The 57,671-nt window shown below is 47.9% G+C and carries 53 protein-coding genes, 4 tRNA genes and 1 riboswitch (1 of these 58 running past the window's edge); of the genes, 31 read left to right on the top strand and 26 right to left on the bottom strand.

Going from position 1 to position 57,671, the window contains the following annotated elements; genetic code table 11:
* Positions 1-873, bottom strand: an 873-nt coding sequence (locus VNK96_00545) for a hypothetical protein (protein ID HWP30207.1), incomplete at its 3' end; no start/stop codon positions are given.
* Between the two features lie 254 nt (positions 874-1,127).
* Here VNK96_00545 and VNK96_00550 point away from each other — a divergent pair.
* The 3 genes from VNK96_00550 (at position 1,128) to VNK96_00560 (ending at position 5,088) form a co-directional block, all read left to right on the top strand.
* Positions 1,128-1,877, top strand: a complete 750-nt coding sequence (locus tag VNK96_00550) for an SDR family NAD(P)-dependent oxidoreductase (protein HWP30208.1) — start codon at positions 1,128-1,130, stop codon at positions 1,875-1,877.
* Entirely contained in the window at positions 1,874-3,322 is a 1,449-nt protein-coding gene (locus VNK96_00555) for an FAD-binding oxidoreductase (protein ID HWP30209.1), read from the top strand. Before VNK96_00550 ends, VNK96_00555 begins: the two co-directional genes overlap by 4 nt.
* A 122-nt stretch (positions 3,323-3,444) precedes the next feature.
* Positions 3,445-5,088, top strand: coding sequence for a DUF3352 domain-containing protein (locus VNK96_00560; protein ID HWP30210.1), 1,644 nt, complete (start codon positions 3,445-3,447; stop codon positions 5,086-5,088).
* 139 nt (positions 5,089-5,227) lie between these two features.
* Here the strand turns inward: VNK96_00560 and VNK96_00565 are convergent, their stop codons facing one another.
* On the bottom strand, positions 5,228-5,551 hold the full coding sequence (locus VNK96_00565; protein ID HWP30211.1) for a hypothetical protein: 324 nt from the start codon (positions 5,549-5,551) through the stop codon (positions 5,228-5,230).
* A 117-nt stretch (positions 5,552-5,668) separates the two neighbouring features.
* A complete protein-coding gene (locus VNK96_00570; protein ID HWP30212.1) occupies positions 5,669-6,574 on the bottom strand; it encodes a complex I NDUFA9 subunit family protein in 906 nt (301 codons plus the stop codon).
* A 157-nt stretch (positions 6,575-6,731) separates the two neighbouring features.
* Between VNK96_00570 and VNK96_00575 the strand changes: the two genes are divergently transcribed.
* Positions 6,732-7,955 (top strand): saccharopine dehydrogenase C-terminal domain-containing protein, encoded by a 1,224-nt coding sequence (locus VNK96_00575; GenBank protein ID HWP30213.1) that lies wholly within the window; start codon positions 6,732-6,734, stop codon positions 7,953-7,955.
* A 451-nt stretch (positions 7,956-8,406) separates the two neighbouring features.
* Here VNK96_00575 and VNK96_00580 read toward each other — a convergent pair whose 3' ends face one another.
* Together VNK96_00580 and nadC are read right to left on the bottom strand one after the other, a co-directional pair.
* Complete coding sequence (locus VNK96_00580) at positions 8,407-9,132, bottom strand: biotin--[acetyl-CoA-carboxylase] ligase (GenBank protein ID HWP30214.1); 726 nt, start codon at positions 9,130-9,132, stop codon at positions 8,407-8,409.
* Positions 9,133-9,138: 6 nt separating this feature from the next.
* The gene (nadC, locus tag VNK96_00585; protein ID HWP30215.1) at positions 9,139-10,050 is read right to left on the bottom strand and encodes a carboxylating nicotinate-nucleotide diphosphorylase; all 912 of its coding nucleotides are present in this window, start codon (positions 10,048-10,050) and stop codon (positions 9,139-9,141) included.
* Here nadC and panC point away from each other — a divergent pair.
* Positions 10,049-10,912 (top strand): pantoate--beta-alanine ligase, encoded by an 864-nt coding sequence (gene panC / locus VNK96_00590; protein HWP30216.1) that lies wholly within the window; start codon positions 10,049-10,051, stop codon positions 10,910-10,912. The two genes, nadC and panC, sit on opposite strands and share 2 nt — an antisense overlap.
* A gap of 286 nt (positions 10,913-11,198) precedes the next feature.
* On the opposite strand, the gene VNK96_00595 is transcribed toward panC, so the two are convergent.
* Together VNK96_00595 and VNK96_00600 are read right to left on the bottom strand one after the other, a co-directional pair.
* Entirely contained in the window at positions 11,199-12,461 is a 1,263-nt protein-coding gene (locus tag VNK96_00595; GenBank protein HWP30217.1) for an aminotransferase class V-fold PLP-dependent enzyme, read from the bottom strand.
* Between the two features lie 480 nt (positions 12,462-12,941).
* Positions 12,942-13,238, bottom strand: a complete 297-nt coding sequence (locus tag VNK96_00600) for a hypothetical protein (GenBank protein ID HWP30218.1) — start codon at positions 13,236-13,238, stop codon at positions 12,942-12,944.
* A 130-nt stretch (positions 13,239-13,368) separates the two neighbouring features.
* Between VNK96_00600 and VNK96_00605 the strand changes: the two genes are divergently transcribed.
* Positions 13,369-13,806, top strand: coding sequence for a hypothetical protein (locus VNK96_00605; GenBank protein HWP30219.1), 438 nt, complete (start codon positions 13,369-13,371; stop codon positions 13,804-13,806).
* A gap of 42 nt (positions 13,807-13,848) precedes the next feature.
* Here VNK96_00605 and VNK96_00610 read toward each other — a convergent pair whose 3' ends face one another.
* Together VNK96_00610 and VNK96_00615 are read right to left on the bottom strand one after the other, a co-directional pair.
* A complete protein-coding gene (locus VNK96_00610) occupies positions 13,849-15,099 on the bottom strand; it encodes a PEP-CTERM sorting domain-containing protein (GenBank protein HWP30220.1) in 1,251 nt (416 codons plus the stop codon).
* An 84-nt stretch (positions 15,100-15,183) separates the two neighbouring features.
* On the bottom strand, positions 15,184-15,663 hold the full coding sequence (locus tag VNK96_00615) for a Fur family transcriptional regulator (GenBank protein ID HWP30221.1): 480 nt from the start codon (positions 15,661-15,663) through the stop codon (positions 15,184-15,186).
* Positions 15,664-15,861: 198 nt separating this feature from the next.
* Between VNK96_00615 and VNK96_00620 the strand changes: the two genes are divergently transcribed.
* A complete protein-coding gene (locus VNK96_00620; GenBank protein HWP30222.1) occupies positions 15,862-16,059 on the top strand; it encodes a hypothetical protein in 198 nt (65 codons plus the stop codon).
* A 45-nt stretch (positions 16,060-16,104) separates the two neighbouring features.
* Here VNK96_00620 and VNK96_00625 read toward each other — a convergent pair whose 3' ends face one another.
* The 5 genes from VNK96_00625 to VNK96_00645 are packed head-to-tail and all read right to left on the bottom strand — an operon-like array spanning position 16,105 to position 19,505.
* Positions 16,105-16,335, bottom strand: coding sequence for a hypothetical protein (locus VNK96_00625; GenBank protein ID HWP30223.1), 231 nt, complete (start codon positions 16,333-16,335; stop codon positions 16,105-16,107).
* A 22-nt stretch (positions 16,336-16,357) separates the two neighbouring features.
* Positions 16,358-16,603 (bottom strand): thioredoxin fold domain-containing protein, encoded by a 246-nt coding sequence (locus VNK96_00630; GenBank protein HWP30224.1) that lies wholly within the window; start codon positions 16,601-16,603, stop codon positions 16,358-16,360.
* A gap of 12 nt (positions 16,604-16,615) precedes the next feature.
* Positions 16,616-16,762: a hypothetical protein gene (locus VNK96_00635; GenBank protein HWP30225.1), complete on the bottom strand. Its 147-nt coding sequence runs from the start codon at positions 16,760-16,762 to the stop codon at positions 16,616-16,618.
* A 23-nt stretch (positions 16,763-16,785) separates the two neighbouring features.
* Entirely contained in the window at positions 16,786-17,961 is a 1,176-nt protein-coding gene (locus VNK96_00640) for a sigma-54 dependent transcriptional regulator (protein HWP30226.1), read from the bottom strand.
* Positions 17,958-19,505, bottom strand: coding sequence for an ATP-binding protein (locus tag VNK96_00645; GenBank protein HWP30227.1), 1,548 nt, complete (start codon positions 19,503-19,505; stop codon positions 17,958-17,960). Before VNK96_00645 ends, VNK96_00640 begins: the two co-directional genes overlap by 4 nt.
* A 103-nt stretch (positions 19,506-19,608) precedes the next feature.
* On the opposite strand from VNK96_00645, the gene VNK96_00650 reads away from it, so the two are divergent.
* The 7 genes from VNK96_00650 to mrdA all read left to right on the top strand — a co-directional run bounded on the left by VNK96_00650 (position 19,609) and on the right by mrdA (position 27,370).
* Complete coding sequence (locus VNK96_00650; GenBank protein HWP30228.1) at positions 19,609-20,124, top strand: hypothetical protein; 516 nt, start codon at positions 19,609-19,611, stop codon at positions 20,122-20,124.
* Positions 20,125-20,205: 81 nt separating this feature from the next.
* Entirely contained in the window at positions 20,206-20,985 is a 780-nt protein-coding gene (locus tag VNK96_00655; protein ID HWP30229.1) for a hypothetical protein, read from the top strand.
* Positions 20,986-21,053: 68 nt separating this feature from the next.
* Positions 21,054-21,722, top strand: a complete 669-nt coding sequence (locus VNK96_00660; protein ID HWP30230.1) for a sigma-70 family RNA polymerase sigma factor — start codon at positions 21,054-21,056, stop codon at positions 21,720-21,722.
* A gap of 14 nt (positions 21,723-21,736) precedes the next feature.
* Positions 21,737-22,207: a hypothetical protein gene (locus VNK96_00665; GenBank protein HWP30231.1), complete on the top strand. Its 471-nt coding sequence runs from the start codon at positions 21,737-21,739 to the stop codon at positions 22,205-22,207.
* Between the two features lie 65 nt (positions 22,208-22,272).
* On the top strand, positions 22,273-23,247 hold the full coding sequence (locus VNK96_00670; GenBank protein HWP30232.1) for a MucB/RseB C-terminal domain-containing protein: 975 nt from the start codon (positions 22,273-22,275) through the stop codon (positions 23,245-23,247).
* 55 nt (positions 23,248-23,302) lie between these two features.
* Positions 23,303-25,567 carry a PBP1A family penicillin-binding protein gene (locus tag VNK96_00675; protein HWP30233.1) on the top strand — a complete coding sequence of 755 codons (2,265 nt, stop codon included), beginning with the start codon at positions 23,303-23,305 and terminating at the stop codon, positions 25,565-25,567.
* Positions 25,568-25,573: 6 nt separating this feature from the next.
* Positions 25,574-27,370 (top strand): penicillin-binding protein 2, encoded by a 1,797-nt coding sequence (gene mrdA, locus VNK96_00680; protein HWP30234.1) that lies wholly within the window; start codon positions 25,574-25,576, stop codon positions 27,368-27,370.
* A 36-nt stretch (positions 27,371-27,406) separates the two neighbouring features.
* Here the strand turns inward: mrdA and VNK96_00685 are convergent, their stop codons facing one another.
* From VNK96_00685 to VNK96_00695, 3 genes are read right to left on the bottom strand one after another with little or no spacing between them, the layout of a single operon-like run.
* On the bottom strand, positions 27,407-29,554 hold the full coding sequence (locus tag VNK96_00685; GenBank protein ID HWP30235.1) for an O-antigen ligase family protein: 2,148 nt from the start codon (positions 29,552-29,554) through the stop codon (positions 27,407-27,409).
* Positions 29,551-30,453: a glycosyltransferase family 2 protein gene (locus VNK96_00690; protein HWP30236.1), complete on the bottom strand. Its 903-nt coding sequence runs from the start codon at positions 30,451-30,453 to the stop codon at positions 29,551-29,553. The genes VNK96_00685 and VNK96_00690 overlap by 4 nt, the downstream gene beginning before the upstream one ends.
* Positions 30,419-31,294 carry a glycosyltransferase family 2 protein gene (locus VNK96_00695; GenBank protein HWP30237.1) on the bottom strand — a complete coding sequence of 292 codons (876 nt, stop codon included), beginning with the start codon at positions 31,292-31,294 and terminating at the stop codon, positions 30,419-30,421. The genes VNK96_00690 and VNK96_00695 overlap by 35 nt, the downstream gene beginning before the upstream one ends.
* A 249-nt stretch (positions 31,295-31,543) precedes the next feature.
* On the opposite strand from VNK96_00695, the gene VNK96_00700 reads away from it, so the two are divergent.
* The 4 genes from VNK96_00700 (at position 31,544) to VNK96_00715 (ending at position 34,212) form a co-directional block, all read left to right on the top strand.
* Positions 31,544-33,127, top strand: coding sequence for an SH3 domain-containing protein (locus VNK96_00700; protein HWP30238.1), 1,584 nt, complete (start codon positions 31,544-31,546; stop codon positions 33,125-33,127).
* A gap of 234 nt (positions 33,128-33,361) precedes the next feature.
* A tRNA-Glu gene (locus tag VNK96_00705) sits at positions 33,362-33,437 on the top strand.
* Positions 33,438-33,440: 3 nt separating this feature from the next.
* Positions 33,441-33,515, top strand: a tRNA-Val gene (locus tag VNK96_00710).
* A gap of 100 nt (positions 33,516-33,615) precedes the next feature.
* Positions 33,616-34,212 carry a hypothetical protein gene (locus VNK96_00715; GenBank protein HWP30239.1) on the top strand — a complete coding sequence of 199 codons (597 nt, stop codon included), beginning with the start codon at positions 33,616-33,618 and terminating at the stop codon, positions 34,210-34,212.
* A 100-nt stretch (positions 34,213-34,312) separates the two neighbouring features.
* Here VNK96_00715 and panB read toward each other — a convergent pair whose 3' ends face one another.
* Positions 34,313-35,095 (bottom strand): 3-methyl-2-oxobutanoate hydroxymethyltransferase, encoded by a 783-nt coding sequence (gene panB, locus VNK96_00720; protein ID HWP30240.1) that lies wholly within the window; start codon positions 35,093-35,095, stop codon positions 34,313-34,315.
* Between the two features lie 122 nt (positions 35,096-35,217).
* On the opposite strand from panB, the gene VNK96_00725 reads away from it, so the two are divergent.
* A complete protein-coding gene (locus VNK96_00725) occupies positions 35,218-36,210 on the top strand; it encodes a PEP-CTERM sorting domain-containing protein (GenBank protein HWP30241.1) in 993 nt (330 codons plus the stop codon).
* Positions 36,211-36,387: 177 nt separating this feature from the next.
* Here VNK96_00725 and flgM read toward each other — a convergent pair whose 3' ends face one another.
* Positions 36,388-36,663 carry a flagellar biosynthesis anti-sigma factor FlgM gene (gene flgM, locus VNK96_00730; GenBank protein ID HWP30242.1) on the bottom strand — a complete coding sequence of 92 codons (276 nt, stop codon included), beginning with the start codon at positions 36,661-36,663 and terminating at the stop codon, positions 36,388-36,390.
* A gap of 41 nt (positions 36,664-36,704) precedes the next feature.
* A riboswitch (cyclic di-GMP riboswitch) is annotated at positions 36,705-36,775 on the bottom strand.
* A 157-nt stretch (positions 36,776-36,932) separates the two neighbouring features.
* Here flgM and VNK96_00735 point away from each other — a divergent pair.
* A tRNA-Leu gene (locus VNK96_00735) sits at positions 36,933-37,018 on the top strand.
* 60 nt (positions 37,019-37,078) lie between these two features.
* Here the strand turns inward: VNK96_00735 and VNK96_00740 are convergent.
* From VNK96_00740 to tilS, 5 genes are all read right to left on the bottom strand, one after another.
* Complete coding sequence (locus VNK96_00740; GenBank protein ID HWP30243.1) at positions 37,079-38,851, bottom strand: hypothetical protein; 1,773 nt, start codon at positions 38,849-38,851, stop codon at positions 37,079-37,081.
* 71 nt (positions 38,852-38,922) lie between these two features.
* Positions 38,923-40,092, bottom strand: a complete 1,170-nt coding sequence (locus VNK96_00745) for an FAD/NAD(P)-binding oxidoreductase (protein ID HWP30244.1) — start codon at positions 40,090-40,092, stop codon at positions 38,923-38,925.
* A gap of 66 nt (positions 40,093-40,158) precedes the next feature.
* Positions 40,159-40,545, bottom strand: coding sequence for a tetratricopeptide repeat protein (locus tag VNK96_00750; GenBank protein ID HWP30245.1), 387 nt, complete (start codon positions 40,543-40,545; stop codon positions 40,159-40,161).
* Positions 40,546-40,621: 76 nt separating this feature from the next.
* Positions 40,622-42,586, bottom strand: coding sequence for an ATP-dependent zinc metalloprotease FtsH (gene ftsH, locus VNK96_00755; GenBank protein ID HWP30246.1), 1,965 nt, complete (start codon positions 42,584-42,586; stop codon positions 40,622-40,624).
* Between the two features lie 96 nt (positions 42,587-42,682).
* A complete protein-coding gene (gene tilS, locus VNK96_00760) occupies positions 42,683-44,038 on the bottom strand; it encodes a tRNA lysidine(34) synthetase TilS (protein ID HWP30247.1) in 1,356 nt (451 codons plus the stop codon).
* A 335-nt stretch (positions 44,039-44,373) separates the two neighbouring features.
* On the opposite strand from tilS, the gene VNK96_00765 reads away from it, so the two are divergent.
* The 7 genes from VNK96_00765 to rfbD all read left to right on the top strand — a co-directional run bounded on the left by VNK96_00765 (position 44,374) and on the right by rfbD (position 52,376).
* A tRNA-His gene (locus VNK96_00765) sits at positions 44,374-44,449 on the top strand.
* Positions 44,450-44,870: 421 nt separating this feature from the next.
* On the top strand, positions 44,871-48,206 hold the full coding sequence (locus tag VNK96_00770) for a helicase-related protein (GenBank protein ID HWP30248.1): 3,336 nt from the start codon (positions 44,871-44,873) through the stop codon (positions 48,204-48,206).
* Positions 48,207-48,246: 40 nt separating this feature from the next.
* Positions 48,247-48,609, top strand: a complete 363-nt coding sequence (locus VNK96_00775; GenBank protein HWP30249.1) for a hypothetical protein — start codon at positions 48,247-48,249, stop codon at positions 48,607-48,609.
* The gene (locus VNK96_00780) at positions 48,606-49,742 is read left to right on the top strand and encodes a DUF1156 domain-containing protein (protein ID HWP30250.1); all 1,137 of its coding nucleotides are present in this window, start codon (positions 48,606-48,608) and stop codon (positions 49,740-49,742) included. The genes VNK96_00775 and VNK96_00780 overlap by 4 nt, the downstream gene beginning before the upstream one ends.
* Before the next feature lie 50 nt (positions 49,743-49,792).
* On the top strand, positions 49,793-50,473 hold the full coding sequence (locus VNK96_00785) for a hypothetical protein (protein HWP30251.1): 681 nt from the start codon (positions 49,793-49,795) through the stop codon (positions 50,471-50,473).
* A 245-nt stretch (positions 50,474-50,718) separates the two neighbouring features.
* The gene (trpA, locus tag VNK96_00790) at positions 50,719-51,510 is read left to right on the top strand and encodes a tryptophan synthase subunit alpha (protein HWP30252.1); all 792 of its coding nucleotides are present in this window, start codon (positions 50,719-50,721) and stop codon (positions 51,508-51,510) included.
* An 8-nt stretch (positions 51,511-51,518) separates the two neighbouring features.
* Complete coding sequence (gene rfbD, locus VNK96_00795) at positions 51,519-52,376, top strand: dTDP-4-dehydrorhamnose reductase (protein ID HWP30253.1); 858 nt, start codon at positions 51,519-51,521, stop codon at positions 52,374-52,376.
* 225 nt (positions 52,377-52,601) lie between these two features.
* On the opposite strand, the gene cdd is transcribed toward rfbD, so the two are convergent.
* Positions 52,602-52,982 carry a cytidine deaminase gene (cdd, locus tag VNK96_00800; GenBank protein ID HWP30254.1) on the bottom strand — a complete coding sequence of 127 codons (381 nt, stop codon included), beginning with the start codon at positions 52,980-52,982 and terminating at the stop codon, positions 52,602-52,604.
* Positions 52,979-55,348 carry an endonuclease MutS2 gene (locus VNK96_00805; protein HWP30255.1) on the bottom strand — a complete coding sequence of 790 codons (2,370 nt, stop codon included), beginning with the start codon at positions 55,346-55,348 and terminating at the stop codon, positions 52,979-52,981. The genes cdd and VNK96_00805 overlap by 4 nt, the downstream gene beginning before the upstream one ends.
* A gap of 51 nt (positions 55,349-55,399) precedes the next feature.
* Here VNK96_00805 and fabD point away from each other — a divergent pair, with 51 nt between their 5' ends.
* The 4 genes from fabD to fabF all read left to right on the top strand — a co-directional run.
* Positions 55,400-56,374, top strand: coding sequence for an ACP S-malonyltransferase (gene fabD / locus VNK96_00810; GenBank protein ID HWP30256.1), 975 nt, complete (start codon positions 55,400-55,402; stop codon positions 56,372-56,374).
* Positions 56,371-57,111, top strand: coding sequence for a 3-oxoacyl-[acyl-carrier-protein] reductase (gene fabG / locus VNK96_00815; protein ID HWP30257.1), 741 nt, complete (start codon positions 56,371-56,373; stop codon positions 57,109-57,111). The genes fabD and fabG overlap by 4 nt, the downstream gene beginning before the upstream one ends.
* 63 nt (positions 57,112-57,174) lie before the next feature.
* Positions 57,175-57,420 (top strand): acyl carrier protein, encoded by a 246-nt coding sequence (gene acpP, locus VNK96_00820; GenBank protein HWP30258.1) that lies wholly within the window; start codon positions 57,175-57,177, stop codon positions 57,418-57,420.
* 42 nt (positions 57,421-57,462) lie between these two features.
* Positions 57,463-57,671: the 5' end (the start) of a beta-ketoacyl-ACP synthase II gene (gene fabF / locus VNK96_00825; GenBank protein ID HWP30259.1), read on the top strand. Its footprint extends 1,069 nt past the window's final position; the window shows 209 of its 1,278 coding nt (coding positions 1-209); the start codon lies at positions 57,463-57,465; its stop codon lies off the right edge, out of view.

A 57,671-nucleotide genomic window follows, 5' to 3' on the forward strand; every position in this document is an offset into this window, starting at 1 on the left:
GGAGGTATCTGCCATACCGACTACGACCGAGCCGTCTGCAGAAACGTCATACGCAAAACTAAAAGCACCACCAAACGTGCCTAAGTCCTTCATCCCGCCTGATGCCGTCCAACGATAAGCGTGATTGTAGACATTTCCAGCAAGATATGCCATGCCGACAATGACCGAGCCGTCTTCGGAAGCCCCAAGCGCACCACTGCTTGAGCCGCCAAGCGTGCCTAAGTCTTGCATCCCGCCAGAAGACGTCCAACGAAAAGCATGAGAAGCACCACTGGTGGTGTCTGCCCAACCGACAATGACCGTGCCATCTCCAGAAATGCCCCACGCATAGCTATTAGAACCGCCAAGAGTGCCAAGGTCCTGCATCCCGCCTGATGGTGTCCAGCGAAAACCGTGCGATGACGAATTCCCGGCGAGGGCTGACCTGCCAACGATGACTGTTCCGTCTGCAGAAATGCCAAACCCATAGCTCCAAGGGCCACCCAGCGTTCCTAAATCCTTCATCCCGCCGGACGATGTCCAACGAAATACGTGTGGAATAGCACCATCGCCGGAGGTCAGGTATGCATAGCCACTAACCACCGAGCCATCGACAGAAACACCCCACGCCGAGCTTTCAGCGCCGCCTAGGGTGCCAAGGTCCTTCATCCCGCCCGACGCTGTCCAACGAAAAGCATGGTTATATCCGCTGATGGTGTGTGCATAGCCGACTACAACCGAGCCGTCTGCGGAGACATTCGTGCCACCGCTCGTAAAACCACCTAGCGTACCGAGCCAAGTCAAGCTCTGTGCACTGCTACTCATCCACGCGCCAAACCCAATGCTCAGCGCCAAAACTGCTTTTAGCCAGAATTGCTTTACCAAATATGCCATTTTTGTGCTCCTCTTGGATTAGTATCTTCGAGTCGCCTTGAGCGACGAGTTTTTAATAAAGCAACTAAAAGTGCTTTTAGATACACAATATGTTATTGCAACGTATTTGAACCAAAATGCCTGTTCCAAACATTTTGCTCCTGAGTGCCATTTTTTCGACAAAGGCCGATAAATAGTTCACTATAACGTTTTCATGAAACTGTAACAGACCAATTGGCTTAATTCGAGGGCTTCAAGCTGGGTAAAAGATTGAAATGATGTATGAATGGAAAAAGGCAATCGTGGTCGGTGCTTCGAGCGGCATAGGGGAGGCGCTGGCGAGGAAATTAATGGCTCAAGGGTGCCGGGTAGGAATGGTGGCTCGCCGGGCGGACCGACTTCAGCAAATCGCCGACGAAATCAACGGTGCTACACTCAATCTCGCCATCCCTTACGCGGCAGACGTTCGAGATTTCGAGCACACAGAAGAGCATTTCGACAACCTCGTCCGCGAGTTGGAAGGGCTCGACTTAATCATTTATGCCGCTGGGATCATGCCGAAGATCGGACCGACCGAATACAACACTGCTATAGATAAAGAAATCATCGAAGTTAATCTAATCGGAGCGATAGCCTGGCTGAATTGTGCAGCGAAACGCTTCGAACGAGCCAAAGGAGGAACAATTGTCGGCATCGGTTCACCTTCGGGCGACCGCGGACGAAGAGGAAATCCGGCTTACAGTGCAAGCAAGGCAGGGCTCGAATGCTATTTAGAATCGCTTCGGAATCGTCTAAGCCAATTCGGTGTTAGTGTAGTAACGGTGAAGCCAGGACCTGTCGAAACCGAAATGACCCTTGCAAGAGGTCGCTTACCCGGGATGATTTCATGCGATAAGGCAGCAACTCTTATTTTGAAAGCCGCGAGGAAATTCGGAAAAACCGCTTATATTCCTTGGAAGTGGTGGCTCGCATCGAAAATCATTCAGGTTATACCCTCTCCTATTTTTCGGAGATTGAACGTGTGAAAAGCATTCCATCGAAAAACCGTTTGACGAAAGTCGAAGCGTGGGGAATGGCTTCCGCGAGTGTCAGTTACGTTTATCGTCCTAATACGATTCAGGGAATTTTGGATGCTATCGAAGAGGCGCGCATCGCGGGTCTAAAAGTAGCATTCAAAGGAACGGGAAACAGTTATGGGGACGCCTTTCAATGTTCTGAGGGGGTGGTGATAGACCTTTCGAGAATGAACCGCATTATCGATTGGTCACCCGATTCAGGGGTTGTGGAATGTGAGGCAGGTGTAACCATTCGAGACCTTTGGCGATACACTATCGAAGATGGTTGGTGGATTCCCGTAGTCAGCGGAACGAGTTTCGTAACTTTGGGGGGGGCTTTGAGTGCGAACATTCACGGAAAAAACAACTTTCATGAAGGACCAATCGGAGAACACGTCCTTAGTTTCGATTTATTGACACCGGACGGACGATTATTTCGTGTAAGTCCGGAGGAAAACAGTGAACTGTTTTATGCGGCAATCGGAGGCTTCGGGCTTTTGGGCTGCATCGTTTCGGTGCGTTTGCAAATGAAGAAAATCTATTCTGGCTTATTGAATGTCGAAGCGATTGCGGTGCGAAATTGGGACGAAGCGTTTTCTGTTTTCGAGCGAAGGCTTCCTTATGCGGATTATCTCGTAGGGTGGATAGATTGTTTCGCTTCGGGTCGTTCGTGTGGACGCGGACAGATTCATTTTGCGACTTATTTGAAACCAGGTGAAGACCCGCATCCGGAGGAGAGTCTCTCTGTTAGCGCTCAAGAACTTCGCGATACTACTTTAGGATTCATCCCTCGTTCGAAACTTTGGTTTTTAATGAAACCTTGGGTGAACCCATTAGGGATGCGCATCATCAATTCTCTCAAATATTTCGGCGCAGTACGAGAACACGGGCACAAGTTCACCCAGCCACTCGTGCATTTCAATTTCCTTTTGGATTCTGCTCCGAATTGGAAATGGTGTTATCGTCCGGGGGGGCTCATTCAATATCAGCCGTTCATTCCGACTGAGAATGCTCCGAAAACCTTCGAGAAAATCGTCACACTTTGTCAGGAGCGTGGACTCGTTCCCTATTTAGCAGTGCTAAAAAAACATCGTAGAGACTTGTTCTTGCTGAGTCATGCAGTGGACGGTTACTCCCTCGCACTGGATTTTCCGGTTACGCGTAAAAATCGAGAAAGACTTTGGTCGCTTCTGCGCGCGCTCGACGAAATCGTGCTCGATGCAGGTGGGCGCTTCTATTTCGCGAAAGACAGCACATGCTCCCCCGGGACGGTTCGTAAATTCTTAGGAGACGAGGTCCTTCATCGCTTCTTCACCCTGAAACATCAGTATGACCCCGAGGAGATACTGGAAACGGAACTCTATCGAAGGGTCTTCAAGCCAATTCTCAAAGAATCGAGAGCCGCGGCTGTGTGAGGGTCGTGGGCGAAATGCCTAAGTTCGCAACGGGAAGCTCCGGGAGCACGTAAGTGCTTTATAATATAAAAGGTTCTGATGTGCCCAGATTCGGGCAACAATATACTATGCGAGGTGAAACTATGAAAAGGTCTTGGGGAGTGTTTTCTCCTAAAACGCTCGTCCCTGTTCTCGCCATCGGAGCAGTGGCGTTCGGAACAGTCGGGCTGATGCAACTTTTGAATCGCCACGGTGAAGCGGCAATTCAGTTGCTTCCAGCGAACGCCGTTATGGCTATGAGTTTCGACAATACGCCGTCTCCTCAGCAGGTGCCTCTTTTCAATGAAATCAAAGCGGCTATGGATGACAGCGGACTCAATGCGAAAATTGACGAGTTTCTTTTGCGTGCTGACCCGAAAGGCACGTTGCAAAAAATTCGTCGTGAACTCCGTGGTAGTTTCGCTGTTGGCATTTTCGGCGGAATTTTCGAGAATGTGAAAAACGAGCCCGATATACTCATTATCGCGGCGCTTTACAACCGTAATTCCGCAGAATCGCTCATGGCGGATTTTGCTACAAAGCAAAAAGAGGGGGACTTGGAATACTACTTGGTTAGCGACAAGAACACGTATGTCGCTTTCCATAACAATTATGTTTTGGTATCGAATCGTGTGAGTGGGCTCAAACGCGCATTCGAAGTCGCTAAGGGCGAAGCCAAAAGTCTGTATGAAGAACCCGAATTCAAAAATGCGCGTAGTTTGTTGCCTTCCGATGCGACTTTCATGACTTTCATAAGCGGAAAAGCCCTTGCGAAAAACGACCCACAAACTTTGAAGGAAATTAAGCCTTTCGGATTTAGCGAAAATACATGGTTCGCGTACAGCATCACGCTCCGCAAGGAAGGAATCTTGATAGACACCACACAACCGGCCGACCCTTCGAATCCGGTGTTCGCAAAGTGGGTTTCGAAAATGCCGACGCTTCATTATTCCGTTCTCGAAGAGATGCCTGCCGGTGCTCTCGGGGCTGCAGCGCTTTCGAATCCATCCAGTTGGTGGGATATTTTCCGAGATGCGCTTAAACTTTCTGGAGAGGCTGAAGACAGGGAAATCTTAGAGGGAATACATGAGTTAGAAGAAATATTCGGACTTTCGTTCGAAAAGGATTTCCTCCCTGCATTCCGTGGAGAAGTGAACGCAGCGCTTTATCCTCCCAAAGAGAAAAACAGCGATCCGTATTTTGTAATCTCCATTGACAACAGCAACAATGGAAAAGCGACGGAAATCGCATTGCAATTGATAGAAAAAGCGAACGCAGGAAAGTTCGACTCAGAAAAAAAGATCCGATTCGATGAAACGAAGATGGGCGAGTATCGAGTTTTCCGTATTCGAGAAAACAGTCCGGAAGCGAAGGAAATTGCAATCGCCATCAACCAAGACAAAGTGCTGTTCGTTTATGGGAAGGAATTGCTCGATAAGATTGTTGCAGGAGTCGGGAGTGAATCTCTGCTGCATTCCGACGCGTTCATGAAATTGCGTGAGGATTCAGAATCGCGTGCATCTTTGAGCGTAGATATGTATCAGTTGGTAGAACTCCTCGAGCAATCAGCACCGATTCCTCCGGACGTGAATTTGAAACAGTTGCTCTCTCAACGCGAACTTACAGCGAATTGGGTACTCACCGAAAAAGCGTCCACCTTTCGCTTGGTGATTCCTTTGGATTTGCCTGAGGTGATTCGCACGGTTGGGAAGCAGGTTCAGAAAGCCGAAGCACAAATGAAGACTTAACTCGAGCCTGGCGTCGGAAATGGTAACAATTGCCACACCTGCATCTGCAGGTGTGGCTTTTTCTTACAAATAGAGAATCCCCCCCTTACTTGCAGCGAATAAGTTACTCATCCATTTTTAATCGCTCCTTACGGCGCTCCTACTCTTGAGTTTTCTCTGTTTTCCGTGCTTTCGTAGTTTTTTTAGCGGCCTTCGGTTTTTCTTCTGGACTCGATTCTTGTGCGGTTGATTTTCTGCGAGTTCTCTTAGGAGTCGCTGCAGCTGCTACCTCAGGAGTCGTTTCCGTCTTTCCCGCTTTTACGGGAGCAGTTTCGGTCGTCGCAGCCGCTGCGACTGCTGGTTCGGGTTCCCGTCTTCGTCCCTTCGCCGCTTTCGCTGCAGCGAGTTTCTCTTTTAGAATTTGTTTCAGTCGTTTTTCCTTGCGATGCCTTCTACGTCTTAGTTCTCTTTCTCTCATGCGCATACCGAGTTGTTCCTCCGTCGATAATTTTGCTATTCTACTACTTTTATTATACGACTATACGGAGGATCCATCTTTTATGATTCGATTTGTGACTCAGCAGGTCTCTTTCTCGTAACTTTACGACCTGCCTCCTTGTTTTGGAGCGTACTGTCTCAAGCCGTCTCTCAATGGTGTGAATTTAATTCCGAACGTTTTTTCTGCCTCCACAAGCGCCTCATCCGAGCAGATATTCGGCTCTTCGAGCATAAGAAGTTGGTCGGTCGTTACCGGTATGCGCAAACCGAATTTCTGGAGAGAATCGAAAAACACTCTCGCCATAATTTTTAGCAAGAAAATCGGTATGGGAGGGTGGAACCCCTTTCGACCGAAAACCTCCTCTGCTATCGCAATCACCTGCCGCATTTCATACCGCTCTGGACCGCCTAATTCGAAAGTTTTTCCGTTAGTAAGTTCATTCGTAAAGCACGATCCAACGATACGCGCAACATCTTCCACATAAACTGGCTGTAATAGATTCTTTCCGCCACTCGGAAAAGGAATCCATTTTCCCGCGAAAGCGTTGATGAAATCGTCCTCGGGTCCGAAGATGATGCTCGGTCTCAAAATCGTGAATGGAATTCCTGAATTTCGAACTGCCTCCTCTGCTTGCCATTTCGTTCGGTGATAGCGGCTTCTCGCATTCGGGCGAGTTCCGAGCGCACTGATAAATACGAACTTTTCAGTCCCAGCTTTTTGCGCTTCCTTTACGAGATTCGCTGTACCTTCTGCCACTAAGTTTTCGAAGGTAACGCCTTTTCCCTCGCGAATAATCCCCACGCAATGCGCGACTCCTTTCGTGTTTTTTAGTGCTTCGGATAGTGTTTCTGGCTTGCGAATATCTCCTTTCACGATTTCGACCTTAGGGTTTTCCCAACGAGGTGCGCGGGAATGTACGAGCCCTCTAACCTCGAACCCCTCTGCAAGCAGGTGTTCGACGACATGGGAACCTACGAAACCAGACGCGCCGGCTACTAAAATCTTCATAGTTTTCCCAACATACCTATGAGGTGAGCAGGTACAATTTATCAGGTTCGCCGAATACTTGGAGGGCGCACCGTTTTTTTCGTACGTTTCTTGAAGAAGCGGCGTTTTCGTTTCTCACCGTAATTAAAGAAAAGAGCAAAATATAAAGAAGCAAACTATGGGCAAGACATACGCAATTTTAGGTTCAGGAATGCAAGGCACATGCGCTGCATATGATTTAGCGCTTTATGGAGATGCAGACAGAATCCTGATGGGAGACATTTTTTATGAACAAGCCGAAAAGGCATCGAAACGCGTCAATCTTTTGGTTTCGAAAGGGGTTTGCGAACCTCATCGCGTGAATGCACTCGATGAAGATTCTTTAACCAAGTTTTTAGAGCCCGTTGATGTAGTGCTTTCGTGTGTACCGTATTGGATGCATCCTCACATCGCCCCCGTCGCGATAAAGACTTTGACGAGCATGGTAGACATGGGGGGGGATACAGAAGTTACATTAGAAACGATGAAACTCGACGAGGCGGCGAAAGCGGCAAAAGTGTCCATCGTTCCCGATTGCGGATTAGCACCTGGATTGGTAAACAGTTTAGCGACCTATTTGATGGCGAAATTCGACGAGGTTTACGACGTAAAACTTTATTGCGGAGGTTTGCCGCAACATCCGAAACCTCCGTTCTATTACAAACTCAGTTTCAACATAGAAGGTTTGGTAGCGGAATATACGGACGAGGCTTTCGCTATTCGCGATTACAAACTGGTTCGATTAAAAACTTTAGAAGACTTAGAGACGGTTCAATGGGAGGGCTTAGGACAATTAGAAGCATTCGTCACGAGTGGTGGAACGAGCACGGCTCCGTGGACTTTCGAAGGGAAGGTGCGAACTTACGAATATAAGACCCTTCGCTTCCCCGGACACTGTGAAAAGATGAGGATTTTTTTGGATTGCGGCTTTTGGAGCAAAGAACCTATACAAGTGAAAGGCGTGACTGTAATTCCCGTAGATGTTTTCTGCGCGATAATGGGACCGAAATTGCAAGACCCTGAAGACAAAGACCAAGTTCTCGTTCGCGCAATCGTCACGGGATTAAAGAACGGGAAAGAAGAACGTCACGAAATCGAAATTCACGACTTTCACGACGACGAAACGGACTTTTCTGCAATGGAGCGTATGACCGGATTCCCCACTTCGATTGTCGCCATCGAAATCGCGAAGGGAAACATTCCGCATGGATGCATAAGATACGAACTCGCAATGCCAGGAGAGGTCATGGTTCGAAATCTCCTCGCTCGCTCCATCAAATTCAAAGAAGACGGAATTATTTTAGAAACCATTCCAGCCAAAGGACCGACATTCGAAGAAGAAGCACGTATCCATAAGTCGTAAGACTACAAAGTCCTCGAATTACGCAAAAAGATTTCACTGTGCCTCAACAGTTCCTGCTGTCGAGACTTCATGATATGAGAATTGAAAGACTCTCCTTCGAGCGAAGCGAAGAACTACCATGCTCGATGATAGAAATGTTTTTATTAACCCCCTCCGTAAGGTTCCCCCTGCTTGCGTAAGGGGAACCGGTTTTTTTTGGGTGAATTTCATCTGCCTAACGCAACTTAAAAGGGGGGGCTAAATTCTTTGTGATTTTTTAATTATGCCTCAACAGCTCCTGCTGTTGAGGCTTTGAAATAATTCCCCCATGCTTCAAGGATAAAATTTTTTCTTGTTCCCAACCTGTTTGGGAACGCATAGATCCCCCCATAAACTTCCCCCTGCTTTTTACGCTCTACTGCTCCTGACTGTCGAGGCTTTCCTTCATCTACCTGTAGGGAAAAGATTATTTTTATCCATACCATGCTTGAGCAGAAGGAACGGTGATTCGCTGGTTATCGACGTGCGCGATTAAATATCCTTCTTCCGAAACGCATTCTGCATCGGCAACTCTACCATTGGGCAACTTATATTTTTTCCCAGGTGTGCAATCGTATTTTTCCCAAAGAGGTCGCAAATCTTGGAAGGAGTGAGGTTCAGGAATTTCTTCGAGTGCACCAAGCAACGAAAAAGAATATTCTCGCGCTAATTGTTTCGAATCTTCCCCCACTTTTCTACCTTCCAAGACCAAAGATGTAGCGAAAGTTCGAATTTCTTCCGGAAACTCTCGAACGGTTAAATTCGCTCCTACTCCGATTACGGGAACGAGTTTTCCAGAAGGTTCTGTAACGAGTTCGCTGATGACCCCCCCTAATTTCTTTCCGTTCAAGATTAAATCGTTGGGCCAGGCTATTTGACAATCCAATGTTTTCGCTGCTGCAATGCTCACCGCCATTCCGAGCAGTTCTGGATGTTTCCAATCTGCGTAATCGTAAAGAGCGAACGACAAAGCAAGAGAAGAATCTTTAGGGCTGTACCAATTTCTGCCGAAACGCCCTCGACCAGCAGTTTGCTCGAAAGCAAGAATCGCACAAACAAGCGTATCTCCAACGCGAACACGTTTTATCAATTCCGTTTGTGTGGAGTCTATGCTTTCGACCTCCAAAATTCCTCGCGAATTTTTCAAAACAGGTTTCATAAATCGTTATCGCACCTCCAGGTGGAAAGGGAGTGCAGGGGCGGAATGAGTGAGCATCCCCACCGAAATAAAATCAACGCCCGTCTCGGCGATTTCCCGAACGTTTTCGAGGGTTACCCCCCCGCTTACTTCGATAAGCGCTCTTCCTTTGCAAAGGCTCACGGCATCTTTGATATCGCCGATGCTCATGTTGTCGAGCAGAACGATGTCTGCATTAGCCCATAGGGCTCGGTCTACTTGAGCGATTGTCGTACATTCCACTTCTATTTTCATGTTTTGAGGACCTCGTTCACGAACTCTTCGAATCGCCTCGGCAATCCCCCCCGCCGCGGCAATATGATTGTCTTTAATGAGAATTCCATCCGACAAAGTCATCCGATGGTTGTGTCCCCCCCCCACTCGAACGGCGTATTTTTCGAGAGAACGCAACCCGGGATGGGTTTTACGAGTGTCCATGATTTTCACTTTCGTTCCTCTAACGGCATCGACGAATTTTCTCGTGAGCGTGGCAATCCCTGAAAGATGCATGAGGAAATTCAATGCGGTGCGCTCGTTTTGCAGAAGTTCTCTCGAATTCAAGCGACCTACAAACACGATAGTGCCATGCTCTATGGGATCCCCATCCACTTTTCGATATTCGCAATATTCGTCGCTATTCGCCAACGGAGAGAGCAGGTCGAAAACGAACCCCAGCCCGCAAACTACCCCTTCGGCTTGAGCTTCGATAATGTAATTAGAAACCGAATCTTCAGGAACGGCTTCTCGTGTAGCATCTCCTAATGCGACGTCCTCCCAAAGCGCCGCGTCGCATATTTCCGCCCAGTGTAAAGGGGGATCGCCGTAAAAAGGTTCCACAGGTAGAAAATAAGCATATCCTATAAACGCATTCGGAATGAATTCCCAGCATAATTCACGCATGCAACTCGTGCGAACAGCCAGCGAACTTTCGGAGGCGATTCTTATGAGAAAGGGTCCGGTTTTTTTCGTGCCTACGATGGGATATCTTCATGAGGGACACCTAAGCCTCCTGCGAATGGCTGCTCGGGACTGCGAGGAGTACGAACCTCGAGGCACAGTCGTTATGTCGCTTTTCGTAAACCCTACGCAATTCAACGACCCCAAAGACTTAGCGACTTATCCCCGGGATGAAGAGCGCGACGTCCGGCTCGCTGAGAGTGCGGGATGCGATGTAGTTTTCGCGCCATCCGTGGAGGAAATTTATCCCGAAGGGCTTCACGGGACTACGGTGCATGTTCCAGAAGTGACGGAACGCTGGGAAGGAGAGTTTCGTCCTGGACATTTCGTCGGAGTGGCAACGGTGGTTGCAAAGTTGTTCAATTTGGTGATTCCCGATTTTGCGTATTTCGGAGAAAAGGATTGGCAACAATGTCGCGTGATTGCGAAGATGGTTCACGATTTGCGCATGCCTGTCAATTTGAAATTCGGGAAAACGGTGCGCGAATCGGATGGGTTAGCGATGTCTTCGAGAAACGCTTTGTTGCCTCCCGAGGCTCGTTCCCGAGCGCCGGTTCTTTATACTACGCTTTGCGCCTGTGCGGAAGATTATTCGAGGGGAATGCCTCCCCGCGAAGCGGAACAGCGAGCGAGGGAACGATTGTTACAGTCGAAGTTTTCCAAAGTGGATTATATTGCGATTGTGGACGAAGAGAGTTTAGAGCCTGTAGAGAGTTCGAATCATCCAAAGGCTCGAGTGCTCGGCGCAGCGCATATCGGGGGGGTTCGATTGATAGATAATGTTTCTGTTGACGAGAAGGACTAAAGCAGCATGTGCAGGCACTCCGGGCATCGATTCCTCTTTCGCTCCCAAACGGGTTTTACCCTTGCACTTTTATGCATTTTTCGAGTTAGAATAATTCTATGGACGTATTGGTAACTATCTCGCAGATCATCCCAGAAAGTCCCTATCAATTCGGTCGAATGTTCGGGACAATTTTGCTCGTTCTATTGGTGATCCTCATTGTATGGAAAATCTTCAATAAACAGCAGCGCTGATAAATTTATTTTTCTATATCGTTACCTACGTGAAAGTCAAGTTCACGTAAAAACTACCCAATCCCTTTCCTCGCCGCCTCTAACATCGCCTCTGCAAAAAAGTCAATCTCCGAAACCGTCGTATACACGTTCGGCGAGATGCGGATTCCTTTATAGTCGTCGCTCGTAATCGTGGTTACGAAAATTCGTTTCTTATCCCACAACCAGTTCGCGAGTTTTTCCGGTTCGATTTCCTCTATCTCCACTGTAATCAGCCCGCAAGAATCTCTGCGACCGAGGTTCGTGTGAAAACGAACATTTTTCTCTTCTCGCAATTTGCGAGTCCAGCGTTCTTGCAAATAACGGAGTCGCGCATATTTTCGCTCGATTCCAATCATTTCATGGAATGTCAATGCCTCTGCAATCGCGTTATGATTCGCCGCAGGATGAGTGCCGATTTCTTCGAACTTGCGAATATCTTTCTTCTGTTCTGCCGTTGCAGCCATCAAGGGCCACAAGTTTTCGATTTTTTCTTTGCGTACGTATAGAAAACCCGTCCCCACCGGAGCGAGCAGCCATTTATGCAAAGAACTTCCATAGTAATCGCAACCTAAATCGTCACGATGAAAAGGAATATGCGCGAAGGCGTGCGCTCCGTCTACGATTACCGGAATTCCGCGCTCTTTCCCGAGACGCACAATCTCACGAACCGGATAAATCTGTCCATTCAAAAAAATCACATGGCAAACCAAAATCAATTTCGTTTTCGGAGTGATCGCTTGCGCAATCGCATTCACTAACTCTTTATGAGAGCGAGGAAGATGAGGCACTTTCGCCTGCACTAATTTGATTCCTTCGCGCATTTCGCGTTGCTTAATCGTGTTTATCATGCGCGGATAATCTTGCGTGGTCGTGAGAATCTCGTCACCGGGTTGCAAATCGAAACCGAACAGGCAAATTTCCAACGCTTCACTCGCGTTTCTTGTAATGGCAATTTCTTCGGAATCGCATCCGAAGGATTTCGCCAATCGCGTACGCACCGATTCGATCTGCGGTTCTAAATGTCTCCACATGAAATAACTCGGTGCTTGGTTGCCGTACTCTAACGCTCGGCGCAACGCATCCTGAACGACTCGGGGTGAGGGGCAAACACCTCCGTTGTTGAGATTAATCATCGTGCGGTCGAGCGCGAATGCCTGCTGGATTTGCACCCAAAACTCTTCATCCTCAGGCAAACCTTCGAAACGAGAGACCAGCCGCTCTACCATATCCAGTGTTTCGTTTCGAAAAGCGACCATCCCCATCGCGCTCATCAAGAATGCTCTACGGGTCATCATGCCTTTTCTTTCGATTTTATGAGAATAGTTTCCTTTGAAAATTATTAAGGTTAGCCGAGCGATTTCTCAATTTATTTACTCTTTTTATGCCTCAACAGCTCCTGCTGTTGAGGCTTTCTTTTGATCCCTCCGTAAGGTTCCCCCTGCTTACGCAAGGGGAACAGGTTTTTTATTGAAAGGCTCGCATCGAATTCTTGGGTTTTAATTGAAAGATTGCATAGAATTTAGCGAGGAAATGGGTAAGAAGTTGAAAATCGCACCTTACGGAGCTCCCACGAGTCGAAAAAATCAACAATCCGGGTTCCCCTTGGAGCGAAGCGAAGAGGGGGAACCTCTAAGGAGGGGGTGAAATAAATCTCTTTGCCTCAAAAAATGCTTTATTTTTCATATACAACGAAAAAATTTAGTCCTTCTATTTGACCCCCTCCGTAAGGTTCCCCCTGATTGCGTAAGGGGAACCGGGGGGATTTATATATACTTCTACTTCGATGCGTCGAATTCGATTTCGACAACCTCTACATCCGGCGCATACTTTCGAGCGAGCATGCCTATCAAGGCACTCAGAAATTGCCATTCGGCGCCTTCTTTCCTCGGAGTTCGAATTTCGCCGGTAATGACACCGCTTTTATAGGACCAATTCATATATCCTGGATATCTTTTGTGCACGACCCTCTTTCCCCCCCTTTCGAGAGCGAAGGTACGTAACTCGCCGGTTTTCATCGCTTTGCTCATTACACGGAACAAATTCGACCCAGGTCGCTCGACGATTCGAAGCATAATCATTTTTTCCCCCTATTGCTGGACGAGCGTTATATTTTAGCATTCTTCTCAGTTTTCGCGCCTCACATTCTCCCATCATGAAGGTTTCATCGAGATTCTGTCGATCTCCAAAAAGGCGACTACGATAATGAGGCTTAAAAAACCAAAAAATCGGGAACTTTTCTTGAAGTGGGGTTTGTTGGTTATTCACATGGAAAAAACTTATAAATGGAAAGAAGGGATAGTTATCGTGTTGTTTAATGACCAAGACCGTCCCTTGTCCGAGAAGACTCTAATTTCGAGAAAAAACGCAGAGGTAATTCATAATCTTCTTTCTCAGATGGATCCACCTTATTCCTTTGTAAATACTATAGCGCAAATTGTAACAATGAAAGAAGCAATAGAAAACGCTCTAAACGAAGGTAAGTCCGAATTCCATATTTACATTCCCACAAAACTGGGACAAATTATAATAAGAGTTGGAGAAAGAGAAATAGCGAAGACTCAAGATGAAGCAGAAAGAGTGGAGATTGAAAATACATTATATCTTATAAAAAAGGTCGTGGAAACCAGAACAGACGAGTAGAATTGTAGAACCCTGAAAGCAAAGTCAACCCGGTCATTTTTATCACTCATGCCTTCTACGCGCTTTTCTCTGTCGCAATGCCAGATACGTAATTCCCCCCCCTATTATTACGACTGTAGCAGGCTCGGGGACTGACTCCGAGACAGCCATCGTAATAAGCGCTCGCGCTTTCTTTCCCTTCAGATAATATAATTCGTGCTTACCAGACTTTTCCTTTTCGATCATTCCTTCATGGATTAAATTGCCAGATTTACTGTCCTCCTGATTAGGGTCACCCATATACTGAACAACGGTTTTACCGTCTTGCATGTAAAGTCCCGTAACCGTAACCATATGGCCACGGTCGTCGTAAAACATTCCGAGCTCTATATCCTCACCGTTTTCGAATTCCCTTGCAAGCCATTTCGTAACGTCCCCCCCTTCTTCCGGTTGAATGTCCAATGTTCCTTTCTTTATTTCTGCAACGGCGTTTCCTGGGTAATCCCAAATTTTAGTCGTCATACCTTTATGAAAGCGCTTCGAATATGCCGCCTTATTAACGATTCGCTGTGCATTGTTCTTTTCATTTTCTGACTCATGATAATACCTGCCAGCTACACCTGCCTTGACTAAGTCTTTATATATCTTCTGCGCATCTTTATCTACACCGAGTTTGTACTCACGATTCAACCAATCGAGGCTTCGTGCAAACGCTCCCGCCATGCAGTGCTTCGGTCTCTCTTCGACCGTGTTCATTTTGCGTGGGGGACCAATAGGACTCGCTTCTTCTTGCGCTTTGTGGCCTGCTGGTGCGCCAGGGTTAAACACTGCATGACCTGCTCCTGTCATATCTGGATCATCGAACTTCCAAACCGTATCCACTACGTCTGCAAACTCAAAAGTCCCTGTCGGTGTATCCGACAGCGGATCTGGCGTAACGGAAACGTAAAAGAATGTGCTCTGCCAGTCAGTGCCAACTGTAAAGTCGAGTTCCTCCAAATTTATGTCGATCGAAAGCGATTGTTCACCTTCATATCCATCCTCAATTCCAAATAATGGTAAGTTCTGTGTAACCCAAGCAGGTTCATCATCCATCGAGTTTGCAAGAGAAAGGTTCAAATAATAAGTTTCTTCATCCGGAATGTAGGAAAAAGAAAAGCCACCCCATAACGAGTTACTTTGACTCCCACCTGCCCACGAGTCCCAATCCACCTGATAAAAATTAAGGTCGCTAACAATAGGCTGGCACCACGCAAAGCGCACCAACCAACCTAAAGCAAATGCGAGAAAACCTCCCCGAGAAAATATAATCATAGAATCATTCTAACACACAAAAAGCAATTTTCGAAAAAAAGTTTGAAGTAAATTTCATAATCCCCACCCCGCGATGAAATAGATTTATCGGCAATGCGAACACGTACCGGCGACTTCGATGCGAGTACTCTCTAAAAGAAAACCTTGTCGAGATGCTGATGCAGAAATCTCCGAAAAGGCGGGATTAGGAACGGGAATCTCCTCGACACATCCGCATTTCCGACAAACGAGATGCTCCGTTTGATGTTTCCCGCGCTCCGCGCTCGTACATGCTAAATATCCGTCCACCAATCCGACATGGTGCGCAAGCCCTGCCTCTACTAATGAAGCCAAAATGCGATACACACTCACCACATCTATCTTCTGTCCCTGGCTCAGAACATAGTCTCGAATCTGATATGCCCCCAGCGGTTTTCTCGTTGAGGCCAAAACTTTCAATACCAACTTACGGGGGCGAGTAATTCGCAAGCCGAGACTCTTTAGGTGGGAAAGTGCGATTTCTTCGTACCTTGCGGCCTCTTCAGCCTCTATGATATTACAAGTTTCGCGTTCTAACTTATTCATTTTTGGCTATCTCTCCATCTGATTATGCCCCAGACTGAACATTTCGCTGTTGGAGCACTCGACTTCACGCCTTTATAATCCTTTATTTTTGTGAGAAAAAATCCCGAAAAAAGGCTGAAATTCCCCTCAATTCGTGATAGACTTGAACTTGACCTGAAAACTCTGCTCCGGGCAACGGAGTGAAATCGGAGGTGTGAATTGAAGTTTTATAACGTGAAGACGAAGTCTTTCGTGGAAGTTCCCGACAGTTCTGTAAAGAAAAAGAAAATGCCTCGGAAAACGAAAGCGGGTACGACTCAGATTCGGTACGCATTCGTTGCCGAACACAACGGGACGAAGCTCTATAAATTCGTGAGTGAAGCGGATTATAAAAAGCTGAACGCCCCAGAGATCTAACGAGAAAGATTCGTTTTTTTGACAGCCGTCAGAGCAATCTGGCGGCTATTCTTCTTCTTTTTCTTGCGCCTTTCCGGGGTCGGGGCTTCGTTGAGGGGGCATCGGAGTTGGGCGAACCGGTTGCGGTTCTTTAGTGTTTTGCTTGATGAGTGTCCCTTTTGCACCTTCAAAAGGAGAGCTAGGATTCGCAAAAACCCAAACGAGGAAAATGATCAAAATAATCAAAACGAGAAAGGCAATTTTCTGCCAAGGTTCTGCTTCTCTCCACGCTTTCATATCTCGAGATTACCTTGTGCTATTACAAACCTGCGTTTTTCTTTGCTGTCTCCAGTTCGCCAAGAAAACCATCGGGAGGAACGAAACCAACAAAGCGATGAACTTCTTTTCCATCCCCTGTCAGAAAAACCACAGTGGGAACCATATCTACTTTGAATTCACGCGCAAGCGAACCCCCTTGTAGACTTCCCACATTCGCTCGATATAGCACTAACTGTGCTAACTGCTCTTCCACTCGACTATCTTTGAAAGTCTCGTTTTGGAGCATTTTGCAAGCTCCTCACGTGTCGCTATAAAAATCCACGAGGAGCAAAGTGTTTTTCGATTTCGCTTCCTTTAAACCTTCATTATAAGCGGTAACTTGTACCGATGGCGAGCAGGCGATAAAAGCAAGAACAAGAGTAATAAGGAAAAAATGCAGTTTCATGGACTAAGCCTTATGATACCGAATTATGCCACTTGACGTATTCCCATAGGCAGGAATTCGGGCGTGAGTCGCTCTATATTTTTGGGAGCCAAAACTACTGCTCTCTCGATTACGTTTTCTAATTCACGCACATTTCCTGGCCATGGATAGTCTAAAAAGCAGCGCAGGGCTTCCGGGTCTAACTCTCGCATCGAACTTCCGTTTTCCGGTGCGTATTTGTTCAAAAAATGTAGGGCGAGTGGAGCGATGTCATCCCTTCGTTCACGCAAAGGTGGAATCTCGATTTGGAGCACCTGCAGTCGAAAGTACAAGTCTTGCCGAAACGTGCGTTCTTCCACTGCTTCCTGCAAATCGCGGTTGGTAGCAGAAATCAAACGGACATCCACCCGAATGGGATTGCGCCCCCCCAACCTCTCGAATTCGCGTTCCTGCAAAACACGTAGCAATTTAACTTGAATTAACGGAGGGACTTCGCCGATTTCATCCAAAAATAAAGTTCCGCCGTCTGCCATTTCGAAACGTCCGGGTCGAGCATGGTCAGCACCTGTAAAAGCACCCTTTTCATGTCCGAACAATTCGCTTTCTAATAGCGTTTCCGGGATGGCAGCGCAACTTACTGCGACAAAGGGTGCATTCGCCCGCGCACTGCAACGATGAATCGCACGAGCAATCACTTCCTTGCCAGTTCCACTTTCGCCTGTAATCAAAACGGTAGCGCGTGAATCTGCCACCCTCTGCACGAAATCTAAAACGTTTTTCATCGGCTGAGAAACTGCAACGATATTTTCTAAACATGTTTTCTCTTCTCGCGGTCGCGTGGGGGTTCGTTTGTTTTGAGTGCGAAGCCAAAAAGCGATTGTTTTTTTGAGTTGCTCCAGATCGAAAGGTTTCGTAATGTAATCCGCCGCGCCAGCGCGCATCGCTTCGACTGCCTGAGGAATCGTGCCGTATGCCGTCATGACGATCACGGGAATTTCCGGATGTTTCTGCTTGACAGCATTCAGAAATTCCATTCCGTTCATACCCGGCATGAGGACATCGGTGAGGATTAAATGATAAGAACCTTCCTCGAGTTTGGACAGCGCAGCTTCGGCATTTTCTTCAGCAACCGCCGTCCATCCCGCCCTTTCGAAAGCGGCAACCAAAATTTTTCGAATGTTGTTTTCGTCGTCAACGATGAGAATTTTAGATTTGCTCATTCGCTTTTCCTCGTTGGTAATTTCAAGAGAAATCTCGTTCCTACACCAGGTTTGGAAACCACTTCCACTCGCCCCCCGTGCGCTTCGATAACTCGTCGCACATTCGCTAGTCCCAATCCCGTACCATCCGCTTTCGTTGTGAAAAACGGAATGAAAATTCGATTCATATTTTCATACGGTATGCCTATTCCTTGGTCAGAAACCGTAATCAATACCCAGTCATCGCGCACCCCTACACCGACTCGCAAACGGCCTCCGTTCGGCATCGCCTGGATTCCGTTTTGCAGTAAATTTCGAATCGCATGAGTAAAGCGAAGGCGGTCTGCAAGAACGTGCGGGCTTTTCGGCGAAGGAACGAACCTTAGAGTTATCCCTTCTGGGCATTCTTTCGAGAAATAAGAAACTATATTTTGCATGAGTTCGTTTACATCTATCGCGCGCAACTTCAAAGCGAGCGGTTTAGCGAAATCCAAGAAATCGTCGCACAAATGATTCAAATCTGCACTTTCATGCAGAATAACATCTGCCCATTGTCGAATTTCGGATAAATCCGCTGATGCCTTGATAAGTTGGGCTGCTCCTGAAATACTGGTCAAAGGATTTCGAAATTCATGCGCAATAGCTGCGCTCATCTGTCCGATTTCCACGAACCTTTGAGCTCTTTCGAATTCCCGCTCTCGTTCGATTTGTTCAGTGATATCTTGAAAAACGAAAGTAACTCTATTTTGAGAACCGGGTATGGCACTCACCCGAAAATGCTCTCCGAAAATCGTGCTGCCCGTGGTGCTTGTGCTTCGACCTGATAATGCTTCTTCATAACAATGGTTTATCGCTTCACGCGTGTCCGAAGTGAACCGCTGCAAAACATTCTCCCAAATTTCACCGATGAAACTTTCCGGGGTGCGCCTAAGCATATGCAGTGCGCGAGAATTCGCTTCGATGACGATTTGCAAAGAATCTATCACGATGATTCCTGCATGCAACGCCTCGATCAAAGTGGAAGATTTGTTCGCCACTGCGCGATATTGCTCTTTTGCCGCATGCAACGCTGCTACCAAACGCGCGTTCGAAATTGCCAACGCCAAATAGCGAGAGAGTGCAATCACCTTTTTCAAATCTTCTTTTGAAAAAGGAGAGTGATTTTCATTGCGCGACATGTTGATAACGCCTATGCATTCATTCTGCATCGTGAGAAGCGGAACGACGATCGCAGAGCCTTTAATCAGAAATTCGCTATCTTGGGAACCGTCGAATAAGAGGGGTTTGCTTTCCTCTGCGGCTTTTCCCGCAATCCCAGCACCCAAAACGAATGTGGCAGTCTCCGGCAACGCACTGTGTTCTCCTGCCTGAGCGGAAAGTACGAAAGTATCGCACCCATCAATTCGTAGAAAGAGGCTAACCGAATCTGCCTCGAACCAGCGAGAGCAAAACTCTACGACCTTTCTGAGGGAATATGGCTGATCGTTCGTGCTATCGAACGGTTCGAGTTGAAATAGTTCCCAGATTTCTTCCTTGAAAAGCAGACTTTTTTGCACCCTATTCATTTTCGGCTATCTCGGCGCTGAAACTGCCTCTTTCACACAAAGCAAATCGTCTATTGGGTAAGGTTGCAAGTCGAAACTTGCTTGTCAAAAAGAGGGACAAAACTTGAAGCACATTCTTAAATTCACTGCCAAACTCACCTTGCTATTCTCTTTATGGGCATTCGCTCAAGCCGCAAACGCTCAGGAGTTCCGAGAACTCGGGCTGCTTTTTCGATTCGGGATTTTCACTCCGTCCTCTAGCGAAGCAAGCGCAGTGAGCGACAATTGGGTGGTTGCAGGGGCGGAATTTCGCGTAATGAACCTTCCCGGTCCTAGCAATCCGCGCAAACCTTATTTAGGAGTTTCTGTTGATGTATATAACAAGGAGAGTTTTGGGAGCGTGCCGATTCTCGCCAACTACACCGCCTTTTCGGGGGATTTCCACTTGACAGCAGGCGCTGGAATCTCTTTCGTCCGACGTCCAGGATTCGAATCCGCAGCTCGAGCGGCATACCAAGTCGGGGCGGGATATACGTTTCCAGGTGGCACTCCGGTTCTGTTCGAAATCCGATGGTTCGGTGTTGAAGGGGTTTCGAGCGACTTGGATGGATTCGCTTTTACGTTAGGTGTTCGAATTTGAATTTTATGATTTTATGACATTTTGAGTTGGGGGAAAATAAAGTAGACAAACGAACTGATTCTTAGCTTAGAAAGTTTGAAGATGAATAACCAACTAAAAGTTATTGCTAGCTTTGGGGAAAAATATCAAAAAGAGTATTTGTATAATAAAATAGGAAAACAAGATTTACAGAAATTACTGAAAGAAAATTGGTATGAAGCATTGATTTTCTTTTTTAATAAGTCATTTAAACGCGGCAGAAAAAATGAAATTTCACTTAGGTTTTTGCATAAAACAATAAAAGTATTAGATGAATATTTCAAAAATAGCGCGCGTATGCCTATTCTAAAAGAAAATTGGAAATTTACTTTACAAAACAAATTACAAAAAGGCGAGGTCACTAATCGATATGACAGAGGAATGGTCTTATCTACACTTGAATTAATTCAAAATCTTGATGATAATAATATAATAAATTATTCGTTGCAACTAATTGAAAATAATCAAATAGAGATAATTTATAACCAATTAGATAGCCTAATTGCGGTAGGTGATAAAATAGCCTCCTACTTTTTACGAGACGTTGCTTGTATATTTGATTCAAATATACATAATGATAAACAAGTTTTGTTACAGCCTATTGATACGCGGGTTAGCTATATTTTGGAAGAATTACACATCGCACAGAAAAATGAAATAAATAAAGCAAAAAAAGGCAATAAAAATTCGTTAAAACATGTAAGAGAAGCAATAATCAAAAGATGTAACGAGTCTAGAGTGTCGCCCATTGAATTCAATCAAGGAGCATGGTATCTTGGTTTCCACAACCTATTCCATCACTTGGAACGAAGTAATGCTGGAATTTCGGTAAGCGCCGAATAATACTGGTAGTGTTGACATAAGCATTGCTGTGGCTTCCCACAGTGAGCTGATAACCCGCTAAAACACCGGTGAACTCGAGGAGGGACTCTGCGTCCAAACTAAATGGAGCTTCGGAAACTGTGAACAGTGATGCAGGAGCCATAGGTTTGTCGCGAATCACGGGAAACGACCCCGATTCCTTAGGGGTGGATTTTGCACTGCTCAAAAGGTGCAAAACCCGTGATGTCGAGGCATTCGGGCTGCTCGTTGACCGGTATCAAGCGAGGGTACTCGGTTATATCCGCCGTATGGTTCCTCATCGCGAAGAAGCCGAAGACCTGGCTCAAGAGGTATTTCTCCGAGCCTTCAAAAACATCCATCGTTTCGACGGTCGCGCTTCTCTTGCAACATGGTTTTTCAAAATCGCAAACAATTTATGCATAGACAGAGCAAGGCACGAAAAACGTAAAGGAGAGACCCTCTCCATCGAACGTGATGAAGAGGCATTTTTGCAAGAAATTACCGACGAACGGTGGAACCCTGAGACTCGAGCGATTGCTGAAGAAATGAAAGAAATTGTCGAAATAGCAATACAAAAATTATCGGAGAAACTCCGCAGTGTGCTTTTGCTGCACGATGCAGAGGGATTGAGTTACGAAGAAATCGCGCAAGTGTTGCGCATTCCCGTAGGCACCGTGAAATCGCGATTATTTCTCGCAAGGGAACACTTGCAGGATGCAATCAAACAATATCTATAAGAGATTTATAAAAAATGACACGAAAAGAATTACAAGCGAAACTCGAAAAAGGCGAGCGGCTCACGCCTTTGGAAATGGCGTTCTTAGATACTTTCTTAGAAGAAGATACGAACGTCGTTCGTTGCGTGCAAAATCTAACTCGGGAAGAACCGAGCCTGGAGTGGCGCGCAAAACTGAATGAACGACTCTTGCAATTGTCTTCGAAAAAAAACAAGCCATTTCATCGCAGTTTCTCTTGGATGATAATATCTACATCGCTCGCCACAGCGTGCATTCTTCTTTTCATTGTTTTATCGAATAGGAACACGCCGTTACAGAACGAATTAGGAAAAGCGCTACTCGAATGGCACGAGGAAGCGGTCGCTTCGAGCATACTCCCCGACGGTGTAACACAACCGAATGCTTACGAAAATATCTCTAATAACACAAAGCAGGAAGACGACATCGAAGAATTACTTTATGGCTCTTCGAATTTAGAACTATGAGGGATGAACTCGTGAAGATTCGATTACCCTTTAAAATGGAATGCGAACTAATCATAAATAAAACGATGCCTACTTTTCAACACGGCGATTATAGAGGCTTTCGAAAATTTTCTTTCCCAAAATGTCTCGTACCATATTGTTTACTTCTCGTTGCAATTCCCGCAACAGCAAAAGACATCACACCAGAAGAGCTCCTTCAAAAAGTCCTGCGCGCACAACCGAAGTTGCGCTTCAGTGGTACGCGAAAAATCGAAACTATCGTTCGAGGCGAAAGGATTCGATTAAACGAATACATCTTACGATCAGGAATGAGATTGCGAATTACCTATCCCGAGGATTCCCCTCGCCATGGCTTTGTCGTGATACAAAACGGTAAGGAACGTTTAGAATACAATCCCCATACGAATCAAATCCTTCGCACTGTGCCGAAAAGACTCGAACTTTTAGAACGTTTAGGTCATCTTCGTGAAGCCGCAAAAAATAAGCGCATCACTGTTCGCGTATTCGATTCGGAACCTATCGCGAACCGTCCTACGCATGGCTTGCTCATTGCAGACAAACAGGGAAACATCGCACAGAAATACTGGATTGACAAAGAGACCGGGCTCATTCTCAAAGCCGTTCTTTTCGACAAAAGTGGAGCGGAGCATGCAAGTTTCGAATTTGTTCACGTGAACTACAATCCCATTATCAAAGAATCCGATTTCCAACTCAGAATAAACGCCCCGCGTATCGAGCCACGAAACCCTCGACCTGAATTTCGTGCACTCGCTCCGACCTGGCTTCCCGAGGGTTTTCGAGAAGTGGAGCGTCGTGTTCGCATGCATGAGAAGAGGCAAATCTTGATGATTCACTTTTCCGATGGCGTCCACCATGTCAGCCTCTTCCAATCCCCGGGCAAAGAACTTCCTCCGCTACCGCCAGGGGCTTCGCGGCAAGGAGTGAATATACGCAGAACGAACAGAAACAGCCTTTGGGTGGTTGCCATCGGGAACCTAAAGCCTGAAACCCTGGACAGGATTATTTTGTCTTTACGATAGGAAGCATCTTCGGAAGCAAGTTCTGCAATAATCAGAAAATCTCGCACCCTTTTACATGAAAAAGCCTAAACGACGCTGGATTCGTTGGGTGAAACGAGCCCTCTGGACATTCGCTGCAGTTATCCTGCTTACATTTATTTCAGGGTCGGTTTACGTTTATGCTCTCATGCGCTCTTTGGAAGGGCGGGTATCGCAACTCTCACAAATCGAGGCGGAACTGAGGCGCAACCCTACTGTGATTCTTGCCGACGATGGGACAGTGCTTTACACGATGGCTGCGGAATATCGTGAGCCTATTAGTTGGAACAATTTACCGAAAGTCGTTATCGATGCAACGGTTGCAGCGGAAGACAAACGTTATTGGGAGCACAGAGGGATAGATTTTTTGGCGATTCTTCGAGCGATGATCGTGAACTTGCGCTCGGGAAGCGTGCGCCAGGGGGGGAGCACAATCACGCAACAAGTTGCAAAAAGACTATTGACGACAAGCGAACGCACTTTGCGACGCAAACTCGAAGACGCATGTTTGGCTTTGCTCATCGAAAGACAGTACACCAAAGAACAGATTCTCACTCTTTATCTTAATCAAGTTTTCTACGGCTCTGGCGCATACGGAATCAAAGCAGCGGCTGACATTTATTTCGGAAAAGACGTCAGCAAACTCACCTTATCCGAGGCGGCGCTTCTTGCGCGAATTCCGAGGCGACCTTCCGAGGAAAATCCCTTCGTAAATCCCAAGGTGGCGAAAACCAATCGTGACCTCGTACTGAAAATCATGCTGGAGGAAGGAAAAATTACACAAGAGGAATACGAAAAAGCGATATCGTCACCGATTCGCCTGTCCCCTCGCCCCGCCACGCAAATGGGAATTCTGCGCGCGCCTTATTTCGTGACTTACGTTTTAGAAGAGATGCGCAAGGAATTTCCGAACGAAGACTTCGCAAGGGGGGGATATGTTATCGAGACGACGCTGAATATAAAAGCGCAGCAAGCCGCAGAAAAAGCAGTCGCGGATACTCTCAAGCGAGAGAGAAGGAGACGAGTGAGAGAAGGTGCGATCGTCGTCATGAACTATCGCGGTGAGATTCTCGCCATGGTGGGGGGGAGCGATTTTAAAAAATCGCAGTACAACATCATTACTCACGGACACAGGCAACCTGGTTCCGCCTTCAAACCCTTCGTTTATGCGGCGGCGATGGAATACGGAATCATCCACCCCCGTTCTGTCGTCTCGAACGCTCCGTTCGTCTGGCGCGACCCCTATACGGGAAAAGTGTGGAAGCCGAGAGGGGGGGGTAGCGGAGGTTGGGTGAGCATACAAACCGCCATCGTGCGCTCGATAAACGTACCGGCTGTTCACGTGATGCGTATGGTCGGCGCAGAACAAGTCGCAAAATTCGCTAAAGACGTTTTCGGTTTCCGCTCACCGTTAGACCCGGTTTTGCCGCTTGCGCTAGGGGCGAGCGCAGTGAGTCCTCTGGAAATGGCCGAAGGTTACAGTGTTTTCGCAACGGGGGGGAACCGTGTTACACCTTACGGAATCAAAAGAGTGTTAGGACCTAACGGACAAGTATTACGGGAATATGCCCCTCGAATCATTCCGAATGTGCTTAGCCCGGCGACTGCTGAACCGATGCGCGACATTCTTCGCCGTGTCGTGCTTTCTGGAACGGGGAGAAACGCTTCGGGTGTGCTCAATGCTGCTGGGAAAACTGGCACGACACAATTGCATATGGATGCTTGGTTTTGCGGATTTACCGATGAATTGATTGCTATCGCATGGGTTGCAAACGCAACCTACGATCCGAAACGAAACCCCCCCTGGAAATACGAGCCGATGGCAGGAGTTTTCGGGGGCCAAGTCGCAACTCGACTTTGGGCGGACGCCTTGAAACCGATCCAAAAAATAATCGGTGAAAAGGGAAACAACAAAACTCCGAAATTTTACGGAGGAAGCGAAGCTGGCGAAATTTCCGTTTCGATATGCACACTTAGTGGTGAGCGAGCGATACCGGGTGTTTGCGACGAGACAGAAACGAAACGGATGTCCGCTGCAGAAGCGAAGAAAATTCCGGTTTGCAGCATCCACCGCGAAATTCGAGAAGCTTCCCCGAAAGACGAAATTCGGGTAGAAGACGAAATGCCTTTGGAACCTCCTCCAGAATCCCCCCCTCCACAAGCGTCCGACGAAAAGTTTGTAACCCTCGAGATTTGCCCTGAATCCGGTTTGCGCGCAACGATATATTGTCCCGTAAAGAGACAAACGAAATTCCGTGCAGGCGAGGAACCCAAACTCTCTTGTACAATCCATGGGCAATAAAAAACCATGAAGCCGAATCGGAAACCCAGTGGACCCTATCTGCTCGATGCGAAGGTTAGGCATCGTGCGGATTTCACTGCGCAAATCGTTCCCGGTTTCGTCATTCTCGGCTTTGTAGTTCTGTTTTTGAGGCTTTGGTATCTTCAGGTCGTGAAGGGAGAAGAACTCAGCAGGCTCGCGATACGAAGCCGGACGATAGAAGAAGCGATTCCCCCCCCACGCGGTCAAATTGTGGACCGTGAAAATCGCCCCCTCGCCACGGTCGAACCCGCCCTCGCGGTGATGATTACACCGCACGAAATCATCCAGAAACCGGATGCAATTTCTCACCTCGCTAAAATCATCCAAGAAGACCCGAAAGAATTGCAAAACGCAATTCGAAATCACATGCATAGACGCTTTCTGCCTTTCGTCGAAAAAGTCGGTCTGCGAGAAAATCAAGCCATCGCAATCGAAGAGCAACGCGCGTTTTTGCCCGGTGTGTTCGTGCGTTCTTTGCCCGTGAGAAAATATCATCATGGCAAAGCATTAGCGCACGTGATTGGTTATGTCGGAGGTTTGGACGAAAAAGACATCGAACGCATCTTGGCAATAAGCAAAATGCTCCCGCCTTTCACCGGAAAAATCGGTATCGAGCGCGCTTACGACGACAAACTCATGGGAACTCCCGGCATAGAAGCAGTGGAAGTAGATAGTAGAGGCAAACCTTTACGACCTCGCACGAGCGAACCTCCCATCCCCGGTTCAAAACTCGTATTAACTTTAGATTTAGACCTTCAAGAATTCGCCGCAAGCGTGCTTCAGAACAAAAGGGGGGCGATAGTCGCTTTGAATCCGAAAAACGGAGAAATCCTTTGTCTTTATAGCAACGCTTCCTACGACCCCAACTTATTCGTGAAAGGAATCACCGCGGCGCAATGGGAACAACTTTCCAAAGACCCTCGCCTTCCTTTGCACAATCGCGCGATTGCCAGTGCTTATGCTCCCGGCTCGACTTTCAAACTCGTTACATTGATTGCCGGAATCAAAACAGGCGTAATCACTCCTTCGACCACATTCGTATGCAGGGGGGGATTGAAGGTCGGAAACCGATATTTTCGCTGTTTGGGAGTTCATGGGAGCGTGAATTTCGAACGCGCCATCGAAAAATCTTGTAATGTATTTTTTGCGGAAATCGCAACGCGTGTGCAGCGTCATGATATCGTCGAGGTCGCGAAAGAATTCGGTTTCGGAACTAAATTGGGAATCGACATTCTGGGAGAAAGCACAGGGACACTACCGAGTTCTGCATGGCTCGAGAAAAACGGAATCCGATGGTATTTAGGTGACAGTGTGAACCTTTCCATAGGGCAAGGTTATTTGGGGGGGACACCTCTCCAACTCGCGAATTACGCTTCGACAATCGCAAATAAGGGAATCGCATACAAACCTCACCTCGTGCGGAGCATCGTCCCATCTACCCCCGATCAGCCCCCCCAAGAAATCGAACCCGTTGTCTTTTCTAAACTGAATATAGACTCTTTGTGGTGGGATAGAATTACGAATGCAATGGTGCGTGTGGTAGACACGGGAACAGGACGCGCAGCGCACATCGAGGGTGTTCGTTTTGCAGGTAAAACAGGCACGGCACAGCAAAAACGCGGTGCTACACCTCATGCTCTTTTTATTGGGTTTGCGCCTGCAGACGACCCCGAAATCGCTATCGCAGTCGTTCTCGAGGGAGCAGGACAGGGGGGGCAAGTCGCCGCACCCATAGCCGGAAAAGTCGTGAGGTTCTATTTGCAAAAAATCGGCGCTTTGTAAAAGGCTTTTCAGCGAAATGTGCTTTTTACGAAATTCTTATTTCAACTTTTCCACTTCTGACCGAATCTCATCCGCTTTTTTATCGTTCCCTTCGCTTCGATAGAGTTCTATCAATCTCTCGGAAACCGAGAGCAATTCCGCATACAATTCCTGTATCTTTTCCGGCGTTTCGCTTGCGAGGATACGAGGTGCTAAGGATAAATCCCCCCCCGTAATCCTCATCAACTCCGTGTACGTTTTCTTTCGATAATCGGCAAGAATCCGAAATGCCCCCTCCAGCATCTCGATCTCTCTTCGCGCATCACCTTGTTCTCTCGCAATCTCAGCCAAGTATAAACGCGCAGGTAGAGTATCCGTATTCACGAGCCACGGCAAAGCATTGTAACGAAAATACTCCGAGTTCTCCATTTTCACAATCTCTTCTGCTTCTTTGCGCGCGTTCGCTGTATATCCTTCGTTTTTTAGAAACAGGAAAAAATCGGCTCGATAGCGAGGGTTATGAGGAGAGAGTTCGATTGCGCGACGAAAACTTTCCATAGCCTTTGTCTTTTCGCCCGCGAGGATTTGCGCTTCTGCAAGCCATGAGAAAGAAGCAGAACTGGGACGCAATTTCACCAAACGCTCGAAATACGACAATGCCTGTTTCGCCTTACTGCGAGAACCGGTTTCGTGCGCTTCGAATAATAGAGATTTTCCTGCTGTCAACAGTGGAATGGGATTTAAAGGAGATATTTTCGATGCGAATTCGAAACGCGAATAAGCGGAGTCTCTATCATTCGCGAAACGATATAAACCATCCGCGACGAAACCCTCCGCAGTCGCAGATGTTAATAGATACAGAAAAGCACCCAATGGAATTAAGACGAAAACGAACATCTGAACGAGTTTGCTCCACTGTTCTGGACGAACTCCATCCGCAGAAAGCAGAAGTCCGAGGCCCAGCAGTGTGAAGAAGATGACCGAAAAACCGAAATAACTGAAACTGGATTCGACCAAACCATTCGCCCCCCCAGCGGCTATAGAACCCAATATTCCGCAACGTAAGAAGTTGTTTTCCCATGAAACAGCGCGATGGGGCTGACCTACATATGTTAACCATCCTAACCCGAAAAGCAACATCATCGCTAAAGCGAAAAACCCTGCCTCCGCTGCCATCTGCAAATAAGCGTTATGAGCGAGACGAGAGCCGGGAATGGAGAAATATCGTGGATTCATTTCGGCAAACGTCCCGATTCCCCCCCCTGCAAAAGGTAATTGTTTGATCATATCGAAAGTTTCCTGCCATAATTTTATACGATAGCCTACGGATTGTTCTCCTTCTTGCGATGCTGTCGCAATCCTCATAGTCGGCTCTTTCCCTTCGCCTACCGGGATGTACACTAAAAAAAGTAAAACACCTAAGATCACCCCGCTCACGACAGAGACTCTCGCAAAATTACCCCACGGGAATTTTCGTGTTCGAAATGCCTCTCCTATCGCGAAAATTCCAAAAACGATTAAGCCAACTAATGCACTCAAAAGCCCCCCCTTAGATTGGGTTAACCAAAGCGCACAAAGAATCACGGCGAGTCCGAAAGAATAAGCGACGATTTTCGAAAGAGACTCGCCGGTTCGAATGATCGAAAGCGCAAGAAGTGCGGGCAAACTCAACGCCAATACCGAAGCCAATGCATTCGGGTTCTGCCATCCTGCGAAAATTCTCCAATTACTGACGCCCGATGTGATGTATTCGCGAACCCCGTCTACACTTACTATAAAAATCGAGATTCCAAGCACTTGCAGCGCCAACGTTGTTCCCTCTCCTCTTCCCAAACAAAAAATGCTCAAGAAAAGCACAAAAACATAAATCGTCCAGCGGGGGAATTCTAAAAGGGATTCATGCGGAAAAGAAGTGAAGAACAACGACAAGCCTAAAAGTCCCCACAAAGCGAACAAACTTACCGTAAGAAACGGCGCAGGCAAAGGGAGAACGCGTCTTTTATAAACCGCAGAGAAAATCCCGCATAGAACGAGAAAAGCAATAAGCGCTTGACCGATAGAGGGAACCATGCGCTCGACGAAGATTCGATAGAACCATTCGTCCGGCGCTATGGGGTCCGCGCCTAACGGTATTCGCCCCCCCAACCATGGAGAGAGTGCGAGCGCAGATAAGAAAAAAATCGTAGACCGACGTTCGGATTTCAAGCGCGTTTCAACCCCCGCACCACTGCGTGAAAAACATTCCTTAAAATCAAACTATTCTGCCGGAGAAAGAGAAAATCCCATGCCGCGAGGAGAACGAACGGACGAAACACGAAAGGAACGTTCTTCATATAATGTTTTTTATAAAATAAAAGCATACTGCGATGAAACTGACGTATCATTCGGTTCGCAGCCTTATCCGTGCTTCGCCCGATTGCGTGAGTGATTACCGCAGTCGGAAGATACACCACGCGATAATTCGATTGATGTGTACGGTAGCACAAATCTACGTCTTCCAAGTACATAAAAAAACGTTCGTCGAACCCCCCCAATCTTTCGAAAACTTCCCGCCTCACGCAAATCGCAGCGCCGCTCACCCAATCTACATCCTTCGCTTCGTCATGCGCCCAATCCTGCATTAAATACTCCCGTGTATAACGGTTCTTAGGAAACAATTTCCCTAAAATCGTATTACGGAAAAGCGCCGCTTGAGGAGTCGGAAATCTTCTGCAACTAAACTGCAAAGAACCGTCCGGATTGAGCAACTTCGGACCCAAAACCCCCACCGGAGGGTTCTCTTTCATAAATTCTACGATGTTTCGAATCGCATGAGGATGAACGATTGTATCGGAATTCAAAGGCATGAACAATTTGCCTTTAGAATAATGAAAATTCAAATTATGCCCCCCCGCAAAACCGATGTTGTAGCAAAGACGAATCAAACGCACCCAGGGGAATTCCTTTTGAACCATCTCCGCACTCCCGTCTATGCTCGCGTTATCCGCGACGATGACCTCGAAACGTGCTTCGTCCCTTACTTTCTCGAGACTCTGCAGACATGCGCGAAGGTCTTCTAAAGTATTCCAACTACAAATTGATAGGGTCAGGTCGAAATCCTGCATGAAAACCTCGCGCTCGAATAAAAGCGGCGATATATACCGCCGCTACGAAAAAAGGAAATAGAACGATATTCCATCCGTGAAAATACCACTTTCGATAATAACGAATCAGGCTTCGATGGGATTCCCATATCATCGCCTTGCGAACTCGACGAGTGCTCGCCCCACCGTGATGAATAACTCGAACCTCTGGCGAATAACGAATTTTCCATCCTCGCAACCTCATTCGATAAAGCAAATCCACTTCATTAAAAAAAATCGGAAACTGCTCGTCCATCAGCCCTACTTCCTCGATCGCTTTTTTCCGGAACATCAAAAACGAACCCATCGGTTGTTCGACATCCGCTTCTTTCGAGTAATCGAAATCCGGCATTCGGTAGGCGTTGAAGAATCGGCTTCTCGGAAAAAGATTCGAAAAACCGGTCACTTGCCAAAAGAGCGCTAATGGAGTCGGGAAACTCCGAATGCTTCGTTGCGTAGTTCCATCGGGGTTGAGAAGTCTTCCAGCCAATGCCCCCACCTCCATTGCCTCCTTCATGAGCCTCACTGCCTTCGATAAACTATCATCGAAAAATTCCGTATCGGGATTGAGTGTCAAAAGAAATTCACCTCGAGATTCTCGAAAACCCAAATTGTTCGCCGCCGCATATCCTATGTTTCCTGGAAGTGCAAAAAGACGCACCTCGGGAAACTCGAGCGAACACATTTCGGCAGAACTATCCTTACTACCATTGTCAATCACGAGAACTTCCCAGTCTCCATCTGGAGGATGTTTGAAAATAGACGCCAAACATCGTTGGAGATAATCCTTGGTGTTCCAATTCACGATGATGATGCTCAGCATGACGAGCCGGAGAGTTCCATCAAGCGTACCTCCGCCGCGGTTATTTGTTTCATTGCATTCTCCGTGGTAGCGCCGTAAGGCGCGACCTCTCAGGACCGCACGGAGGCGAAAAAACCTTCGAAAAGGGGCGCCTTAGGGGTTGACATGCCCATCCTAGATGGGCTAAGGTGTACGAGAATCTAGGCAGGTAGGCTACGAAGGAGGGAAAAACTGCGAAAGATAGTATTGAGCAGCATACTGACCCTAGTAGTGGGAAGCCTAGCCTTGGCATCCCCCAAAGGGAACCCAAAATCCTCGATAAATTCCCCTAAAAACTCCTCAGCTACAACCGTTTATGTCAAAAAGCCTGCGGTTCGCGTGAGGAAAAGCCCCTCGCTCGATTCCCCTGTTCTCGCGCAAGTAGATGCGGGGAGAAAGGCGAAGGTGTTGGCAGTCGCTGGGAAATGGGCGAAGGTGCAGTTTCCCGGAGGCACTCTCGGCTTTATCAAAAGGGAATTTCTCGGGACGAAGCCCCCGTCGACTCAGTCTTCCTCCAAGACAACCGCGCCAGAAAATAAAGTAACTCCGGCAAGTGGGAAAGTATTTATCAAAGCTACGAATGTCCGACTCCGTCAATCTCCTTCTATGAACGCTAAGTCCATTGCTGTCGTTCAAAAGGGACAGCCATGTTATCTATTGGGAACTCGAGGTTCATGGGCTAAAGTCAAATTCGCTACAGGAAAAACAGGTTACGTGCGGAGAGATTTCATCGCAAGAGCCACAGCGAATATTAATCAAAAAGCGAATATCAAGCAGAATACGAGTTATCGAACTCTTGTCGTCCACAAAGGCGATAACGATTACAAGATTGCAAAACGCCTCGGAGTTACGGTTTCCGCACTCCACAGCGCAAATCCGGGAGTGAAATGGTCTCGCCTGCAAATTGGACAGACATTAAAAATCCCTTCCAAAGTTGGAAAACCATCATTCAGTGCATCCGGTGAAAAGATCAACTACATTCCTACACGCTTAGCAAAAATCAATCGCCCTGATGTAAGCATACGAAAAGGTCCTAGCACAAGCACTTCGCGTGTGACCAAGGTCAATATCGGAACGGTTGCAACCATCCTCGGTCGTTCTGGAGCTTGGTACAAAGTAAAGTTTCCGAAAGGAACCATCGGTTACGTGCGTGGCGATTTTCTAAACCCATATTACAACCGAGCATCCGGAAGCAGAAACACAAAATTTTTAGCAACCAACAGCAAAGGCTCTAAACGGTCTGCGAAATGGGATTCCTCTTCACTCAGCATCGTAGACCGCGCCATGTCTCTTTTAGGGACTCGCTATCGGTATGGGGGCACAACCACGAGGGGATTCGATTGTTCAGGATTCGTTTATTACTTATATAAAACCACGAAGGGTGTGACTCTTCCCAGGCGTTCCAGAGACCAAGTATCCGTCGGAACGCCAGTGAAAAGGAGCGAATTGAAACCCGGGGACATCGTTTTATTCCGCACGGGAAGAAGCCGAAAAATCAATCACGCGGGCGTATACATCGGGAATGGGAAGTTCGTTCACTCGAGTAGTGCGCGCGGGCAGGTGAAAATAGACAGCCTCGATTCCGGATATTACAAAGGAAGGTTGGTGGCTGCGAGGCGCTTAGTCACGAAAGGTGAAAAGAAATCCGCTTCGAAACCATCTCCAAAAATAGCATCGAAATCAGAAGAAAAACCCAAGCCTACTTCCTTGCCGAAAAAAGAAAATTTAACGGCTGCAACGCCTAAGCCCGAAACGAAAGAAACCTCCAAAGATGGCGAAGCGAAAGCCGAACCAACGAAAAAAGACAAAGAGTAGGAGTGCTGTAAGGCGCGATTTCTCACCCCTCCCTAAAAGGTTTCCGCCAGCTTCTCAGGGAACCCGTTATGAGAGAAAAGAGCAATGATTTTCTGATCTCATAAGAGTGCTGTAAGGCACGATTTCGACAAAAGAAAAGGATAATTTTCGGTCATAATTTCTGTTGTTCTTCAAGGTTGGAAGTTGACCGACGACTTGCCAACATAAAACTCTAAAATTACGTTGAAAAAAAATGGCCCGGTCGTCTAGCGGTTAGGACATCGCTCTTTCAAGGCGAAGGTCACGGGTTCGAATCCCGTCCGGGCTACCAATTGGGCGAATAGCTCAGCGGTAGAGCGCCTCCCTTACAAGGAGGATGCCGGGGGTTCGAGTCCCTCTTCGCCCACCATCTCCCGCCAAATTGAGGTCATCTTCTTGTACGAATCTTCTCTTCGAGAGAACAAACATCTTTCCCGAGCGTTTAAAGTAAGAGACATAAGGAGAAGAACATGAAAAGTTTATTGATGATGGCTGTCTTCCTGTTGATGTTCTCGACTACGCAGCAGGCAAATGGGCAACTCGATTCCGTCGTAGTGAATGGAAAAGTCGTCGGCGTGATGACGGAAGAAGACGTCCGATTGCTCGTGAAAATTAACGGTGGTTCTACGTTTCTCGTTCGGGTAGCCCCTACAAGTTATTTGCGAGAACGCAATTTTGTTTTCAAAACAAACGAAAAAGTAACTGTCGAAGGGTTCTTGGTGAAGAATGTGATATTCGCGCAAAGAATCACTACCTCGCAAGAAACTATAGAAGTGCGCGATGCTCGAGGACGCGGGTTCTGGCCCGGAGCGTCGAAAGAAGAGCCAGCCCCCCCATATTGGCCGAGCCCATGGTCCGATGAAAACACGGGATGGATTATGGGTATAGAAGAAATACGCACATGGATGCAATGGAACGCTTCCGACTCATACCAGTATGGAAACGCCATGCGCGTTTGGGGCGACGGTACGATTATACAAACTTCAGGCGGACCGATTCTCTTCGGTAAAACTTATCAGCAACCCCTATTAGTCCTTTCACCGCGCATTTTCACTTATTACCGCTAACCCCATCCCTTTTTAGATTACATTTAGCCCCCACCATTACAGGTGGGGGCTAATTTGGATTTACTCTTCGAGTTAGACGCAGAGAAAATCTCGCTCGAAATTAAAAACTATTCTCTTCCGTAGGGAAACGTTTCGCCCGAACATCTGCTGTATATTGCTTCAAAGCCTCTGTGCACAAATTCCAACTCTCCAAGTACCGACGCGTGTGTTTGTAAGGCTCTTCCGGTGAAAAACCTAAAAGGTCGTGAAAGACCTGAATCTCGCCGTCGCAATGCGGCCCTGCTCCGATGCCAATCGTTGGGACGGGAATCTCTTTCGTAATTCGCTCTGCAACGCCCATAGGAACCATCTCTAAAACGATGCAAAATGCCCCCGCTTCTGCAATAGAATGCGCTTCTTTCAAAAGGCAATCCGCTTTCTCCCCTTTACCTTGCACGCGAAACCCTCCGAACACGTTCACGCTCTGCGGTGTCATGCCGATATGTCCCATCACAGGAATCCCAGCACGCACCAAACCTTCGATCGCTTCTGTATACGCCCCTTCCAATTTGACCGCTTCGGCGCCAGCCTTGATCAATTCTATTCCCGAACGAATCGCTTCTTCTTTGGAGACTTGAAAAGAACCGAACGGCATATCCGCGGCGAAAAGAGCACGAGAACAACCCTGCCTCGCTGCTTTTACATGATGAACCATATCCTCCAAAGTAACGGGCAGTGTGTTTTCGTACCCTAACACGACATTTCCCAACGAATCGCCTACCAGAATCAAATCCACCCCTGCTGCATCCGCTATACGCGCGCTGGGGGCATCGTATGCAGTAACACAGACAATCCTCCCTCCCTTCATAGAGCGTATCTTCGGAGCCGTTATTTTTTCTGCCATAACAAAAGAGTTTACTTGGAACTATCTCTTGGCATAACACCGGATATCGAACAAATCGAAAAATGGATTTTCATAAACGAGGAGATTTAGATATATAATGAAAAAAAATCGAGGAGAGAGGTATGAAAAGATTTTTGACCGTATTGGCGACCTTACAAGTCGCTTTCTTATTTACGACAAGTAAAGCAAGCGTGCCCAAAGAACAGGCTTTCGCGGATGACAAGGTCCTGAATTCCGTCGTGAGAATCCTTTACGCCGCGGATAAAGATGGAAAGAATGGTCTCTTTTCCGGAACAGGAAGCATTATCGGCAAAGGAATAGTCAACGGAAACTACATGCTGTGCCTTCTCACAGCCGACCACGTGCTTACCGATGATTGGGGAGACTTGGATAAGGGATTGGCGTTTGCTTTCGGTAATGCGAAACCACCCGGAAACAGTGATGGGACTCTCCTCGATACTAAACTTATTTTCAGATGGGGACCTGATAAGAAAAAGCCATGGGATTTAGCAGTTGCAGGTGCAAAAGTAAGCAAAGAAGACTTCGACAAAGCTTTGGTTCGCGAATTGGCAATAGAGAAAAACGATAAGGCTGAATTCACTTTGGTCGGATTCGGATTGACGGGAGAGAAATACGTCGGTGACCCGAGAGGAGCCTACGATATGGAAGCGAAGTCGAGCGGAACACAGCGTTGGATGAACAACAAACGCGTTTCTATAACTGCGGATTTCACTCCGAATTACAAATACAACAAAATCAAATACGTTTTCAACAATATGGAATGGCAGCTAAACCCTTCAGAAGGTCTAAATAAAGGGGATTGGGTTGCAGGAGAAGGATACAGCGGTAAAGGTGATTCCGGTGCGCCTTATTTTTCCTCAGGGCGTGACGCAGAAGGCAAACCTTTTACGGACAAGATCATCGGCGTCCATGCATGGGGTCAAGAACGACAAGGACTCATTCTCTGGGGCGCTGCAGCAGGTGGAGTTTCTTTTACGGACACAGAAGTGAAGTGGATTCAAGAAAAATGTGCGGCAATCGTTCCCGAACCCGCTACGATTTTAGTCCTTGCAACATTCGTAGGCGGATATTTACTAAGACGCGCGAAAAAATAAGCGAATTATTTTTCTAAATCGTCCTAACTTCTGCGCAATAACACTCCAACATGTAATTCGAGAACGAGAGATCATTATTTAGAGTTTGGAACGAAGCCAAAACTCGAAAAAATCCCCTATTCTCACGAGCAGGTAAAACCTGCGGATGCGCAAGCGCTTTTCGATCTAATTTTCGATTTAATCTGCTTGATCCGCGATCATGCGGCGAATCATCGCTTCGACGATATCTTCAGCACTTACTTTATATTCTCCACGCTCGATTCGTGCACGAATCTCTTCGACGAGTTCGGCACGAACATCCGGCATTGCGAGAATTTCATCACGCAATTGACGAATGAATCGGGCGTCCTCAGAGACGTTCATTTGATGGCTAAGTAAAGTGGGCACATTGGGCTCCGAAGTTCTTTTCTTCTCTTCTAAAACCTTAAGTACTTGTTCTTTTGTTATTCTCATGACTGTCCATCCTCTTGCTGGTAACTCTGGCTCGATTCCGGACAGGCAACCGGCTGACTTCACAGTCCCTCTGGCTTTGCGCTCCCCCGCCGGGGGATTGCCTTTTTCTGTCTGAATTCCAATTCGGGGAAGGGTTACCCCATTCGGATTTTCGGCTAACCCAGCAGCTTTCTTTACCCCTAAAGATTGCTTGGTTTGGAACTTCCCGAAGGAACCTTCTTATCCTATTATGCCTTATAGGTAGAATAATCCTTCTAAAGAGCTGGTTAGCGCGGGTGGTGGAATGGTAGACACGCATGCTTGAGGTGCATGTGCCCGAAAGGGCGTGGAGGTTCAAGTCCTCTCCCGCGCACCATATAGCGATTCGCGCCTTACGCCGCTCCTACATTTTTGTCCCATCTTCAAAACGAGCGATTTACTTATCTTTATATCCGGGCAAATCATTGAGTTCGATGAAATACTCTATCGGTTCTTTTAACGCGCTCATGACGATGATGAAAGTTTTTGGCTTTTCGACTTTCAATATCCCGTATTTATTTTTTTCGTCAATGAAAAGCAATGGCAAATTCGTAGTTTCACCCATCTCATCGTGAATGGAATAGGCATACATCCAGTTCGATGACTTCCATCTCACGAGAAGCGGCTCATCCGGCTTTGCTGTGAATTTCCATACATGAACTTGGTTCCCTTCTAACCTTCCCTGCGCCGGAGCGCCCTTTTTGAATTCCTTGGCATGAAATACTTCACGAAAGACAGTATAGCGTCCCCCCCCTCCATTCCCGATCGATGAAATTGCCAATAAATAGCGACCGGGTTTTTTGAAAACGATGTTTCCTCTCAACCAAGTTTGGTCAGGCGGAGCTTCCGCACTCCATATTTCTCGAAGATCTGGGTCATAAACTATCGCTTTTTCAGCGAAGGCATCCGCCGTCGAGGAGAAGGTCATCACATCGCCCATATTCGCTTCGAAGGACCAATAATCCGTTTTTCCGATAATAAGCTTGCTTTCGAGGTTCGTATTTGCGATGAAATCTTTCGCAGCAGGTTTTATATAAAGTGTAAATTCTTTTCTCTCGGCGCTATACGCATTCGATGCAATCCAAAGATTTGCATCTCGCTTCATTAGAAAGACAGAAAACCTACTATCTCTCGCACGAGCGGGCAAAGTGATAAATGCTTTGGTTTGCGTTTCGCCTTCTTGTTTCGTTTTCGGAAAAAACGGATTCGACTCAGGATTTTTCAAGTCGTATTTAGAAAAGTCTGGCTGTTCCATAACGACGAGCCTCGAGCTCCAGTCGAGTTCAGGGAGAGACACTTCGAGAAATTCACCTGCTTTTACAGGAAGCGACCAGATGACGGGAACATTGGACTGAGAAACAGTCGTAATCGTTCCGTCTTTTCGTGACAACTTCGTCGGAATTAATTCTTTCGTACCAACTCGTATTGTTTTGTTCACCGTATAGACTTGCGCAAGCATATAGTAATCTCCATCCACGGGAGCAACGATAGCATCGCCAATCACTGGACGAAGAGGTTGTGCAAGATTGATATCCGGAAGCCCTGTCGGAGATATCACAAACGAAATGCTCGGAAATGTATACGTATTGTCTGGCATTTCGAAAAGAAATTTTTTAATTTGCCCGCGTTTCATAGAGATTCTGAATAAAAAAGGTGTAGAAGTCTCTATTTTTGCTTCCACCATTTTTTCTGAATCGAGGGAAATGGAATCATATATCTTGAAACGCAAGAAGAACTGTCCTCCGAATTTGTCGTTGAAGCATCGCGCGCGTAGCGCATAATTGCCTTCTTTTTCGCATCTCCAAAGCAACAATGGACGCTGGTCGCCAGGATAACGGTCGTCATTCGTAGCCAATACCTTTCCTCCTGCGTCAACGACTTCGAGAATCGGATCGAATGCATCGCTGCGTGCCTCTGCAATCACGACTTGACCTTCTTTCATCGTCATTTTCCATTCGCTGTATTCCCCCGGCGTGAGGAGATTTTTAATTTCATTTCCAGTCAAATACAATCTAAGCCTTTCTTCTATCTTATTAGCAGACTGCTCGTATACTTCTTGCAGAATGCCGCCTCCACCTCCTGCACCGTAAGCACCTCCTTCTTGTCCGAAAGCAACAGCGTTAACGACGCAACACGTAATGATTGTTAGAATATGAATACTTTGCTTCATTCCTATCTCCTCCTAAGATGGACGAATGCGCGCAAAAGACGTTACGATGCGATCAATGACGGACTTCTTCGTCACTCTACATATTTCTTCACCCAATCCTCCACCCATTTAATTTTCTCTTGGTACTGTGTCATATCCGGAACCTTGGGTTTCATCGTTGGGTGGGGAAGGTCGAAAAAGGAGCCGTCTCCTCTGAAAGCATGCATATCCCCCATCTCTACATAACAAAAACCTTTCCCATCGAATTCGCTCGGCTCTTTACCTAAAATCTCGGAAGCGATTTGCGTAGCCACGACTTTGCCCTCGCTTTCCGCAAAAACTCCCGCTTTGGGAAGAACGAGAGGCATATCGGATTTGAAACGACCCGGCAAAGGGACGACTGCTACATCTCCGATGGCGAATGCTTTATTGAGATCCTTCATGCGAAGCGTCTTCGGATCGGCAGGAATCCACCCGCGCTGGTCGAGCAATCCGCTTTCTTTCACGGCATCGGGAGCTTTATGGGGGGGGATGGTAATCAACAAATCGTATTTCACTTCCCCATCTTCGAAAACAATTTTTTTCGTATCCGGATCGACCCGCAATGTTTTCTTTTGTGTATGATATGCGATATTTCGTTTCGCGAGTTCACTTTTTATGAAATTTCCTATTTCAGGACCGGCAGTGGCCATCGGAGCGCCTTCTACCGTATAGACAGAAATATTCATCCTGACCCTTTTGTTATTTCTTACGAAATAATCGTGCAATAAAAACACTCCTTCATAAGGCGCGGGGGGGCATTTGAACGGGATTGCAGGGATGAGAAGAACGAGTTCTCCTTCGCTGAAATCTTTTACTACGGAATTCAAGCGTTCCGCCCCGTTCACGCTATAAAACTCCTCCGACGCTTGCGCGAGACCGGGAATACGATTCATATCGTAATCCGCACCCAACGCAATTACGAGATAATCCGCTGCAAATTTTCCTTTGTCCGTGTCTACTTCTCTTTTTTCAGCGTCTATTTTCTGGATTTGCGCAAGATGCAGTCGAACGCCTCGTTTTTCTAAACCGCGGCGAGGATGCTCGATTTGTTTTCGCGTTTGTTTGCCCAGCATGAGCCAAGTTTTCGTCGTGCCCATCGTGAACGTTTGTGATTTCTCGAGAAGAATAATTTCATGATCGCTGGGAAGCAAGTTTCTAAGTGTGGTCGCAGTTACCAATCCCCCGAAACCGCCGCCTAAGATGAGAGTTTTCGATGCCATGTCTTATTCTACTCCGATCGCCAATTGTGGTTACAGCGTCTTGCTGTTACACAAAATTTTTATTTTCTATCCGCCGCAATATTGGAGTTGCTGTTTTGCTTTTTCGTGGTCGGGTTTCAAACGAAGCACTTCACGGAGTTGCTCACAACCTTCGTCGAAAAAGCCTAACATCATCAGCGTCATCGCGTAATCGTAACGCACCTCGGGGTCATTGGGAGCATCTTGTACCAATTGCGCTAAATCGGCGAGGCTACCATCGAAATCTCCTTCGAAACCTTTGATCAAAGCTAACTGCCATCGTGCTTTGATGTGCCCGGGCACGCGCTCCATAACCTCTTGGAAATATTTCCTTGCCGACGCGTAATCGCCTTCACAACGAGAAGCGAATCCTTTTTCATAGAGCGCCTCTGTTTGTGCGTTGAGAGTATGTTCCGGGTCTTGCACGCTCGCCATGCCTGCCTTCCGCCTGAGTATCTGACACAGTACCACAATCTAACTCGAGTAAGAAAGACTGAGACTAATTACAGGTTTACCCTGATTCTGCAGTACCGGGCTTTAATTTCGGCGGGATAATTCCTTCTCCCTTCTTTTTCGCCTCCTGTGTTGGCTTAGCCTCTGGCTTTTCACTCTCTAACTCCTGCGTCGGTGGGTTCGCAGGCGTATCTGGGGCTGCCTCCACTTCCTCGTTCATGATAGCCAAAAATTCTTCCCTTTCGAGAGTCTCTTTTTCGAGCAAGGCTTTTACCAGTTTGTCTAACTTGCGGCGGTTTTCCGTGATGATTTCTTTTGCTCGCATGTAGCAATTGTCTACGATGTTGCGAACCTCTTCATCAATGATTTTTGCAACCTCTTCGCTGTAATCCCTGTCATCGAGATAATCACGTCCGATGAACGGATTTTCGTGGCGACGTCCCAATGCGAGCGCCCCGAATTTATCGCTCATGCCATATTGACAAACCATTGCACGAGCGATATGTGTTACACGTTCCAAATCATTGCTCGCGCCTGTCGTAACTTCTCCGAAAACCATTTCTTCAGCGACTCTTCCGCCTAAAAGCGATGTAATGTCATCGAGAAGTTCTGCTTTCGTAACGAGATACTTATCGTCTTCTGGCAACTGCCAAGTGCTACCGAGTGTATGACCTCTCGGAAGTATCGTAACCTTATGCACAGGGTCGGTATGCTCTAACAATTCACCTACAATCGCGTGTCCTGCTTCGTGAACAGCGATCACTTCACGTTCCTTGCGCGATACGACTCTACTTTTTCTTTGAGGACCAGCGATTACGCGCTCCAAAGCCTCGTTGAGTTCTTCCATTGTGATTTGCGTGCGATTGTTTCGCGCTGCTAATAGCGCCGCTTCATTGAGAGCGTTCGCGAGGTCGGCACCTGTGAAACCGACAGTTCTTTTCGCAATTACGGATAAGTCAACATCATCCGCGAGTGGTTTACCACGCGCGTGAATTTTCAAAATCGCTTCGCGCCCTTTTGCATCAGGAGCATCTACGACGACGTGACGGTCGAATCGTCCTGGTCGTAAAAGGGCTGGGTCGAGTACATCGGGTCGGTTAGTTGCGGCGATGACGATAACCCCTTGATTCGGATCGAAGCCATCCATTTCAACGAGAAGTTGATTGAGCGTTTGTTCTCTTTCGTCGTGTCCACCACCGAGACCAGCACCGCGCTGGCGTCCGACAGCATCGATTTCATCCACGAAAATCAGACTGGGACGATGCGCTTTTGCAGTCTCGAAAAGGTCGCGCACACGCGCAGCCCCCACACCGACGAACATTTCCACGAAGTCAGAACCGCTGATATGGAAAAACGGAACTCCGGCTTCACCGGCAATCGCTCTTGCCAAATGCGTTTTCCCACATCCCGGCGGTCCTGTCAAAAGCACACCTTTCGGAATCTTCGCTCCGAGCGCGATGTATTTTTTCGTGTTCTTCAAAAAGTCTACGATTTCAGCGAGTTCTGCTTTTGCTTCGTCAACCCCGGCGACATCTTCGAAAGTCACTTTGGGAATATTTTCATTGACTCTTCTTGCTCGGCTTCGCCCGAACATCAATGCTTGATTGCTCCCTGCTTGCGCTTGGCGAATCAGCATAAACCATAAAAGTGCAAAGAGTGCGAGGGGGGCGAGGAGCATAAATATCCAATTCATTACGCCTTCGCTAATCAATGGTCGCGTAGGTGTTATTTGGACACCTGACTGTTTGAGGTCGTTAAAAATCTGCCCTCCGGTTTGAGAATCCAAAGGAACGGCTGATGCGATTTTTGTCGTTCCGTCTGTGTATTCAGCGGTAATCGTATCGCCTTGCCACTTCACACTGGAAACCAACTTCGCCTCAGCATCTTTGAGGAGTTGCGTAAGCTCGATTCTCGACGTTCGAGATTGCAGAATGGTGTTCGTTCCTGTCGAACTAAGCAGCCATATCAAACCAAATAGAACGATGAGAACGAATACTAGGGCTCTGATTCGGTTATTCAACATGTCTCCGGGAGCATTAAATTTTTTTTCTGATTATCTTACGGATGTTGCCTAAGAAGCGTTTCCGCCAAGAGGGGTTTTGTAAGTCATTATACCTTTTTACTCGGGGGTCATCGGTAGTAACTGTAGGGAGACGCTCTCAGAGGACGCATCGGGAGCGGCTCTTGAGGCAATGCAAACCCCCGGAACCCATAAAGGACCCTCGTCATCGCAGACCAATGGAAGGCGTCTTTTCAAAGCACTGCTGACCTTTGCATCGGTAAGGACGTCCTGAAGCTTGCGCTCATATCGAGATTTCGCTGGCTGGATACGGTCACCAGGACGAAACGGCCGAACGACTAATGAGCCGCGAACGTTTGCCATAGAAATAATCGCCTTTAATCCTGCGTTTTCGAGTTGTGGTTTTTGGGCAACGATTTTCCACCCATCGAACGCTACTTCCCCAGGAATGGAAAGCGGGATGCAAAAGTCGGGTGGATTTTCTAAACTGCGAATCCGAAATTGCCGTTGAGAGGTTTCGAGCACCACATCCCCCCCCTCTAATGTAACACTATTTTTATGCTTTTGAAGAATCGCCTCTAAAATTTGCTCCGTGAGTTCGTAAGAGATTTCTCTTTTAAATTGATGAACGAGAGACCGAATCGCGCGACGGAGTAGCACTTTAGGATGCGACTGTAAACAACCTACATCGAATGTTCGTTCGACGTCTCTATGTAAAAACGAAAGTTCTGGATGAGGTTCGATTTCGCACTCCGAAAGCAGGTTCCTTGCTTGCGCATCTAAAAAGATGTCCTCTTCTCGTGCAATGCTCGCAAAACGCGCAAGGTTTTCGACGGCGGACGGATGCAACGATTCCCAAGCGGGAATGAGAACTTTGCGAACTCGCACACGAGTAAAGTTTTCATCTACATTCGCAGGGTCGCTAAGGATTGGCAAATTTTCTTTTTCGCAAAACGCATGCGTCTCTTTCCTACGCGCCCAAAGCAGTGGCCGCACGATGAAATCTCTTTGTACGCTGATTCCCGAAACACCGGTCAACCCCGAACCTCGCGCGAGATGCAGGAAAATCGTTTCGATGTGGTCGTCCAACGTATGAGCGGTGGCGACTTTTGCATCGAAACTTTTATGGAGTCTGCAGAAAAAATCGTATCGCGCAAAGCGACCCGCCTCCTCGATGCCGATTTTCTTTTCCTTTGCGATTTTAGGTACGTCTGCGCGCTCCGAAACGAAACGAACGCCGAGTTTTTTCGCTTGCTCTTCGCAAAAGCGTTCTTCTTTTTCCGCCTCGGGTCTTTGCATATGATTCAAATGCGCCGCAATAACCTCATATCCCGCTCGATGAAGCAAATGAAGAAGACAAGTAGAATCCGCCCCACCGGAATAACCCACGATAACCCTCTCCCCTTCTCGAAGAAGGTTATGTCGCTGGATGAAGTTTAGAAGCCTTTGATACATTTTTATACTGATATAACAGCGAGTTACCAGTGATTATATGCGTTTAACGCTGCAGAGCGGCAACGCAAGAAAGTGCCAACTCTCCATCAAACTCGTTATAAAGCGGTTCTTAACTTCTTTTCTAAGGCAGTGGAAAACCTCATGAACGAGTTGGAACCCCATGAACCGCGGAAACCTCGTGGAAAAAGTGGAAACTCCACGAACGGCCGAGACATCATGAAAAGGAAACATCAAAAACGATGGAAACCTCGTGTCAGCCAGCCGTTTCTTCAACTCTTTTATAAAAGTTTCTCCAACTCTTTCATAAAATAGGTATTCTTTTTATTTACACAGTGGCGGCGGTAGCTCAGTGGTTAGAGCGCCTGGCTGTGGACCAGGAGGCCACGGGTTCAAGTCCCGTCCGCCGCCCCATCCACGCATCGACTGCGCACCATCAGCACCTTAAGCCACAGTCCTAAACTGCAAAGACAGTGGAAGCCATGCGAATCACTGTGAACGAGGGGAAGCAAATATAGAAAATAACATCTGTCGAATCGTCGTGAAAAAAGTGGAAAACTTGATAAGCAACCGAAAGAAGCGTACTATCTTGAGGCCAGCGTGGTCATGATGAAACTCCCTCTCTAGTGACTTCTACGGGAAACTTCCGCATAGCAGAAGTCTTGATTCCAGACATTGTCTTGATTCCAAACATCCCAAAGCCGCGAAGAATCCACTAAACATGGAAGCAGGACCATAAGACACCGCTTTCTTCACTGAGAGACATGGCTTTTGATACGGTAATTTCTGTGCAGAATATAGAACTTTTTTACGCAAGCGTATCGCGAAAATACCTATGGCAGAATGCAAGATAAAAACTGATGATGTCTTGGAGGCAAACTTTTGGCCTGAGCCGGTTCGTGTGCTTACTCTTTTCCAACTTGGCAGTAGCGTCAAGATTGAAGCCGTTGGGATAAACACAAAGCAATTTTACTCTCGCATCCTTGCTGAGGAAGATCTATCTCAAATACGCATCACCACAGCCAACACACAGGCGTTCTCGGGTAACGCCGAGGGTTTCTTTCTGGCAATGGAAGCACATCGCATCCGCTTTGCCTACCAGTTCGACCCACTGTTTGCCGTTAACGTCTCCCAGGTTGATCCCTTACCTCACCAGATTGAAGCGGTTTACCACTATCTCTTGCGAAACCCACGAATTCGTTTCCTTTTGGCTGACGATCCGGGGGCAGGAAAGACCATTATGGCAGGGCTTCTTTTGAAAGAACTCAAATACAGAAGACTTGTCTGGCGCACATTGATCGTCGTGCCAGGGCATCTAAAGGACCAGTGGGTAAGAGAAATGAAGGAGCGCTTTTCTGAACCTTTCACCGTGGTTGACCGCGCAGTGATGAATGCCACCTGGGGACGCAACGTTTGGCAGGAACAAGCTCAGGTCCTTACCTCCATGGATTTTGCCAAGCAAGATGATGTCTTGGCTTCCTTAGCTGAAACCCACTGGGATTTAGTAATTGTTGACGAAGCCCACAAAATGGCGGCATACCGCTATGGTGATAAGACTGACAAGACCGAACGGTATCGCTTTGGTGAGCTTCTCTCCCGCATCAGTCAGTTCTTACTGTTTCTGACTGCCACCCCTCACCGCGGGGATCCTGAAAATTTCCGCCTTCTTCTTGACTTGCTAGAGCCAGATTTGTTTGCCAATAAAGAACTCCTCTTGGAGTCGGTGCAGAGTCAAGATAATCCATTGTTTTTGCGCCGGCTGAAGGAGGATCTCCGCGATTTTGAACGAAGACCGCTGTTTCCGCCGCGACATGTATACACCCGACCCTATCGGCTAAACGATGAGGAAAAACGCCTTTACAACGCCGTCACCGAGTATGTGGAAAGGTCTTACAATCAGGCGCTCGCTGGCGACAAGCGCAATGTCGCCTTTGCCCTGCTCATCCTCCAGCGGCGCTTAGCCTCCAGCGTAAGGGCGGTATGCCGCTCACTTGAAAGGCGAAAAGCACGCTTGGAAGAACTTTTGAAGCTTGGTCAATGGCTAGCCGAAGGTAAACGGGTAGATGATGACGCACTAGAAGACGCACCCGATGAAGAACGGCTTCGCCAGGAGGAGGAACTCATTGAAAGGCTCACCGCTGCAGAAACCCGAGAAGAACTGGAGCAGGAGATCCGCACCCTGTCCGGTTTAGTGGATTTGGCTCGCAACGCCGAGCGTCACGAAATCGAGACTAAGCTCACCGAGTTGCGCAAGGTGATGGAAGATGAGAAAATCAAGCAGCGTCGCGAAAAACTATTGATCTTTACCGAATCGCGTGAGACTCTCGACTATTTAGCTGAAAAACTGCGCGCCTGGGGCTATGCTGTTGTCACATTGCATGGTGGCATGAACCTAGATGCCCGCATTCGCGCCGAGCACGATTTCCGCGAACATGCACAGGTCATGGTTTCTACAGAAGCCGGCGGCGAAGGCATCAACTTGCAGTTCTGCTCGCTAATGGTCAATTATGACATCCCTTGGAACCCGAACCGCCTGGAGCAGCGCATGGGACGCGTCCACCGTTACGGTCAACAAAAAGAAGTCCACATTTACAACCTCGTGGCTAGCGACACGCGTGAGGGCATGGTCTTGCGTGCCTTATTCGAGAAATTAGAACGCATCCGACAGGCGATGGGTAGCGACCGCGTGTTTGACGTCATAGGCGAGGTGATTCCCGGCCGCAGTCTCAAAGACCTTATTGTCGAAGCCATCGCGCAACGCCGGACTTTGGAGGAAATCGTGGCAGAAATCCAGGCTATCCCAGACTCAGTAGCGCTTCAAAAAACAAGGGAAGCAGCTCTTGAAGCCCTGGCTACTCGCCACATTGACCTGCAGCGCGTTCTCGGTGAGGAACGTCGCGCTCGGGAAAACCGCCTTGTGCCGGAATACATCGAGCGATTTTTTGAGCGCTGCTGCGCCTTTCTTGACGTCCCATTGGAGAAACGCAAAGATGAACTCTGGCGCGTGCCATCTGTGCCATATGAACTGCGCAACGTCTCACAAAGGTTTAAACATACGTACGGCGAAGTCTTTCGAGAATACAACAAAGTTGCATTTGACAAAAAGAAGGCAATGAGTCGGGAAGCCGTCTTCGTTGCTCCGGGTCATCCCCTACTGGAAACCGTTATTGAGAGTATTTTGGACCGGTGCAAGCAAGATATCCAAAGCGGAGCGATCTTTGCTGACCCAGACGGACGACTGGATGGCTGGCTTTGGTTCGTGCAGGGAGAGTTACGCGACGGCAACGACCATGTCGCCGGTAAAAGGCTTTTCGTGGTTTTTCATCCAGCATACGGTTCGGAACTGCAACTGGTAAATAGCTCTATCCTGTGGGATCTCAAGCCTTTTTCTCAGTTGGAGACTACAGAAAATAGCCCTTCTGAAGAACTTCCTAATAAAGAAAGAATCGTGTCCTTCGTGGTGTATGAGGTTATGGAAAACTTTCGAGCAGAAATCCGTAATGAGCGGGAACGGGAAGCCCTTATCAAACAAAAATATGGCATTCGTTCGCTGGAACAAATGATTCTGGATTCGGAAGCCAAACTCATCGAGTACGAAACCCGGCGCGCCAAGGGTGAATATGTGCCTGATGTTGAAATAATCAATGAACAACGCCGCAAAGAGGAGTACGAAGCCCGAAAACGTGCCCTGGAAGAGGAACTCCGACGCCAGACAAGCCTCCTACCCGCTGCTCCGGAAATCCTTGGCGTTGCGCGGGTAGTTCCCCAGCCGAACAAGGACACGGAGATGCACTCCGATGCTGCCATCGAGGCTATTGGCATGCAAGTGTCCATGGAATACGAGCGGCAGCAAGGCAGAACCCCTTATGACGTCTCAGCCCAAAATCTGGGCTACGACATCCGTTCTGAAGATGCGAATGGAGCATTGCGATATATTGAAGTCAAAGCCCGAGCCACCACAGGCAACATCGTTCTGACCCCTAATGAGTGGATGATGGCACAGCGTTTGGGTGAAGAGTACTGGCTTTATATTGTGGAAGATGCCGCGAATAAACCAATGCTCTATGCCATTTCAGACCCAGCGAGCAAACTGAAACCGGACGAGGTCGTAGAAATCCTGCGTTTTGTTGTAAAGGACTGGAAAGAGCATGTACAGCATGAAGGAGAGTGAACTGGTCAATACCTTGGCAGAACGTTTGCGGGGAGAAGGAGTGAAGAACCTTATAGTACGCCATGGCAACCAGCGCGGAGCCGATATTGAAGGCGCACTACCGCGTTCTAACCGGCGGCTCTTTATCGAAGCCAAAGGAGTCCGCCCCAGCGGAAACGCGGATATCGCTATGGGTGAAGCGCTGCTGCAGATTCTGCGTTACTACGACCACGACGTCGTCTGCGGACTCGCCGTCCCTTATACAGACACCTATGACAAACTGATGCGCTCCATCATGCCTGGACTATGTGCGCTCGGCATTCACGTCTTTCTCGTAAAACCCAATGAAGTATGGTATGTTCCACCGGCAAGAGGATTCTTCCCAGAGAAACCCGAATCTTTAGTTGAAAGGCTGGATAAATGAAAAAGGAGAAAAGAGAGGAAAAAGAGAGCGCTCGTAGGTTGATCGAAGCCGACTTTCCTCTACGTAAGGTCTCGGAAGAATCCGTGCGAGAGAAGAACATCCGCCACGGGCATATTTCGACGTTGCACATCTGGTGGGCGCGAAGGCCGCTCGCTGCCTCCCGCGCTACCGCGCTGGCTGCCCTGCTGCCCGATGACCCTGTCCGGGGTGAGCAGTTCCTCCGCCTGGTGCGCGAGATTTCCCCTTGGGAGGCGGTGCAAAAGGAAAACCCAGCCCTCGAGAAGGCTCGCGCCCTCATCCGCGATGCTTTTGGCGGTCACCCACCGCGTGTCCTCGACCCCTTTGCAGGCGGCGGCGCCATCCCCTTAGAGGCGCTGCGACTCGGTTGTGAGACCTATGCGTTGGACTACAACCCTGTGGCTGTTTTGCTCAACAAAGCGGTGCTGGAACTGCCGCCGAGGTTCGGCAAACCAGGCGCAGTCCCTGCAGTGCCGCTGCCGCCTGTGCAAGGCAAACGCGAAGAGGTCAGGCAGAGCGTTCTCGCCAATACGGAACCGGGCGGTACGCAAAATCCATTGCTTGAGGCGGTGGAAGCCTGGGGCACCTGGGTGCTGGAGGAGGCGCGCCGGGAGTTGGCGCAGTTCTACCCGCACGACAAAGATGGTTCTATCCCTGTCGGTTACATCTGGGCGCGCACCTTGCCCTGCCAGAACCCATCCTGCGGCGCTGAAATCCCGCTCATGCGCCAGACCTGGCTAGCGAAAAAGGACAAGAAGAAAGTGGCTCTGCGCCTCATCCCCAACCGCCCTGCCTGGCGCCTGGACGTCGAAATCGTGGGGCAGAACGGTAAACGGATTGACTTCGACCCTGATAAAGGCACGGTGAACCTCGCTCATGTGCGTTGCCCGCTGTGCGGCGGGACTATTGACGACAAAACGACGCGGTGGCTTTTCCGCGACGGCATAGCGGGACAACGGATGATGGCGGTGGTGTTGCACCATCCCCAGCGTACCGGCAAGACCTATCGCCTGCCCACCGAGGCCGACCTTGCCGCTTACCGCACCGTCGAAGAGACACTGCAAGCCAAACGCCAAAGCTCAAAGATGTCGAAAGTAGTCTCGCTCATTCTCTAATGAGCACCTATCGTCACCTTGCGAAGGCAGACGAGCAGCAACCGCTTTGGATGGATCTTGGGATACCCATTGTTGGGGTGAAACCATCGATTGCCAACCGGGTGCGCGAGTATTTACAAGGCGAAGATAGGCTGCTTTTGAAACTCTCGCCCCGAAAAATTTTAGAAAAAACCATGCGAGAAGATGAAGGGGAAAAGCCTCTGGAGGAGATCTACGAGGCGTTTTTGAAATACCCGAACCTTCCTATGCTAGAGAGCAAGCATGTCCTGCTAGAGGCAATCGTGCAAGGCGTGCGGGAGGGAATCTTTGGGGTTAGAGTCGGCGACAGAGTCTTCTTCCAAGAGTCCATCTCTTCATCGCAAATCGGAATGGATGCTGTGCTGGTTCGCGAAAAAGCGGAAATGTTAACGCCATCGGGACCAGTACCGGGGGCAGGTGTAGCACCTCCACCGACGGGTGTTCGTGAACCACCTGTTGAGATTACGCCACCTCCGCCTACCGAGAAGACTATAAAAGTTTATAGACTCCACGCATCTATTCCGTGGGAGAGGCTCTCCGACTTCGTCCGCGGTGTTGTGACGCCTCTTAGGCAGGACGGCGCGGAGATAGCAGTTGAGGTGATTCTGGAAGCCAAAGCGGAAAATGGGTTCAAGGATAACACAATTGAGCACAAAGTGAGGGAAACCCTTCGGCAGATTGACGCTACGATAGTGGAAGAAAAGGATGAATGAACATGTGGGAAAGCCCATTTTTGATGTGTCTCAAAAGAGTGATTGAGATTTTTTCATAGATTTTATTGACACGCGTTTTTAAAAAGCAAACGCAATGCGAATGGCAAGCGCGATACGATTTGTAAGTATGTGTCAGTACATTAGCCAATTGTAAACAGTCCGATACGAAAACGGTTGCTATTCTTTAGTTGCTATTCTTTAAGCGCTATATCTCTACATAGAAGAGCATGCTACGATAGTCACGCATGTCAAGAATTCGGGAACGTTTCGAGGTGTTGAAGGCGCGTGGAGAAAAGGCGCTGGTGGTTTTCGTAACTGCGGGAGACCCTCCTATACAGTTTCTCCCTGACATTCTCGATGCGCTCGTCGAAGGTGGTGCTGACCTCATCGAAATCGGAATCCCTTTCAGCGACCCTATTGCCGATGGTCCTACGATTCAAGCGAGCAGTCAACGCGCTCTCGATAGGCACACGCGATTGAAAGACATTTTCGAATCCGTCAAAAAAGCAAATCTGCAAATCCCTTCGATTTATATGGGCTACACGAATATCGCTTTGCGCAAAGGTTTCCGAGAATTCGCAAAAGCCGTAAAGGAATCGGGTGTGGACGGTGTTCTTCTCAGCGATTTGACGCCCGAAGAATCGAAGGAATGGCGAGAATCAGCGGCGGAGGCAGGTTTAGACATCGTGTTTTTGGTTGCACCGACGAGCACCGATGAAAGAATCGAATTAGCATCCAAACTTTCGAGCGGCTTCGTGTATTGTGTTTCGCGCACAGGAGTTACCGGAGCGGAGCGCGCAGTGCCAGAAGAAGTGAAAGTTACTGTCGAAAAAATACGAAAACACACTTCTCTTCCCGTTTGCGTCGGCTTCGGAATTTCGAAACCTGAACATGTCGAAATGGTATGTAACGTGGCAGATGGCGCTGTCGTAGGGAGTTATATCGTGGATTTACTTCATAAAGAATGGAATGACGGGAAAGGCGCAAAGAAACTTATCGAAGCGGTTACTGTTTTGAAGAAAGCGACAAAGTTATAAACTATTATATGGAATTGAAAATTCTTTTAGTCGGAGGTTCGGGGCTTTTAGGCAGTGATTTGCTCGAGGCATTCCGAAAAAAAGGTTGGAATGTTATCGCGCCTTCTCATGAGGAGTTGGACATCACCGATACTCGCTCCGTCGAAAGTTTTTCTTTATTCGAACAGCCGAATTGGATTGTGAATGCGGCGGGATTTACCGCGGTAAACGAAGCGGAGTCCGAAGGATATCGAGTCATTATGGTCAATGCGTTCGGAGCGCTTATGCTCGCACGCTTTGCGCGTGATTTCAATGCGCGATTTCTGCACATGAGCACGGATTACGTTTTCGATGGAAAAAGCGACCGACCGTATCGTGAAACTGACGCATGCAATCCCATTAATCTTTATGGATTAAGCAAATGGCACGGAGAGCGCATGGTACAAGAAGAAAATCCAGAGGCGCTCATCATTCGCACAGCGTGGTTATTCGGAAAAAACGGGGATTGTTTTCCTAAAAGGATTTTGAACGCTGCGAAGAAGGAGAAGAGTTTGAAAGTGGTGAATGACCAAATCGGAAGCCCCACCTATACGGTGGATCTTGCCGATGTGATAACGAAAATCATCGAACTTTCGCCTGAGGGGGGGATTTATCATGTGGTCAATCAAGGACAAGCGAGTTGGTTCGATTTAGCGAAGGCAACACTCGACTCTGCCGGCATTTCCATTTCCTTGGAGCCTATTTCGAGCGAAGAGCGACATGACGCTGCGCGAAGGCCTGCTTATAGCGTTCTCGACACATCGAAGTATCAATCTTTAGGATTCGAACCTCTTCCGCATTGGCGGGATGCAGTAGCGAGGTTCGTTCGCGAAGTTTACAGTGAATAGCTGGACGGTTTTTTTGACCACTCCCTTAAAGGTTCCCCCTGCTTCGCAAGGGGAACCGATTACGCAGAGAAGCTTCGAGACTAAAATAGATATAAAGCATCGGAACTACAAGGATACGAAAGAAAAAGCAGCGTAATGGGATGCAATTTTCCTTTGAACTTCATATGCTCGAAATGGCTTATGCGATACATCGAGATTACAAGTTTATATATCGAGTCAAAAAATTCATGGGGAAAATGGATGCGGTAAGAGTTCCGACAAAGAAAATGTCGAGATTTTTCTATCAGAATCCACGAGAATCACCGCTGCATTTTCGCTTGCGAACTCTTGCAAAACCTGTAAGCAAGCCCCGCAAGGGAAAGCGCCTTTCGGCGACGCGACAGCGATCATCTTCCATTTTTTACAACCGTTCGAGAGCATCGTTCCGATTGCGTTTCGTTCTGCGCAAATCGTCAAGCCATACGAAGCGTTTTCCACATTACACGCCGAATAAATTTTATCATCCTCGCCCAAAACCGCTGCGCCGACGGCATGCTTCGAATAGGGACAATATGCTAAATCCCTCACCTGAATCGCGGCATGGACAGTTTCTTCTCGTTTTGTCATTTCAAATCCACGATCGTAACTCCGACCCCCCCTTCGTATATATCTCCTTCTCGGAATTTTGCCACTTCATTGCGCGATTTCAGGAAATCATGCACCATCTTTTTGAGCGTTCCCGTTCCTTTTCCATGAACGATACGTATTCTCGGCACTCCTGCGAGAATCGCTTCGTCGAAAAACCTTTCCAAAGCCTCTCGCGCATCTTCGAACCGCATTTTTCGGAGCGATATTTCCATGGGCGCTTCCCCTCTAACCCACTTCCCTGCACCAGGGGTACTTCCCCTTTCGTGAGTGGCTTGCGAGGGGCGAGCCTCTTTCTCATAAGTTTTCAAATCCGACATTTTTGCATGAACCCGAGCGATACCAATTTGTACGACGACTTCCCCCCCCTTTTTAATCTCGACGACCGTACCCGGCTGTGAATAACCGCGAACTCCCACGAGGGTTCCTGGTTCTATTTTCGAGATGTCTTTCGTATCTGGCTCGAGCTCTGCTTCTGCATCTTCGAGTCGGTTGCGGAAATCTTGGAGTTCTTTCTCGACTGTTTTCGCTTCTGCGATGATTTCTTCTCGCGTTTGGCTATTTGTAACAGTTTTGAGGCGCTCGAGCAGTTCACGATAACGTTCGCGGGCTTCTCGGATTATCTGTGCCAAAGACTCTTCCATCTGCGCTCGCGTTTTCTGCATTTTTTCTAGCCATTTTTGCCTTTCCGTTTCGAAACGACGTTCTTTCTCCTCCAATTCTTTTCGCAAATTTTCGATGCGCTGCTTTTCCTCTCTCGTTTCTCGAACGAGGTTATCGAGCGCATAAGAAGTTTCACGTTCTTGTAAAAACTCTTCTCCTGCAAATCGCTCTGCGCTCGCTATCACCTCTTCGGGGATTCCGTATCTTAGCGAAATCTCCATCGCATGACTCGCACCGGAGGCTCCGGGGATGATTCTAAAGGTCGGTTGAAGAGTTTCGACATCGAATTCCATTGCGGCGCAAGCGAAACGTTCGCTCGCCTGCGCGAAGTTTTTAACTTCACCGTAATGCGTGGATGCGGCGACGATTGCCCCTCTGTTGTGCAAAGAATCGAGAAAGGCTTTCGCGAGCGCCCCCCCTTCGCGAGGGTCGGTGCCTGCTCCGATTTCATCGAGAATCACCAAATCCCCTTTTTGTACGCCATGGAATATCTCGGCGATGTTTTTGAGATGCGCGCTAAAGGTCGAAAGGGACTGCTGTAAACTTTGTTCGTCTCCGATATCCGCCCATACATTGTGAAAGGGTCCGTATTTGATTTCTCGAGCAGGTGGAAAGATTCCACAACCGATCATGAGCGCATAGAGACCTAATAGTTTCAATGTTACGGTCTTCCCCCCCGTATTCGGACCGCTTAGAAGAAGAGACTTCGAGTGCTCCCCCACAGAAATCGTTAGCGGAACGGATTTTTCTCGAGGGATAAGCGGATGATGCCCCTCCCGAACCACGAGCAAATGTCCATCGGAAAGGTTAGGGGGGGCTGCGTTGCGGTCATCGGCATAGCGCGCCTTCGCAAAAATACCATCTAAGTCTCCTAAAACATCCATTCCCGATAAAATCTCTTCGGAATGCCCCCCCACTGCGCTCGAAAGTTCCGAAAGAATTCTCTCCGTCTCCTCTCTTTCCAGTGCCTCCAATTCCCTCAATCGGTTTCCCTCTTCTACGATGGATTGCGGTTCGATAAAAAGAGTCTGACCCGATGCACTCGCATCATGCACGATTCCCGGTACTTTGCTTTTGTATTGCGCTTTTACGGGAATCACGTATCGCCCGTCCCGAACCGTGTAAATCGGTTCTTGCAAATAAGTGCGGTACGAACCCGAAATCATAGACTGCAAACGAGACATCAGCTTCCGCTGCTGAGAATTGCGTTCCGAACGAATTTTTTTCAAAGTCGGACTTGCATCATCGAGCACTTCCCCTTCCGGAGTAACGCTTCGCTGAATTCTTTTTTGCAAATCGGGCAAATACGGTAAGCCGATGGCGAGTTTTTTAAGATTCGGTGCGGAATCTAATTTCGCGAAAAACCGTGATACATTCCCCATCGCCTCGAGCGTTTCGCCGATGCGAAATAACTCTTCCGCAGGCACTACTGCTCCTTTCGCTGCGTCAGAAACAGAACGGCGTACATCCCGAGCCATGCCGTATTCGGGAATCTCCGAAGCGCGTAGTAACTCCAACGCCTCTCGCGTCTGTTCGATTCGAAGCGAAATTAAAGAGGCATCAAAAGTGGGTCTTATATCGAGAATTTTTTCCGAGCCTAACCCCGTGCGGCAAAATTCAGCCACTTGCGCAAGAACGCTTGCGAGTTCGAGTTTTTCTTCTGCGTGAGAGCGCTTCGAGCCCACGCTCTTGATTGTACAGCGCATAAGCAAAAAGCGGGTATATCCTTTTCTCGAATGGAAAAGGATTTTCTTGCCGTACTTTTCCCTGGCCAAGGCTCTCAAACTCCAGGGATGGGTCGTGATTTTTATGAAAATAGCGAAATAGCCAGAGAGATTTTCGAAATCGTAAAGGAAGCAACAGGCATAACCGTTGCAAGTCTTTGTTTTCAAAGTGATGAAGAAAAGTTGCGAGAAACCCAAAACGCGCAAATTGCCTTATTTACGACCTCCGTTGCTACATACAAGACCTGGGAGGAAGCCCAAAAGGAACGAAAACAAATTTTCGCCCCAATCTGTATGGCAGGGCACAGTGTGGGGGAATTCTCCGCGCTCACGTGCGCTGGATATTTATCTATCGAAGATGGGGCTCGTTTGGTGCAAAAACGGGGTGATTTAATGGCGCGCGCGGGTGCACTTAGGGTCGGAGCGATGGCTGCGGTAATCGGTCTGCCCGATGACGCGGTCGAAAAAGTTTGTCAAAGAATCTCAGTCCCAGGGAGAGAAGTCGTGCCAGCGAATTACAATTGTCCTGGGCAGGTCGTGATTTCCGGGGATAGACCCGCCGTAGTAGAGGCGATGGATAAACTCATCGAGTTGGGTGGTCGATGTGTCCCTTTGAATGTGAGTGGTGCATTCCATTCCCCATTGATGAAAGAAGCCCAGGAGGCATTCCGGACAGCTTTAGAAGGTGTTCACTTTCTAAAGCCTCACCGTGAGATCCCCGTGGTGAGCAACGTTACTGCAACACCGGTAGACGATCCAGAGGCGTGGAAAGAACTCTTAGAACAACAACTCGTTTCTCCTGTTCTTTGGGCAGAATCCATGCGAACGATGGAAAGAATGGGAGCCGAGATTTTCATCGAATGTGGACCTGGCAAAGTGCTGTGCGGCCTTTTGAGAAGAACGCTTTCTTCTGCTAAATGCTTTTCGCTTTCTAAATACGAGGACATCCAAAATACTTTGAATGCCATTTCCGAGGTGCGTAATTGAGTTTAGAAGGAAAAGTTGCAATCATTACTGGTGCCAGCAGAGGAATCGGGAAGGAAATTGCTATAGCCTTAGCGAGAGAAGGAGCTGATGTCGCCTGCATCGCGAAAACCGTCGAGGCACTGGAAAAAACTATCAATGAAATCACGAGCCTGAACAAGAAAGCTTTAGCGCTCGCTTGCGACGTCGGGGTAAGCGAAGAGACTGCCAAGTCAGTCGAGCAGGTTCTTCAGTCTTTCGGTCGAATCGATATTTTGATAAACAACGCTGGCATCACCCGTGACAATTTGATTCTTCGTATGAAGGACGAAGATTGGGACGAAGTAATACGTGTCAACCTCAAAGGCGCTTTTCACATGATTCGCGAGGTAGCGAAGCCGATGTTAAAGGCAAGATATGGACGAATCGTGAATATCACGAGCATCGTAGGTATCAGTGGACAAGTCGGGCAAGCGAACTATGCGGCAAGCAAAGCAGGTCTTATCGGATTGACAAAGGCAGTTGCGAAAGAATTAGGTGGACGTGGTATCACTTGTAACGCAGTCGCCCCCGGGTTCATCGAGAGCGACATGACTCGTGGGTTGGGTCAGGAAATGCGAGAAGAAATCATTAAACGGACGCCATTAGGTAGGCTTGGAACAGCCGAAGATGTCACTGGCGCAGTGGTCTTTCTTTCAGGAGACAGCGCCAGGTATATCACAGGACAGGTTTTAATAGTCGATGGAGGCTTAACCCTTTGAGGATACTAAGCACCGTTTTCGAAGTCACCAAAAACAAAAATAAAAAAAGAGAGGTGAGTTTCAATGGATAATATTTTCGAGCGTGTAAAAGAAGTCATCGTTGCCGAATTGGCGTGCAAGGAGGAGGATGTAACTCCGGATGCGCGTTTCGTGGAAGATTTAGGCGCAGATTCATTGGATGTCGTCCAACTAGTCATGGTTTTAGAGGATAAATTTCAAATCGACATCCCCGACGAAGACGTCGAACGTTTGCGTACAGTGGACGACGTCGTTAACTACATTCAACAAAAAGTCGGGGTCGAAGCCTAAAATAAAAATAGGAATATCTTCAAGAATAGGAATTTCTTCTCCATGATGCGAGAAAGAGACCCTGCAGAACGGGTCGTTGTAACGGGTCTTGGCGCGATTTCGCCTATCGGAAACGACGTCGAAACATTTTGGAGAAATGCTCTTTCCGGGAAAAACGGCATCGGAAAAATAACATTTTTCGATGCGTCTCGTTTCGCATGCAAAATTGCAGGTGAAGTCAAAGATTTCGATCCATCTGTTTTTCTCGATGC

It is taken from the genome of Fimbriimonadales bacterium (assembly GCA_035559795.1).
Classification (GTDB): Bacteria; Armatimonadota; Fimbriimonadia; order Fimbriimonadales; family ATM1; genus DATMAR01.

Excerpts from the sequence above, each read along its gene's own strand:
- cdd (HWP30254.1), bottom strand. The coding sequence starts at position 52,982 with ATGACAAAACGAGAAGAAACTGTCCATGCCGCGATTCAGGTGAGGGAT.
- VNK96_00770 (HWP30248.1), top strand. The coding sequence starts at position 44,871 with ATGGCAGAATGCAAGATAAAAACTGATGATGTCTTGGAGGCAAACTTT.
- VNK96_00750 (HWP30245.1), bottom strand. The coding sequence starts at position 40,545 with ATGGCGAGCGTGCAAGACCCGGAACATACTCTCAACGCACAAACAGAG.
- VNK96_00565 (HWP30211.1), bottom strand. The coding sequence starts at position 5,551 with ATGCGCATGAGAGAAAGAGAACTAAGACGTAGAAGGCATCGCAAGGAA.
- flgM (HWP30242.1), bottom strand. The coding sequence starts at position 36,663 with ATGAGAATAACAAAAGAACAAGTACTTAAGGTTTTAGAAGAGAAGAAA.
- VNK96_00625 (HWP30223.1), bottom strand. The coding sequence starts at position 16,335 with ATGAAAGCGTGGAGAGAAGCAGAACCTTGGCAGAAAATTGCCTTTCTC.
- VNK96_00665 (HWP30231.1), top strand. The coding sequence starts at position 21,737 with ATGACACGAAAAGAATTACAAGCGAAACTCGAAAAAGGCGAGCGGCTC.
- VNK96_00690 (HWP30236.1), bottom strand. The coding sequence starts at position 30,453 with ATGCAGGATTTCGACCTGACCCTATCAATTTGTAGTTGGAATACTTTA.
- VNK96_00745 (HWP30244.1), bottom strand. The coding sequence starts at position 40,092 with ATGGCATCGAAAACTCTCATCTTAGGCGGCGGTTTCGGGGGATTGGTA.
- VNK96_00635 (HWP30225.1), bottom strand. The coding sequence starts at position 16,762 with ATGAAACTGCATTTTTTCCTTATTACTCTTGTTCTTGCTTTTATCGCC.
- VNK96_00550 (HWP30208.1), top strand. The coding sequence starts at position 1,128 with ATGATGTATGAATGGAAAAAGGCAATCGTGGTCGGTGCTTCGAGCGGC.
- VNK96_00780 (HWP30250.1), top strand. The coding sequence starts at position 48,606 with ATGAAAAAGGAGAAAAGAGAGGAAAAAGAGAGCGCTCGTAGGTTGATC.
- VNK96_00605 (HWP30219.1), top strand. The coding sequence starts at position 13,369 with ATGAGGCTTAAAAAACCAAAAAATCGGGAACTTTTCTTGAAGTGGGGT.
- trpA (HWP30252.1), top strand. The coding sequence starts at position 50,719 with ATGTCAAGAATTCGGGAACGTTTCGAGGTGTTGAAGGCGCGTGGAGAA.
- VNK96_00575 (HWP30213.1), top strand. The coding sequence starts at position 6,732 with ATGGGCAAGACATACGCAATTTTAGGTTCAGGAATGCAAGGCACATGC.
- VNK96_00580 (HWP30214.1), bottom strand. The coding sequence starts at position 9,132 with ATGAAACCTGTTTTGAAAAATTCGCGAGGAATTTTGGAGGTCGAAAGC.
- VNK96_00675 (HWP30233.1), top strand. The coding sequence starts at position 23,303 with ATGAAAAAGCCTAAACGACGCTGGATTCGTTGGGTGAAACGAGCCCTC.
- ftsH (HWP30246.1), bottom strand. The coding sequence starts at position 42,586 with ATGTTGAATAACCGAATCAGAGCCCTAGTATTCGTTCTCATCGTTCTA.
- VNK96_00695 (HWP30237.1), bottom strand. The coding sequence starts at position 31,294 with ATGCTGAGCATCATCATCGTGAATTGGAACACCAAGGATTATCTCCAA.
- fabD (HWP30256.1), top strand. The coding sequence starts at position 55,400 with ATGGAAAAGGATTTTCTTGCCGTACTTTTCCCTGGCCAAGGCTCTCAA.
- panB (HWP30240.1), bottom strand. The coding sequence starts at position 35,095 with ATGGCAGAAAAAATAACGGCTCCGAAGATACGCTCTATGAAGGGAGGG.
- VNK96_00645 (HWP30227.1), bottom strand. The coding sequence starts at position 19,505 with ATGAATAGGGTGCAAAAAAGTCTGCTTTTCAAGGAAGAAATCTGGGAA.
- VNK96_00595 (HWP30217.1), bottom strand. The coding sequence starts at position 12,461 with ATGATGACCCGTAGAGCATTCTTGATGAGCGCGATGGGGATGGTCGCT.
- panC (HWP30216.1), top strand. The coding sequence starts at position 10,049 with ATGCAACTCGTGCGAACAGCCAGCGAACTTTCGGAGGCGATTCTTATG.
- VNK96_00615 (HWP30221.1), bottom strand. The coding sequence starts at position 15,663 with ATGAATAAGTTAGAACGCGAAACTTGTAATATCATAGAGGCTGAAGAG.
- VNK96_00560 (HWP30210.1), top strand. The coding sequence starts at position 3,445 with ATGAAAAGGTCTTGGGGAGTGTTTTCTCCTAAAACGCTCGTCCCTGTT.
- nadC (HWP30215.1), bottom strand. The coding sequence starts at position 10,050 with ATGCGTGAATTATGCTGGGAATTCATTCCGAATGCGTTTATAGGATAT.
- VNK96_00725 (HWP30241.1), top strand. The coding sequence starts at position 35,218 with ATGAAAAGATTTTTGACCGTATTGGCGACCTTACAAGTCGCTTTCTTA.
- acpP (HWP30258.1), top strand. The coding sequence starts at position 57,175 with ATGGATAATATTTTCGAGCGTGTAAAAGAAGTCATCGTTGCCGAATTG.
- tilS (HWP30247.1), bottom strand. The coding sequence starts at position 44,038 with ATGTATCAAAGGCTTCTAAACTTCATCCAGCGACATAACCTTCTTCGA.
- VNK96_00655 (HWP30229.1), top strand. The coding sequence starts at position 20,206 with ATGAATAACCAACTAAAAGTTATTGCTAGCTTTGGGGAAAAATATCAA.
- VNK96_00570 (HWP30212.1), bottom strand. The coding sequence starts at position 6,574 with ATGAAGATTTTAGTAGCCGGCGCGTCTGGTTTCGTAGGTTCCCATGTC.
- VNK96_00640 (HWP30226.1), bottom strand. The coding sequence starts at position 17,961 with ATGAGCAAATCTAAAATTCTCATCGTTGACGACGAAAACAACATTCGA.
- VNK96_00630 (HWP30224.1), bottom strand. The coding sequence starts at position 16,603 with ATGCTCCAAAACGAGACTTTCAAAGATAGTCGAGTGGAAGAGCAGTTA.
- VNK96_00785 (HWP30251.1), top strand. The coding sequence starts at position 49,793 with ATGGATCTTGGGATACCCATTGTTGGGGTGAAACCATCGATTGCCAAC.
- VNK96_00715 (HWP30239.1), top strand. The coding sequence starts at position 33,616 with ATGAAAAGTTTATTGATGATGGCTGTCTTCCTGTTGATGTTCTCGACT.
- rfbD (HWP30253.1), top strand. The coding sequence starts at position 51,519 with ATGGAATTGAAAATTCTTTTAGTCGGAGGTTCGGGGCTTTTAGGCAGT.
- VNK96_00600 (HWP30218.1), bottom strand. The coding sequence starts at position 13,238 with ATGCTTCGAATCGTCGAGCGACCTGGGTCGAATTTGTTCCGTGTAATG.
- VNK96_00740 (HWP30243.1), bottom strand. The coding sequence starts at position 38,851 with ATGAAGCAAAGTATTCATATTCTAACAATCATTACGTGTTGCGTCGTT.
- VNK96_00610 (HWP30220.1), bottom strand. The coding sequence starts at position 15,099 with ATGATTATATTTTCTCGGGGAGGTTTTCTCGCATTTGCTTTAGGTTGG.
- mrdA (HWP30234.1), top strand. The coding sequence starts at position 25,574 with ATGAAGCCGAATCGGAAACCCAGTGGACCCTATCTGCTCGATGCGAAG.
- VNK96_00670 (HWP30232.1), top strand. The coding sequence starts at position 22,273 with ATGCCTACTTTTCAACACGGCGATTATAGAGGCTTTCGAAAATTTTCT.